The following is a 57671-nucleotide window of genomic DNA, read 5'->3' as shown; positions in this document are numbered from 1 at the left end:
GGATTCCATAACGTAGCCGATAAGTCTTTAAAAGTAGTTGCCAAACAAGCGGCTGATTTTGATAGAGCGAAAGGATTATCTGTTATGGAAAACATTTTGCAAGCAAATGGTGATATTAAAGCCGTGTTTGCGCATAACGACGAGATGGCATTAGGTGCACTTGAAGCATTGAAGTCTGCTGGAAAAACAGATGTAGTAGTTGTTGGATTTGATGCAACAGAAGATGCTGTGAAAGCGGTTAACGATGGGCGTATGGCTGCAACAGTCGCTCAAAAACCGGAATTAATCGGAGAGAAGGCGATGCAAACAGCAAAAGAGATAACACAAGGTAAAAAAGTGGACAAATCTATTCCGATTGAATTAGAGCTTATTAAGAAAAATAAATAAATATAAAATGAAAATTAGGAAGGAAGAATAACAAATGAAATTTTTTATTGATACAGCAAACATTAACGAAATTAAAGAGGCAAATGCATTAGGCGTAGTAGCTGGAGTAACGACAAACCCATCACTTGTAGCAAAAGAAGGCGTAGATTTCCATGAGCGTATTCGTGAAATTTGCAGCTTTATAGAAGGACCTGTAAGTGCAGAAGTAATTAGCTTAGAAGCTGATAAAATGATTGAAGAAGGAAAAGAATTAGCGAAGATTGCTCCAAACGTTGTTGTAAAAGTTCCAATGACAACAGAAGGTTTAAAAGCAGTAAAAGCATTCTCAGATTTAGGAATTCGTACAAACGTTACATTAGTATTCTCAGCAGTTCAAGCATTACTTGCAGCTCGCGCTGGTGCAACATATGTTTCACCATTCTTAGGTCGTTTAGATGATATCGGTCATAACGGTATGGATTTAATTCGTCAAATCGCAGAAATCTTTGCAATTCATGGCATCGAAACAGAAATCATTGCAGCATCTGTACGTCACAGCGTTCACGTAACTGACGCAGCATTAAACGGTGCACATATTGCAACAATCCCAGCAAACGTAATTGCTTCATTAGTGAAGCACCCATTAACAGATCAAGGAATTGAGAAATTCTTAGCTGATTGGGAAAAAACACAAGAGAAATAATAGAAAATCAAGAATCCTAGTTTAATTGACTAGGATTCTTTTTTATTTAAAAGAATTTTCATGCAATTTTGCATATTGTCTTTTAAATTTGTTATATAAGATATTTAATATATATCACATAACTCTTTATTTTTCATATTTCGATATAAAGTGAAACTTTAATCAGTGGGGGCTTTGTTCATCAGCACACTGATTATTAGTTGAACCAAGGGATAAACAGATAGAGGGTCTGACCAGAAAACTGGAGGGCATGATTCTATAACAGAAAGTTTAATGTTTATAGAATTATGTCTTTTTATATAGGGAGGGTAGTAAACAGAGATTTCGACAAAAACGCACCGATTTATCTGAATTTTAAGTTTTATAAAAGGAGAGAAATGGAATGAGAAGAAAAGCCCCATTTAAAGTGTTGTCATCATTAGCAATTGCAGCAATTATCGGATGCACATCTGTAATGAGTGCGCCGTTAACATATGCAGAAACGCCAGCAAAAGAGAAAGAGAATGTGTCTACAACGCCAATTGATTACAATTTAATTCAAGAAGATCGTTTAGCGGAAGCTTTGAAAGAAAGAGGAACAATTAATCCAGCATCTTCTAAAGAAGAGACGAAAAAGGCTGTCGAGCAATATATTGAAAAGAAACAAGGAGATCAGGCGAACAAAGAAATTCTTCCAGATGCTCACTCACAAGAAACGTCTGATTTCACAAAAAAAGTAAAAGAGAAAAAGATGGAAGAAAAGGAAAATGTAAAAAAGACTGAAAAAAATATTAATCTTGAGCAAAAGCCAGAACCAAATAAAAAGCAATTAAATGGGCAAGTTCCAACTTCAAAAGCAAAGCAAGCTCCATATAAAGGATCTGTTCGATCGGATAAAGTATTAGTGCTACTCGTTGAATTTAGTGATTATAAACATAATAATATTGATCAAACACCAGGTTATATGTATTCGAAAGACTTTAGTAGAGAACATTATCAAAAGATGTTGTTTGGTAAGGAGCCTTATACATTATTTGATGGTTCAAAAGTAAAAACGTTTAAACAATACTATGAAGAGCAGTCTGGTGGTAGTTATACGACAGACGGATATGTAACGGAGTGGCTAACAGTTCCAGGAAAAGCATCTGATTATGGAGCTGATGGTAGCAGTGGTCACGATAATAAAGGTCCGAAAGGTGCACGTGATTTAGTGAAAGAAGCTTTGCATGCAGCTGCTGAGAAAGGACTAGATTTATCTCAGTTTGATCAGTTTGATAGGTATGATACAAACGGGGATGGGAATCAAAATGAACCTGACGGTGTAATTGATCATTTAATGGTAATCCATGCTGGTGTTGGTCAAGAAGCAGGTGGTGGTAAATTAGGTGATGATGCGATCTGGTCACATCGTTCAAAATTAGCAGTAGATCCAGTAGCGATTGAAGGTACAAAATCAAAAGTAGATTACTTTGGTGGAAAAGTAGCAGCACATGATTACACAATTGAACCAGAAGATGGAGCTGTAGGTGTGTTTGCGCATGAATTTGGACATGATCTTGGATTACCAGATGAATATGACACGAAATATACTGGAAATGGTTCACCTGTCGAAGCTTGGTCGTTAATGAGTGGAGGTAGTTGGACAGGAAAAATCGCAGGAACGGAGCCGACAAGTTTTTCACCACAAAATAAAGACTTCTTACAAAAGAATATGGGTGGCAACTGGGCAAAAATATTAGAAGTAGATTACGATAAAATTAAGAGTGGTGTGGGAGTTCCTACCTATATTGATCAAAGTGTTACGAAATCAAATCGTCCAGGCGTTGTACGTGTTAACTTACCAGGTAAAAGTGTTGAAACGATTAAACCGGAGTTTGGAAAGCATGCATATTATAGTACAAGAGGCGATGATATGCATACAACGTTAGAGACACCTTTCTTTGATTTAACAAAAGGAACAAATGCAAAATTCGATTATAAAGCAAATTATGAGTTAGAAGCAGAGTGCGATTTCGTCGAAGTACATGCAGTAACAGAAGATGGAACGAAGACGTTAATTGATAGACTTGGAGAAAAAGTAGTCCAAGGAGATAAAGATACAACAGATGGGAAATGGATTGATAAATCATATGATTTAAGTCAATTTAAAGGCAAAAAAGTGAAACTACAATTAGACTATATTACAGATCCGGCTGTAACATATAAAGGTTTTGCGATGGACAATGTAAATGTAACTGTTGATGGACAAGTTGTATTTTCTGATGATGCAGAAGGACAGTCTAAAATGAATTTAAATGGTTTTGTTGTTTCTGATGGGACAGAGAAGAAAGCTCATTATTACTACTTAGAGTGGAGAAACTATGCGGGATCAGATAATGGTTTAAAAGCAGGAAAAGGTCCAGTGTATAATACAGGTCTTGTCGTTTGGTATGCAGATGATAGTTTCAAAGATAACTGGGTTGGGGTGCATCCAGGTGAAGGATTCCTTGGTGTTGTAGATTCTCATCCAGAAGCGCTAGTTGGTAATTTAAACGGAAAACCAGCATACGGTAATACGGGCATGCAAATTGCAGATGCTGCATTTTCATTTGATAAAACACCAGCATGGAGTGTAAATTCATTAACACGTGGTCAGTTTAACTATTCTGGATTAGAAGGTGTTACAACTTTTGATGATTCAAAAGTATATAGTAACAAGCAAATTGCAGATGCAGGAAGAAAAGTTCCAAACCTTGGACTTAAATTCCAAGTTGTTGGACAGGCAGAAGATAAATCGGCAGGCGCTGTTTGGATTAAACGTTAATAACATAAAAGCACATTCTTCATATGAAGAGTGTGCTTTTTAATTTGTACAGTAAGTTATTATTTTAGTTTATGTAATACAAGTGTTTATTCATGTGTAGTGTATCAAATTATGTGGGGAAAGGAAATATTTCCGAGGAAATTGTCGAAGTATCGTCAGTATTTATAAACTTTCTTTTTAAAAGAAGCGATGTATTATTGCCTTTACGGCTCAATTTATTTACATTGTTATTTGGTTATACACAAAAGTAATATATTGGGCAAAAAAGAGTTCTATTCAATAGGGCTCTTTTTATAGATAGAAAGGAGTAAGCGATAAATGAAAGAAGTTATTGAATGTCCACAGTGTGAAGGGGATATTACTGTACAGCATATTATTGATCTCCCGCATCCTTTTTCATTAAGGTGTCCACATTGTAAGGTGAAGTTGAAAGAAATCAGGGTAACGCCATGTTTAATATTAGCGATGATTTGTATAATTCCATTGTTTATTATTATTGGAGAGAGTATTAAGGAATTACTAGTAAAATATTTTTCTATTGTAGACAATGTACCAACTGTACTTATTTTCTTTTTATTTTGTTATCCATTGTATTATTTCTATGAAAAATATAATGCTATATTGTTTATTAAATATGGTTTGCTGAAAGTTAAAAGTTAAATTGAATAGGAGATTATCATTATGCTTTGGAAAATATATTTAGTTATTGTAGCAATGTTAGCTATTATTTCGTTAGTAAGGGGTATGTTTCAAACACCAATTCAAAAGTTTGACTTTGTAGTATCTATTATTACGTGGATAGGGCTTTTTGGTTTTGTATTTGATATACAAATATTAACCTCAATTGTTTGGAAATGTATCTTCTTGTTTAGCGTCATTTGGACTTTAACTGCAGTTTTTGTTTTTCGTTTATATGAAGAGCGAGATGAGCCATTACCTTTTATATTTAAATTAATTGGCATTATTCCAACGCTTCCATTATATTACGGATTATATCAATATGCATTTTAAAAAAAACAACGATGGATTATCCCATCATTGTCTTTTTTACTTTGCTTCTTACATAAATCATCCCAGCAAATGTTAATAAAAATGCTGTCCCGATAATGAAGCTGATGCTAGGTGATGCTCCGATTGCGCCGACTGTAAAGGAGCCAGCAACAACTCCTAATGAGAAGAAGGCATAAAATAATCCGAATGCCTTTCCACGATTATCGTCTGTAGTATTTTCAACGAGTAAAGCGTTAATAGACGGAAAGAGGATTGCGAATCCAATTCCATAAATCATCATTACGATAAAGAGCATACCTTTTGTAGCAAATAATCCGAGTAAAGATAATGCGAATGCCATAACTGCAATTCCGATTAGCATTAGTTTCGAACGATTAAATCGATCGTAAATACGATTTGTTGGAAGCAAGAAGAAGAGGATAGCAGTTATACCGAATACACTTAACATCATGCCTGTTGTGGATGCTTTAAGCGCTAATGCCTCAACTTTTACTGGTAACATATAAGTGACAATTCCTTGTGAAAACATTAATGTGAAAGCACCAATATATGCTTGTAATAACGGTTCTGATTTTAAAAGTTCAACCATATCTTCTTTGTTCATCATTTGTGTTCTTGATGTATCTTTTCTTGATACGTTATTTGGTAAGAAGAATAGAGATACGATCGTACCAAGAGCCATTAAAATAGAAATAGTAATGAAGACCCACTCTACGCCAGCTGTTGCTTTCATAATACCGCTGAAAGCAGGTCCTACGATTGCGGCTGTTCCAACAGCAGCACCAGATAGAGCCATTGCTTTTCCTTGTCTTTTTGCATTTGTTTGTTTTGATAAAAATGTAAAGGCAGCAGGAATTAAAAAGCCATCACTAAATCCATGCATAAAGCGCACAACTAATAGTTGTTCACCACTTTGAACAACGGTGTATAACAAGACTATGAAACTCGTAATTCCCATGCTTATATAAAGGATTTTTTTTGCACCAAATTTATCGACAGCGGCTCCAGCAATAATATTACCGATCATATTAGCGAATGAGTACATACCGACAACTAGACCGATAATAAGAGGAGTTCCTCCAAGGCTTTGAGCGAAAGTACTCATAATAGGTAATTGTGAAAATGTATCTAAAAATGCCACGATAACGATAAAGTAAATAAAATATTTCAAGCGATATTCACCTCTCCTATGCTATTATGGCACAATGCTAATTTCACCTGCAATGAAATTGAATTAACAGATGTGGAAAAAAGTACAAAGTGACAAAATATTGAACGTTATTTGTAAAAAATTAGTGGGAACGTGATTGTTTTTTTGAAATATATGGATAGAAGTATTATAATAGAGTTGTAAACTTCACCAGGTTAAGTATATACATAGAGAGGGATGTATAAAATGAAAGCACTACTTTGGCATAATCAACGTGATGTACGAGTAGAAGAAGTACCAGAACCAACAGTAAAACCAGGAACAGTGAAAATCAAAGTTAAATGGTGTGGTATTTGTGGGACAGACTTGCATGAATATTTAGCAGGGCCTATTTTTATTCCAACAGAAGAACATCCATTAACACATGTGAAAGCACCTGTTATTTTAGGTCATGAGTTTAGTGGTGAGGTAATAGAGATTGGTGAAGGAGTTACATCTCATAAAGTGGGAGACCGCGTTGTTGTAGAGCCAATTTATTCTTGTGGTAAATGTGAAGCTTGTAAACATGGACATTACAATGTTTGTGAACAACTTGTTTTCCACGGTCTTGGCGGAGAAGGCGGCGGTTTCTCTGAATATACAGTAGTACCAGAAGATATGGTTCATCACATTCCAGATGAAATGACGTATGAACAAGGTGCGCTTGTAGAACCAGCAGCAGTAGCAGTTCATGCAGTACGTCAAAGTAAATTAAAAGAAGGGGAAGCTGTAGCGGTATTTGGTTGCGGTCCAATTGGACTTCTTGTTATCCAAGCAGCTAAAGCAGCAGGAGCAACTCCTGTTATTGCAGTTGAACTTTCTAAAGAACGTCAAGAGTTAGCGAAATTAGCAGGTGCGGATTATGTATTAAATCCAGCAACTCAAGATGTGTTAGCTGAAATTCGTAACTTAACAAATGGTTTAGGTGTAAATGTTAGCTTTGAAGTAACAGGTGTTGAAGTTGTACTACGCCAAGCGATTGAAAGTACAAGCTTCGAAGGACAAACTGTAATTGTTAGTGTATGGGAAAAAGACGCAACAATTACTCCAAATAACTTAGTATTAAAAGAAAAAGAAGTTATTGGTATTTTAGGATACCGTCACATCTTCCCAGCTGTTATTAAATTGATTAGCTCTGGACAAATTCAAGCAGAGAAATTAATTACGAAAAAAATTACAGTGGATCAAGTTGTTGAAGAAGGATTTGAAGCACTTGTAAAAGATAAAACCCAAGTGAAAATTCTTGTTTCACCTAAATAAGATAGAATCGAAAAAAGTAGCCCTTTTCTAGAAATAGAAGAGGGCTACTTTTTTTCTGTACAGAAAGGTGATAGACTTTCCTGTAACTAAAGGTATTTTGTTTGGAAGGGGAAGTCTAATGCTTTCATTTATATTGACATTGAAACGGATGCTAAAAGCTTGTTTGCGAGCATGGAAAGATAAAGAATTTCAAGTGTTATTCGTATTAACAATTTTGACATTAATATCTGGCACAATCTTTTATAGTACAGTGGAGGGGTTACGTCCTTTGGATGCTTTATATTTTAGCGTTGTGACGCTGACTACTGTCGGTGATGGGCAATTTAGTCCCCAAACTGACTTCGGAAAGATATTTACGATATTATACATATTTATAGGGATCGGATTAGTGTTTGGATTTATACATAAGTTGGCAGTTAATGTACAATTGCCAAGTATATTATCGAATAGAAAAAAAGAGTAAAGCATGTGGGTGCTTTACTCTTTTTTTACATTAGTTTAGACAAGCCTTAATAATAGTTTATTAAAATGAAAGTGTATTCATTCATTATATTCACTATGTATAAAGTTATAATGATATGAATATTTGCATATTTTAATTTAGTGATAGAAATTTCGTGAAAGGTGGGATATTCTAGTCATAGGTTAACCGGACGACATCATAGGATCCTAACAAAATGTTTACAATAATTCAATTATAAAATGGAGGATTTTATATGAAAAAGAAAGTACTTGCTTTAGCGGCAGCTATTACATTAGTTGCTCCATTACAAAGTGTTGCATTTGCTCATGAAAATGATGGGGGACAGAGATTTGGAGTTATTCCGCGCTGGTCTGCTGAAGATAAACATAAAGAAGGCGTGAATTCTCATTTATGGATTGTAAACCGTGCAATTGATATTATGTCTCGTAATACAACACTTGTAAAACAAGATCGAGTTGCACTATTAAATGAATGGCGTACGGAGTTAGAGAACGGTATTTATGCTGCTGACTATGAAAATCCTTATTATGATAATAGCACATTTGCTTCACATTTCTATGACCCTGACAATGGGAAAACTTATATTCCGTATGCAAAGCAGGCAAAGGAAACTGGAGCTAAATATTTTAAATTAGCTGGTGAGTCTTACAAAAATAAAGATATGAAACAAGCATTCTTCTATTTAGGATTATCTCTTCATTATTTAGGGGATGTAAACCAACCAATGCATGCGGCAAACTTTACGAACCTTTCGTATCCACAAGGATTCCATTCTAAATATGAAAACTTTGTAGATACGATAAAAGATAATTATAAAGTAACGGATGGAAATGGGTATTGGAACTGGAAAGGTACGAATCCAGAAGATTGGATTCATGGAGCGGCAGTAGTTGCGAAACAAGATTACGCTGGCATTGTAAATGATAATACGAAAGATTGGTTCGTAAGAGCAGCTGTATCACAAGAATATGCAGATAAATGGCGCGCTGAAGTTACACCAATGACAGGTAAGCGTTTAATGGATGCACAACGTGTTACTGCTGGATACATTCAGCTTTGGTTTGATACGTACGGAAATCGTTAAGTATTTGAAAAAGGTCAAATCTCAGAATAGAGTATTTGGCCTTTTTATTACTATACAATACATGGAGGTATGAAACGTGAAAGGTAAATTGCTAAAAGGTGTACTTAGCTTAGGGGTTGGTTTAGGAGCTTTATATAGCGGAACTTCAGCTCAAGCAGAAGCATCTACAAATCAAAATGATACATTAAAAGTGATGACGCATAATGTATATATGCTATCAACAAACTTATATCCGAACTGGGGACAAACTGAGCGTGCTGATTTAATCGGGGCGGCAGATTATATAAAGAATCAAGATGTTGTTATATTAAATGAAGTGTTTGATAATAGTGCTTCAGATCGTTTATTAGGCAATTTGAAGAAAGAATATCCAAATCAAACAGCAGTATTAGGTCGTAGTAGTGGAAGCGAATGGGATAAAACGTTAGGAAACTATTCATCTTCAACTCCTGAAGATGGTGGCGTTGCGATTGTGAGCAAATGGCCAATCGCTGAAAAGATTCAATATGTATTTGCAAAAGGATGCGGGCCAGATAATTTATCGAATAAAGGATTTGTATACACGAAAATTAAGAAAAATGATCGTTTCGTTCACGTGATTGGGACGCATTTGCAGGCTGAAGATAGTATGTGCGGAAAAACTTCACCAGCATCTGTACGTACGAACCAATTAAAAGAAATTCAAGATTTTATTAAAAATAAAAATATACCAAATAATGAGTATGTGTTAATTGGTGGTGATATGAACGTAAATAAGATAAATGCAGAGAACAATAATGATTCAGAGTATGCATCTATGTTTAAAACATTGAACGCTTCTGTACCATCTTATACTGGACATACAGCGACTTGGGATGCAACGACAAACAGTATTGCAAAATATAATTTCCCTGATAGTCCTGCCGAATATTTAGATTATATTATTGCAAGCAAAGACCATGCGAACCCATCGTATATAGAGAATAAGGTGTTACAGCCGAAATCTCCACAATGGACTGTTACATCGTGGTTCCAAAAATATACGTATAATGATTACTCTGATCATTATCCAGTAGAGGCGACTATTTCTATGAAGTAGTTTCAAAAAGTTTCTTCGTAAAGAAGAAACTTTTTTTATTTGCAAACAGGAAAATCATACTTTCTTTCCAATATGTATAAGACATATTGAAAAGAGGAGAGAAAAATGTGGATCGAGGAATTTTTAAAGAAGTTCCATTACCGTGTGCATTTTTGGATGAAGTGGCTTTAGATAGAAATATTCAATCGATTATAGAGTTAAGTGGAAATAAGAAGATTCGTATAGCGAGTAAATCGTTACGTTCTGTTCCGATTATGCAAAAGATTTTAGCTGCAAATGATCGATTTCAAGGTATTATGTGCTTTTCACCTAGAGAGGTTTTATTTTTAATAGAACAAGGATTTAATGATTTATTGCTCGGATATCCTGCTTATGATGAAAGAGCTTTGTGTGAAATTAGTTTGCTAACAAAGAAAGGTTTCATTATAACTTGTATGGTGGATTGTGAAGAGCATATTGTGTATTTAGAAAAAATTGCTGAGAAATCTAGAGGATGTTTTCGTGTTTGTTTGGATATTGATATGAGTAGTCGTTTCTTTCAATTTCATTTTGGTGTACAAAGATCCCCAGTAAAAAATGTGCAGGATGCGTTGAAAGTAGTAGAAAAGGTGAGAAGGTCATCATATTTAATGTTAGATGGTGTGATGGGTTATGAAGCTCAAATTGCTGGGGTGGGAGACCATATACCGAATCAATGGCTGAAGAGTAAAGTGATTTCGTATTTAAAGCAGAAATCAGTGCTAGAAGTGAAAGAAAGAAGAGAATATATTGTAAAAGCAATACAAAAACTTGGTATTGAGCTAAGGTTTGTAAATGGAGGCGGAACAGGAAGCATAAAAACAACTGAGAAAGATAATTCAGTTTCAGAGATTACAATAGGTTCTGCTTTTTATTCTCCGAAGCTGTTTGATTATTATAAAGAGGTGAAATTTCATCCAGCGGTCGGATTTGCTTTACCAGTTGTGCGTAAACCAGTCCCGTTTATTTACACTTGCCTAGGTGGTGGATATATTGCTTCAGGAGCAGTTGGAAAAGATAAAGAGCCTGAAGTTTGGAGACCGAAGGGTGCAAAACTATTAGCTTTAGAAGGTGCTGGCGAGGTACAAACGCCAATTTTTTATAGCGGCGAGGAACGAGTGGATATAGGAGAGTCCATTTTGTTTCGTCATAGTAAGGCTGGTGAATTATGTGAGCGCTTTCCTTTTTTGTATCGTGTTAAAAAAGGAGAGATTGTTGGGGAGTATTCAACATATCGGGGGGATGGCCAATGCTTTCTATAAAGGGACAAAAGTGGAGGAATTGGACAGGGAATGTAGAAGGAACGCCGCATTATACGATGTATCCAGAAAGTATACAAGATGTAGTAGAAGTAGTGGGGCTTGCACTAAAAAAGGGGCGGAAAATTCGTGTTGTTGGTTCAGGACACTCGTTTACACCCCTTGTGCAAACCGAAGAAGTTTTAGTTTCTTTAGATGAATTGAAGGGCATTGTGAATATTGATGAAGAGAAGATGGTCGCTGAAGTGTGGGCAGGAACAAAGTTATATGATTTAGGGAAGTTACTTGAGGAAAAAGGTTATGCGCAAGAAAATTTAGGGGATATTGATTCACAATCTATTGCAGGAGCGATTAGTACGGGGACTCATGGAACGGGTATTACCTTTGGGAGTTTATCAACACAAGTTATAGAGATTACGGCCGTTTTATCTAATGGTGAGAGTATAGTTTGTTCGGAAGCTGAGAACGTAGAATATTGGAGAGCGTTTCAGTTGTCACTTGGAATGTTAGGTATCATTGTAAAGATAAAATTGAAGGTTATTCCAGCGTATTCACTCGTTTATGAAAGTGAAAAACAGTCATTATCTACTGTAATGAACAAACTAGAAGAGTATAAGAAGCATCGTCACTTTGAATTTTTCGTTTTTCCTTATTCTGATGAAGTACAAGTAAAACTTACGAACGAAACAACGAATACAGGCAGTGATTTGAAATGGCATAAACTAAAGGTGGAGTTACTTGAAAATAGGATGTTCTCTTTGCTATCTAAAGGGTGTAAATGGTTTCCTTCTATAAGTAAAGGAGTGAGTCGATTATCAGCTAAGGCTGTACCAAACACAAAAATAATTGGCCCGAGCTATGAAGTATTTGCTACATCACGTACGGTACCATTTTATGAAATGGAGTATAGCATTCCTTCAAAGTATATGAGGACTGTGGTAGAAGAAATCTCAAATCTTATTGAAAAGAAAAAGTATAAGGTGCACTTCCCGATCGAATGCCGCTATGTGAAGGGTGATGATATATGGCTTAGTCCAGCCTATGGAAGAGATTCAGCGTATATCGCTGTTCATATGTATAAAGGTATGAAATATGCTGCTTACTTTGGCGAAGTGGAAAAAATTTTTCTGAAGTATGAAGGGCGTCCGCATTGGGGGAAAATGCATACATTATCGTATGAGCAATTACAAGATATATATCCAGAGTTTCATTCGTTTTTACAGGCGAGGAAGTCTCTAGATGAACTTGGAATGTTTTTTAATCCTTATGCAGAAAAGTTATTTATCCCGCTATTTGCCGGGCAGTAAGACCCCCACTGATTAAAGTTTCAAATTATGTATATGAAAAAGCTGACAAATAATTATTTGTCAGCTTTTTTTAGCGTAATTGCATTTCTTGTATGACTAATATGTTCATAAAATAGTAGTTTATCACGGCTAAATACATGCAGTAAAACATGAATAATAAATAGGCCGTTAATGATAAATAGGAATAACAATGTAACGAGTAATACTAAAGGCTCTGTATGATTTAACATAGAGCTACTAGAAAGAATATAATTGATTCCGCCTAACGCAAAATAAAATATACCGTAGCGAATAAATAGTTCTTTTAATGTAATACGATCTGATTTTCCTTTCAGATGAATGCGGAGCAATGCTTTCCCAATTGTTTTTCCATTTGTAAAGTATGGAATAAGAATAAAATAAATAAGGATTGAACACATAATGAAAATGAGTTCATACATATTCGTGTAAGATTGCATATTAGAAACGAAGAAAGAATTTCCTTTGTTTTTAACGACAGGTACGACGATAGATAAGAAAATCCAATCAATTTGCATCGCGATAAGGCGACGAATGAATCCGACTGGTTTCGTTTCCAAATCAATATGACTATCTAACTCATTTGTCTTCGGAAGGAAGTACGTAAATATTGGGGCAATGATAAAACCAATTACGCCACCTAATGTATTTAAAAACAAATCATCGATATCAAATAATCGGTATGCACAATTGTATATACCATATAATCCAGTCACTTGTGTTAGCTCGAAAAATAGTGAAAGGAAAAAGGAAATGCAAATTGTTTGTAAGAAACTACGTCGGAAATAATAACGTAAGTAAATACCGAATGGAATAGTTAATAGAACATTAAATGCAACTTGTAAAAACGCAGACTCTTTTAATAAGTAAAAATAAGTAGCTGGTTTCGTTAAAACTGCCGATGTATGACTACTAATCTCTTGTATGAAATAAAATGGTGAGAGTTGCATGTGTTGTGTATTAGCTGGTTGTAGGCTACAAGTATCAAACGTTTGTGGTAACGGCAAAATAACAAGAAAATAGGCATTTAATAAGTAAAGTAATAATGAGTATAAAATAAATGAGCGCCATTTATTTAAATAACCGTATTTTCGATAATTAAATATTAAAAAAGGGATTAAAAGAAACATTGCTAAAAAGGGAAATAAAATAAATGCTGTTTTTACTGGAAATAAATATGCAGTCAAAGTAAAACTCCTTTCAATGAAAATTCGTTTATCATTATAGCGCCAAAAATATTTAAATACAAAGTTAAAATCTTTCGAAATAGAAATAATTACTAATTTTATAGGAATTAAGTTATAATAAATTTAATATAAGGATATTATGATTATATAAGTTGAGAGAGGGTACAAGAGATGCGATATGAACTTTTTTCTGTAAGTGGGGATCATATTACGACTTTTGAAAGTGCATGGCGTTTTCAGGAGGGAGAACAGATTTTTGTTCATGATGATCAAACAAAAAGAAACTTTATTATTATTCGTCTGACGCATGATGTATTTCAACAAAATAAACATGTTATTCGTTTGTATTGTCAAGAGAAGAAAGTGTATGCATAAGAGAAGCCCTCTTACAGTATGAAAAGTAAGAGGGGCCTTATCTCGTTATTTGTGAACAGCCCAATTGATGAGAGCTGATTAAAGTTCCACTTTATCATTTTTCCCCTCGTAAGGAATAAAAAGAGAAGGGTTAATGTACATAGCTAGCATTTGATTTGGAAGAAAGGATATAGCCTTGTATTTTGTGCTTCAAAGTTACATTTCTTTCTCTTTGAGAAAGCCATGTATGGTAATCTTGTTGTGTTTTCCATAACATACGAATCATATATTCTGCCTTATCATTTGTAGGATGAACATGTGAAAACTCTATGTTAATACAACCGTTCGTTCCGGGAGAAGGATAATATTGTTTAAGCCCATAAAGAAGCTCACTTTCATATCCGTACTTAATATGAATGAGTTTAGTAACAATAAACATATAAACACCTCTTTTACGATAATAGTAGGAAAGATAGCTTTACTATAATAGTGAACTTAAATGATATCATACTATTCAGAAAATTCAAAGTAAATGATAGATTTTAACTTAATACAGGTATAAAAAAGCGAGTCATCTAGTGTAATAGAATGACTCGCTTTCAATTTGTAAGTTTCATTTTATAAGAAAATAAGAGTAAGTACACCTACGATAATACAATAGAAAGAGAAATATTTTAAATTTCCTTTTGCCATAATGTTCATAAACCATTTTAGTGAAATATACGTCATGATAAATGTTGCGATGAATGCAACAACATATGGCACGAATAATGTGTCTAGATTTGGATCATTTGCAATGTCTGTAATGCTTAACAATAAGCCACCTAAGCTAACAGGAATGTATAGTAAGAATGAAAAGCGAAGAGCTGTTTCTTGCTTCATACCAAGTAACATTGCTGCTACGATTGTGGCACCAGATCGGCTTATTCCGGGAATCAGTGCGCAAGCTTGTGCTAATCCGACGATGATTGCATCTTTCATAGAAAGGTCGCCATCATTTTTACGACCGCGTAAATTTCTAATAATCCAAAGGCCGACAGCAGTAATAAGAAGGGAAATCCCAACCATCTTCACACCTTTTAAGTACTGATCGATGTAATCTTTAAATAAAACACCAATAACACCTGCTGGAATGGTTGCAATAACAAGATAAATAATAAAGAAGAAATCTGATTTTGCGTCTTCTGCTCTTGTAAATATATAAGAGAGACCATTCTTCGTTAGACGAATTAAATCATTTCTATAAATAAGTAATACAGCTAATAATGAAGCTGAATTAACAAGTAGTTCGAAGCTAAACCCTTCTATTTTTAGTCCTAGCAAATGTTGTGCTAAAACGAGATGACCACTTGAAGAAATTGGAATTGGTTCTGTTAGTCCTTGGAACAGACCGAGAATTAAATATTTTAAAACGTAGTAAAATTGTTCCATAATAACCTCCTTGTTTATTAGTTGAAAGAAACAACTTTTCCATTATAACAAAGATATGGATGAATATTGAAAAGAAATAAATATTCGAAATAAAATAAAAATCCCTTATAGCAGTATAAGGGATTTTTATTTTTAATTAAGAATTTACTGTTCCTTGAAGACTTTTAGACAATTGAACATCGACTTTTTCAGCATCATGAATATGATTCATAATAGTAGTATTTAATTTTTGGAACATTTGTTGTGTGTTAGCGAATTCTCGTAATATGTCATCATTACAAGATTTTTGGTTTTCAATAGCCTTAATAACATTTGTAGCACCATTTTGTAACGTTTGAATCATAACTAAAATATTTTCAATTCTAGCGTTTGTATCGGCGCTCATTTCTACACCTTCATCGACTAAATGTAAATTATCTTTTGTGTTATCGTATGCTTTTTCAATTTCTTCTTGAATTTTTTTCGTTAAGTTGCCTATGTTTTTTGTACTTTCTGCTGTACTTTCTGCTAGTTTTCTTACTTCATTGGCAACGACAGCGAATCCTTTACCGTGTTCTCCAGCACGTGCGGCTTCAATACTCGCATTTAAAGCAAGTAAATTTGTTTGTGCTGCAATGTTTTGAATGACTTCTACAATTTGCTCGATTTCCTTTGAGCGTTCGCTTAGATGATTCATACTATTAGACGTGCGTTGGGATTGTTCACCTAATTTATTAATTACAATAAGTAAGCGGTGAACGGATTCTTTTCCTTCATTAGAGCAGTCAATAATTTCTGCAATAGACTGAATTAAGCTTTGTTCCTTTTGTAACATTTCATTATTTAACTCATTGGAATGTGTCGTACGTGTTGAAACATTTTCGAAACATGAACTTAATTGTTGAACTAAATTTTGGAGTGTATTGTGTTGGTTATTTACAAGTTGGTGCTCTTGGACAACGCTTTGTACACGATCGTGGATAGTAGAAATAGTCTCTTGTTTTTCAATATCTTTTTGTTTTAATTCTGCTTCTAATTCTTGTATACGCTCTTCTAATTGAGCAATTGTATGTTGGAGTGATTTCTTTTGAGTAAACATGTATTTATTTCAACCGCCTTCGAAAGTTATATTTTCTCTATATTTGGATTTTAGCATCTTTTGTATTTTTTAAATATAGGAATTGTTAAATATTTAAGAATCTATTACATTTTATTCATAATTCTCTTTTTTTTGTCACGAAAAATAAACTGTATTTAATCGTTTTGTAAACAAACTGTAAAATAAATCATGTATAACTGTATAAGAAGGGAGTCGGATTATGAACTATTTTAAGCGAATCAGTAGTCTAGTATTAGCAGGAATTATCGGTCTTTCTAGTACAGTCGCTGTAAAAGCAGAGTCAAACGACGAGAAACTTAACAACATGCAACAGCAATTGCAACAAAACGATGCAGAAATGCAAAAGAAAGAGCAAGAGAAGCAAGCTGTTAGTAAAGAAATTAAAGGTATCGAAAACGAACTACATAATTTAAATAATACAATTGCAAAAAATAAAGAGGATCAAGCTGCTATTCAACGTAAAATCGATGAAACACATAAGCAGATTGAACAAAAAAAGGAAGAAATTGTCGTTTTAGAGGATAAAGTCCTTGCTCGTAAAGATATTATGAGAAAACGTATGGTTTCTGTTCAAAACAGCTCAAATACAAGTTTAGTAGTAGAAGTTGTAGTAGAGTCAAAAAACTTTGCAGACTTCTTACAACGTATGAACGCAGTTTCTACTATTCTAGAAGCTGATAAAGAAATTTTACGTCTACAAGAACAAGATCTTCGTCAAATTGAAGAAGATAAGAAAACAATTGACGAAAAAGAAGCATCTTTAGTAGTAGATAAACAAAAATTAGCAAAAGCGCAAGCTGAACTGCAAGATAACTTGAAAAAACGTCAAGATAACTTACAAACAGTTCAAGCTAAATATAATGAGGTTGCAAGTCAACTTAATTTAGCAGCGGAAGAAAAAGCTAAAATTGAATCAAATATGAAGGCAGTACAAGAAACAATTGCTCGTGAACAAGAAGCAGCAAGAATTGCGGCGGAAGAGCGTGCAAAAGCAGAAGCGGCTGCAAAAGCAGAGCAAGAAGCTTTAGCGAAAGCACAAGCAGAAATTGCTGAAAAGCAAAAGCAAGAAAAAGCTAGTAAACCGGCTGAACCAGTTGCTAATAATAATTCGAAGGTAGAACCTGCAAAACCTGCAAAACCTGCAAAACCTGCACAACCTGAACCGTCTTCTAAGCCAACTGCTGGCGGGAAAGAACTTTATGTACATGCAACAGCTTATACAGCAGATCCAGGTGAAAATGGCTATGCACCAGGTCAACAAGTATATTCTGCATGGGGAGGCTATAATCTAACTGCAAACCCAGGAATGAAATTGATTGCGGTGGATCCATCTGTTATCCCATTAGGTTCTCGTGTATATGTTGAAGGATACGGAGAAGCAATTGCAGCAGATACTGGTGGCGCGATTAAAGGTCACAAAATTGATGTTTTAATGCCAGATAAAGCTTCGTCTAGTAAGTGGGGCAGAAAAAATGTTAAGCTTACAATTTTAAACTAAAACGTAATCCAACTTTACAATACGTAAAGTTGGATTTTTTTGTAAGAATAATGTTAAGTTGAGTTTACATTTTGTTAAGGATAGCATACAATAATGGTGAGAGGTGGTAAATTTGACCATTTTAAACAGAGTAAAAGAATTAAGAGCTCGTTTTAACTTTACACAAAGCGTATTAGCAGAAAAGGTTGGAGTAACGAGACAAACAATTGCAGCAATTGAAAAAGGGGATTACGTTCCTTCGTTGTTATTAGCACTTACGATTTGTGATGTGTTTCAGTTAAAGATGGAAGATGTGTTTGTTTTAAATAAGGAGGGGGAAGAGGATGAATAGAATTGTTTTTTCTTATATCATAAACGTGCTTTATACTGCTTTAGCATGCTGGACATTTGTTGAATTTTATAGTGTCATTACAGAGTTAGCAGATATAATTAAAAACGAGAAATTCCCATTTGAAGTATGGTTTAATGGAGTACCATTCATTTTATTATTTATTGGAGCAATTATAGTTACAATTTTTTATAGAATTCAAAAGAAAAAATATAAGAATTTATCTTTTTGGATGTATCCATTATTATTTCCACTAGAAGATGAACGTGAAAAAGCGATTACGGATAAAGCTTGCCGAACAACATTTGTATCGTTATGGTTTGTGTTACCTTGTGCAGTTGGATTTTTAACTTTTTCGCCTATTATTAATGAATATCTTCCTGGATACCCATTATATATTATATTTTCGATTTTCTTTATTCAAATGACAGTATTTCACGTATCACTATACAGAAATAAATTAGCTTAAAAAGAAACCTTCTTGCACCGGCAAGAAGGTTTCTTTTTAAGCTAATACTTGTACATATGGCGATATTATTTTATCATTTTATATAGAGTAAGATTTTGTAAGGGAAAGGAATTGTATATGAATAAGCGAAGAATTTATAGTATAGTAGCAATCCTTCTATTTGTTGTAGGTGGCGTGTTAATTGGAAAGCCATTTTATGATGGATATCAGGCTGAAAAGAAACAGACTGAAAATGTGCAGGCTGTTCAAAAGATGGATTATGAAAAGCATGAGACGGAATTTGTAGATGCTTCCAAAATTAATCAACCAGACTTGGCGGAAGTAGCGAATGCATCATTAGATAAGAAACAAGTAATCGGTCGTATTTCGATTCCAAGTGTTTCAGTAGAACTGCCTGTTTTGAAAGCTTCTACTGAAAAAAACTTATTATCAGGTGCAGCGACAGTAAAAGAGAATCAAGTTATGGGAAAAGGAAATTACGCACTAGCAGGACATAACATGTCTAAAAAAGGTGTTTTATTTAGTGATATAGCTTCTTTGAAAAGAGGCGATAAAATTTATTTGTATGACAATGAAAATGAATATGAGTATGCGGTTACTGGTGTATCTGAAGTAACTCCTGATAAGTGGGAAGTTGTAGAGGATCATGGGAAAGATGAGATAACGCTTATTACATGTGTATCTGTAAAGGATAATTCTAAGCGTTATGTTGTTGCTGGTGATTTAGTAGGAACGAAGGCGAAGAAGTAAAAAAGAAGGTGAACTCTTTAAAGAGTTCACCTTCTTTTTTACTAATGTTGAGAAATAATAGAATATTTTGGTTGGTATTTAAGTATTCTTCTATTTATGTATAATAAATTTAGAATTTTATATTTTGGGAGGAACAAGAGTGAGACAACAGGTGAAGAAACTTCTTTTAACAACGAGTATAGCGTTATTGGTAGCTCCAATTTCAGCTTATGCGCATCCAGGGCGTACAGATGCTAATGGCGGACATACGTGTCGTACAAATTGTGAGAAATGGGGATTACAGTACGGGGAATATCATTATCACAATAAACCAGCTTCTAGTAGTGGTGCAACGAGCCCAGCTCCTAGCCAGAATAATAATAGTGCTGTAGAAGCTGAGAGACAAGTAGAAGCACAGCGCAATACTGAGGCTGAAAAACAACGTAATGCAGAAGCACAGCGTAAAGCTGAAGAAGAGAGACAACGTGTAGCCGAGGAACAAAGAAAAGCTGAAGAGGCACGTAAACAAGAGGAAGCGCAGCGCCAAGCTGATATGGAAAAAGGTCAACTTGAAGGTCAAAAGAATGGAGAAACTGATTTTAAAGCAGGAAAAAATGATGCAGAAGTGCATGTAGCTGGAAAATCTGATGCATATAAACAAGCGTTTAAAGCGGCTTATGCAGCCGCATGGTCTTTAGAAGAGCAGAAGAAAACGCATTTTGAAAAAGGAAAAGAACAAGGTTTAGCACAAGAGACGATGGACGATAGTCAAGTTGCTCCAGAGTTTAAGGTAAACTTTGCAGACGGGTTCAAAGTAGGGAATAAAGAAAGAGTAGAAAAAATTGAAAAAGAGCAAGCTGAATTAGGGGAAAAGACAGGGAAAGAATTAGCTGAAAAGAATCCTGGAAATAGAGAGAAAGAAGTATACGTGAAGGCATATGAAACAGCGTATGAAAAAGGCTATAAATCTACAAAAAAGGCAGTAGAAAAAGCTGGCTATAAGTATGCATTTGAAAACTATGATTTAAAAGTTCCTGCTAAGTATGAAAGAAATGAATTGTTAAAGAAATGGTTTACTGAAGGATTTAAATCGAATAAAAAAGCAGCGGAAATTCGAGAAGAAGGGTATAAAAAGGGAGACAGCTGGTTCTCATTCTTCTATAAGAGTTTCGTACCAAGTGAATATAAAGAACATAAAGAGCTGTACGAACAAGCAATCGAAAAAGGTAAAACAGCATAAAAAAAGATGAGGAGAAATTCCTCATCTTTTTTAATCCATCCATTTCACTAATTTCTTAGAAATTAATAATAAAACACAACCTAATACAATTGCCACAGCGCCAATAACTGTGAATACTTCAGCGTATCCAAGTGAAGTTGTGAAGCTTGCAAGTTGTCCGCCTAAAATGTTGGCGATACCTGAACTTGCTAGCCATACACCCATTAGTAAAGATGCTAATTTTACCGGAGCAAGCGCACTAACCATTGATAGTCCGACAGGTGATAAGAATAGCTCACCTAACGTATGGAAAAGATACGTAAAGACGATAAATAGTAAGTTTGCTTTTTCTGTAATATTATGTTCATCACTACCTGTTTTTAATGTAGCGATAACGAGAATGATATAACCGATACCGAGCAAGATCATCCCAAGTCCCATTTTAGTTGGGATTTTTAAATCACCGCGCTTGCGAGTTGCAAGTTTTGCCCATAATGCAGAAATGACTGGAGCAAGTAAAATAATAAATAATGGATTGACCGATTGGAACCAAGATGTTGGAACTTCCCATCCGAACACAGAGCGGTCTACAAATTTGTTTGTATATAATGTTAATGAGCTACCAGCTTGTTCAAAGCCAGCCCAGAAGAAGACAACGAAGCATGTTAAAATGACGATAACTGCGGTACGTTGTTTTTCTTTTTTTGTTAACGGTGTATCTCCTACTGATGGTTGTCCAGCAGCTGTTTGTAAATCGCGAGTTGGTTTTTTACCGATATTACCAAGGAAGCGATTTGAGAGTGTTGTAAATAAAATTTGTCCAATGATCATTCCGATTGAAGCGGCTAAGAAACCGTAACGGAATCCGTAATGTACAACGCCATCAACTGTTGTTTTGAATAAATTTTCTGATAAAAATCCGCAAACGAGTGGAGCTAAAAATGACCCGACGTTAATACCCATATAGAAAATGGTAAATGCACTATCACGTTTTGGATCGTTCTCTTCGTATAATTCTCCAACCAGTGTAGAGATGTTCGGTTTGAAGAATCCGTTACCGATAATAATAAGCGCTAATCCGAGGTATAGGCCTAATTGGTTTTGCAAGGCAAATAGTGTAAGGTTACCGATTGCCATTGTTATACCACCAATTGTGATCGCTTTTCGTCTACCTAGAAAACGATCTGTTAAGTATCCACCAATCATTGGTGTGAAATAACAGGCTCCAGTGTAAAATCCGTAAATAGAGAGTGCCCATGCGGGACTAAACCCAAGACCACCGCTTACTAAAGCTGTCGTTAAATATAATGTTAATAATCCTCGTAATCCATAGTAACTAAATCTTTCCCACATTTCTGTAAAGAAGAGTAAGTATAAACCTGGAGGATGTTTCTTTTTTCTTTGTTGTTCTCTTTCTAGTTGTATCGCTGATTCCATGTTATTTTCCTCCTGACACAAACAAAAACAAAGTTAATAATTTTGTACATTTAATATTTTACCTTATTAACTATTATAAGTCAATAAAGGTTGATTTTTCAGAAGAAATTGGAAAAAGGGAATAGCTATAGAAGGGGTGTTTCTTTTGTGATAGACTATGGACTATGTTTTCTTTGTAAGGAAGCGGGTTATTGTACTTTTTTTATATGTGGAATTGATTTCATAAGAGATGCAATTAAAGAAGGAGAAAGAAATGAAATTGTTACAGAAAAAAGAAATTTTACTTATTAGTCTTATGTTATTTTCGATGTTCTTTGGAGCAGGGAATCTTATATTCCCACCTTTTCTTGGATATGAAGCAGGAGAACATGTGTGGATTTTATTAGTAGGATTTATTATATCAGCAACAGGTCTTCCTATATTAGGTGTTATCTCTATTGCAAAAGCAGGAAGTTTTCAAACGTTAGCGGGTAGAGTTCATTCTTCATTTGCAATTATTTTTCCATGTATCGTGTATGTATTTATTGGACCTGGGCTTGGTATACCACGTGCGGGAAGTTTAGCCTTTGAAATGGGGCCAGGTCAGTTATTCCCTGAAGCAGGAAGCGGAGTATTATTGTTTTATACAGTTATTTTCTTTAGTATTGTTTACTGGTTAAGTTTATCACCATCTAAACTAATGGGGTTGTTTGGAAAAGTCTTGACGCTGTTATTATTATGTATGATTGCACTTATTTTTATAAAGAGTATGTTTACAACAGTAGGAGATATGAAAGAACCAATAGGGAACTATGGCCAAGCTCCTATGTTTCAAGGGTTTTTAGATGGATATTTAACAATGGATGCGTTAGCTGCTTTAATCTTTGGAATTGTTATTGCAAATGCATTACGTGCAAAGGGTATTGAAGATGATAAAGTTTTGGCGAAATATATGAGTATTGCTGGAATTGGGGCAGGACTATTATTATCTATTATTTATGTCATCCTTGGATATGTGGGGGCAATTAGTGGCTCATTAGGAACATTTGATAACGGTGCGAAAGTGTTAGCGCAAGTTATGATTACATTATTTGGACAGGGCGGAGTCGTTTTATTAGGTCTTATTTTTACTATCGCTTGTTTATGTGTTTCAATTGGACTTGTTACGTCTTGTAGTCAATTTTTTGCGATTGCATTTCCGAAAGTATCTTATAAAGTGTGGGCATTTATAGTAAGCGTTGTTAGTATGATCTTAGCTAATTTAGGATTAACGCAAATTTTAAAAGTATCAGTACCAATTCTTGGATTTATTTATCCAATTGCATTAACGCTTATTATTCTAGGGTTATTCCATAAGTATATTGGGAAGTATGCATACGTATATGCAGTAACTGTTTGGATTGTAGCAATATTTAGTGCAATTGATATTTTAAATAAAAATGTAATGATGAATCAGTGGACGTCAGTATTAAAATACATTCCATTTTATACAGAAGGTGTTGGGTGGATAGTTCCAGCTATTATAGGCGTGTGTGTTGGTGTCATCGTTAGCATTGTTCTAAATAAGAATAAATGAGTAAAAAGGTGTTTTCCTATTTTGGGAAGGCATCTTTCTTTTTTTGGAAAAAATACTATTGAAAATGAATAGACTAAGAGTATGATAAAGATAATTGGTAATATATAGGTTTAATCAGAGTTACGAATAAGGGGGTAGCGTATGAAGAAGGATTTGGATAAGAAAATAGAAGCACTCGAAACGGCAATTGAAACAATTCAAGAAGCACTTGCTGAATTAAAAGTGAAGCAAAGGGAAATAGAAGTAGAGAACGCTCAGCAACATGTTAGTAAGGAAAAGAAAGAATATATTGAAACGGTAATGGAGGAAAAGCCAAAAGAAGAAATAGTTACGATAAAAGAGCCTGTGCAAGAATATGAGGTAAAACAAGTAGATATATCTGTTTTCAAACCAGAGCCATTTAATATTATTAAGTTTTGTCAAACGTGGTTACCGCGTGTATTTGTCGGTATTATGTTGCTTGGAGTGATCTGGTTATTTAAAGCAGGAGTAGATGCTGGTTTATTAACACCAGCAATACGAATTGTGTTTGGTATCGCATTATCTATCGGTTTGTATTATATAGGAGATATTCAAATTAAAAGAGAGCGGCAGGCGTTAGGATTAGTATTGGTTGGAGGAAGTATTTCGGGGATTGTTTTAACGACGTTTGCGGCACATTATTTGTATGCATTTATTCCGGCAAGTATCGCGTTTCTCTTTAATATTGCATGGGTTATTTTAGGGATTTATTTAGCGAAAAGATATAACTCGGAATACCTTACTATCTTCGTAGCGGTAGGAGCGTTCTTCGTGCCATTCTTGTTAAATAGTACGACTCCTAATCCTTATATTTTCTTTGGATACGAGACGATATTAACACTTAGTTTATTATGGTATGGATTGAAAAATCGTTATAAATACTTATATATGATTTCTTACGCTGTCGCGGCCATTGTTCTTTTTGTCTTCTTTGCTGTTATGTCAATATTAGTAGAGAACTTGCAAATACAGTTAACGATTGTATATGGTTTGATTCATTTACTATTATTTTGGCATATGTTTACGGAGAGAAGTTTTATACTAGAACCACGTTTGGCGATATTTAGTGCGAATGCAGTTTTCTTTATACTAGCTATTGCCAAAATACCTGATTTTACAACATGGGGATTGATTATTAGTGCAATTGTGCACGCTGCTATGTTTGTGCTTGAGTATAGGAAGAATAGACATTCTACATTTACAAATCTCTTATTTGGTTTCGCAATGGGAGCATTTAGTTTAGCGATTTTATACGAGTATAGTTTAGTGAATGCAGCGATTGTACTATTATTACAAGGTTTCCTCGGCATGGTCACTTCTATTAAAGTAAAACAACAGATAAAATTGTATGTTAGTGCGACGGTTTACGCAATTGGAATGATACAGACGATTTTTAGTCCGTTTGATGAATTTATTTCGGCAGGCTTTGTTGCTCATATTATTTTAATAGGAACATTCTATTATTGCATGAGACAAGCGAAAGAAGTGTTAGCGAGTATGGGTAAGTATGTGTACTCTATAGCACTCTACTGGTTAATGGTCATTGTATTTATTACAATCACTAGAATTGGTGAAGTTCTTTCTACAGATGGAAGTATAATTAGCGTATCTGTATCGTTATTGTGGATGGTATATGCGTTATTTGCAGTTTGGTTTGGCCGTTATAGACAGATGAATGAAATATTATATGCTGGATTAATCGTATTAGTAGTAACGGTAGGGAAGTTATTCCTACTTGATTTACCAGAGGTTTCGATGATGATTAGGGCAGTGTTATTCCTAATCGTCGGTAGTATAGGTATCGTTATTTCAAGAATGTTTTTCTCGAAGGAAGAGAAGTGAGAAGAAGGCAATCCATGTATGGATTGCCTTTTTCATTATTTTTTATTAATCGTTACAGTTTCATTATATTTCGTTGTTGTATTTTGGCGTAGACGAAGAGTTGCTTGTCCAGTTGTATTTGAATCAATCTGTACATTTACAACTTTCTCAGCAGAGCCTAAGCTGTTTGTTGTGAAAGAGAAGGCACTACTATATCCAAAAGCAGATGGCCAAGTGCCGTTTGTATTTTGAATTTTTGCTACTTGTGTTCCACCAGTAGTGAATATACCTAAAGAATAGTTGTTATAAGTTGTATTAGGTAGTAAGTTGTTTACTTGAATCTTCATTTGGAAAATTTCATTGTTTGGTAGAATGCTAGGGTGTGTAACGACGTAGTCGCTTGTTGTTACCGCACCGTTATAACCGTATGAACCTGGTTTAAAAGTATTTGTATTAAACCATTGATAACCCGCATTTGGTGCACTCCAAGGTTCAGGTTGTGGTTCTGTTGATAAGCTTGGCTGTTCAAATGTTTGTAGAGCTGTAGGTGAATCAAGTTGTAAACCATTTACTTGATCTAAACTTGTAAATGTCTCTTTATTCGATAACCAATTTACGATGTTTTCTAATAAAATCGCATCGTTTTCTTCTTTATAACCATCGTAAGTTTTCTTTGTTTGGCCAGAATCTTCACGAACGTACTTTGGCGTAGCATCTTCAACAGGAGAAGAGTCACCAATAAAGGCAGCTTTTCCAAGTCCTACTTTTGCAATTGCAGCATATGGGCCTTCTGCAAGACCACCGCCATTATAAACGCCACTATCAACAGCGTTATTCCATTTTGATGGATTTTCTGGAAGGTAAACAAGTCCTTTTGCTAGTTTTGGGTTTGTAATTGCTAGAGTAGAACCAGCATGCATTGCTACAGAAGAAACACCTTTTGTAATTCCGAAAGATTGTTCAGGCGATACAATTGTTTTCGCTGAAACATCACCAAGTGCATTGTAGCGGAAGCGAATACCGAAGTTGTCAGATAGCCAATCAGTGCTTTCTACTCCTTGCATAGCTTGTGAATTTGCTTCTTCATTAGACATTCCTTTTGCTGGATTATCCCAAGCACCGCGTCTATATCCATTAAATACTTCAGAAGAGTCCCAGCGATTTTTATTACGATCTGCATTGTAATGATCGGCAATAAAGAAGATACTACCGCCATTTTTTACATATTGTAACATAGCGTCCTGCTCAGATTTTTTGTAAGGAATATTAGCTTCTGGAACGATAAATACATTGTAACCTTTTAAGTCTTCGTACGTAATAGGTGTTGATTTACGAAGTTCTTTTACGTGATAACCGTTTTTTGCAATGCCGTTTCCGAAGTCAGAAAAGCCGCCGTCAATAACCCAGTCAGCTGTCCCAGCAGTTTGACCGTGTGTATTATCGAATAATACTTTCTTCCCATTGTTTTGATTTACAACTTTTGCAGCAATTTCAGGAGCTGGGTCTACAGAGCTTTCGGCATAAGTAGACGGTATGAACGAGGTCCCTATACTTAGTGTAATTGCTGTTGCTAAAGAAAATGTAATCCATTTTTTATTCTTCATAGAAGAATCCCCCTAATAATAAATATATGTGCTTTAATAATGTAATTTATTTTTCTGTAAAAATAAAGACGGAAAACATAAAAAATATTAAAAGATTGTAAAAATACCGTGAATTTTGTTGAGAAATATTTATATAGATATAAAAACACCCCTTCCAAGTAATAAGGAAGGGGTGTTTTGCTTAACTAATTTTTGAGTTAGGTGTTTCATCAATCTTATGAAACCCTTTCATGTAATATACGATTGCTAAGCCGATAAGCCAAATTGGGCCGACAATCAATGCAATTCGTGTATCTTCTGAATACGCCATTATACCTAGTACTAATACAAGGAAAACGAGTGAGAAATATGAGCTTAATGGGTATAAAGGCATTTTATACGATAACTTTTGTTTATTTTGAGTAGGCAAGCTTTTACGGAATTTAATTTGAGCGACTAATATAATGCCCCAAGTCCAAATTGCGCCGAAAGTTGAAATGCTAGTAAGCCATGTAAATACCTTTGCAGGTACGAGATAGTTTAATATAACGCCAATGAGTAAAACGATAGCAGTTGCTACAATTCCTTGGCTTGGAATGCCATTTTTATTTAAACGACCAAATCTTTCAGGAGCTTTTTTCTGCTGAGCTAATGTAAATAGCATACGGCCTGTACTAAATAAACCACCGTTACAAGAAGAAAGAGCTGCTGTTAATACGACAAAGTTAATAATACCTGCTGCTTTCGCGATACCAATTTGCTGGAATGTTAATACGAATGGGCTTCCTTTCTCACCAAGTTCGTTCCATGGATAAATTGCCATCATAACGAATAGAGCTCCTACGTAGAACAGTAATATTCTCCAAAACACATTATCAATTGCTTTTGCGAGTGTTTTCTTCGGATTTTGAGCTTCACCAGCTGTGACACCGATTAATTCAACGCCTAAATAAGCGAATAGTACCATCTGCATGGAGAGTAGTAACCCAGAAAAACCATTTGGGAACCAGCCACCATGTGACCAAAGGTTTGAAATACCAGTAGCGATACCACCGTTTCCGAATCCGAATAAAATAATACCAGCGCCGACTACTATCATACAGATAATTGTGACAATTTTAATGAGAGCAAACCAAAACTCAAGTTCTCCAAATACTTTTACTGATAAGAAGTTAAAAGCGCTCATTAACAATAGAGCAAGTAACGCCCAAGTCCAGCGCGGGATATCTGGAAACCAGTACTGCATGTAAATGCCAGCTGCTGTAATTTCAGCCATACAAGTAACAACCCATAAGAACCAGTAATTCCAGCCAGTAATATAACCAGCGAGTGGGCCGATATAATCATATGCATATTTACTAAAAGAACCGGCAACAGGTTGTTCAATTGCCATTTCCCCGAGAGCTCGCATGATGAAAAAAATAACGAGTCCGGCAATCATATAGCCTAGTAAAATAGAAGGACCGGCTAGTTTAATAGCGGAAGCAGATCCTAAAAATAGCCCAACGCCAATAGCTGAGCCAAGTGACATTAAAGTAATATGTCGTTCTTTTAAACCACGATTTAAAGTTCCAGATTTGTTTGTGTGCTGCATAAGAAGAATCCCCCTTGTAGAGTGAACAATATTTGAATACGTTTACTAAGTATTTAACTATTTCAAATTATAAAACATTTCTATCTGTTATGCTACAAAAATAATCATAATGAACTGTACTACATCTGTACTTGTCAGACTTAAACTTAAAATTCGAACTATTAGGGAATATATTGACTCTTCTTTTTATTGATTGTTAAGATTAAGTATTATATTTTCTCACATACTAGTAAGAAAAGAATGTGTGATAATAATTCAGGTGTAGGAAGGGTACATAAGCATGTTTCAATTACAAAAATATAACACTTCTGTGAAGCAAGAGTTTTTAGCTGGCATCACAACTTTTTTTACATTTGCGTATATTCTTGTCATCAATCCAAAAATATTATCTGATGCAGGTGTACCATTTGACCAAGCGTTTACAGCAACAATTATTGCAACCGTTGTTGGAACAGTAGGTATGGCGATTTTCGCGAATTACCCGATTGTTATTGCTCCAGCTATGGGAATGAATGCATATTTTGCTTATTCTGTTGTACAGAAGGCAGAAGGGATTACATATGTAGTTGCCTTTTCAGCTGTATTTGTAACGGGGATTATTTTTCTTTTATTATCTTTTACTTCGTTTAGGCAAAAGTTAATTTTAGCAATTCCTGATAGTTTAAAGCATGCAATTGCAGGTGGAATTGGACTATTTATTGCTTTTATTGGATTGCGCCTTTCTGGAATTATCGTGGATCATCCTTCTAATTTAGTTACGATTGGTGATTTTCATTCTCCAGCTGTTATTTTAACTTTAATTGGTTTAATATTAGCGGCGGTATTAATGGCATTACGTGTGAGTGGTGCATTATTTATTAGTATGATTGTGACAGGAGTTATCGCCTTCTTTACAGGGCAATTGAAGTTTGCTGATAAAATTGTGGCGATGCCTCATTTGCCAGAGGGTATTATCGTTTCAAACCCAATCAATGCATTTTCAGATGTAATTGAATACGGATTATATGGTGTTGTATTTTCATTTTTACTTGTACTTTTATTCGATACAACAGGTGCATTACTTGGTTTAATTAAACAAGCAGGTTTAATTACAGACAATACAGAGAAGCGTTTTGGTAAAGCGTTTATTGCAGATGCAATTGGCGGGACTACAGGTTCTATCTTTGGAACAAGCCCAACAGCAGCGACGATTGAATCGTCAGCAGGTATTGCTGCAGGTGGGAAAACTGGATTAACAGGAATTGTAGTTGTTGGTCTAACAATTATAACGGCATTTTTCAGTCCTGTTATTGCTTCTTTATCAAGTGTAGCCGCTATTACAGCTCCTTCATTAATTATAGTAGGTAGTTTAATGGCACAAAGCATTCGAGATATTAATTGGAATGAATTTGAAGATGCGTTACCAGCATTTTTGATTTTTATAGGTATTCCGTTAACGTCTAGTATTGCAAATGGAATTGCAATTGGATTTTTAGTATATCCAGTTTTGAAAATTGTGAAGGGTAAAGGAAAGGAAGTACATCCATTACTATACTTATTTACAATTTTATTTGGATGTCATTTATTCTTATAATATAGATATAGGAGAGTGAGCTTCTTATGAGAGGCTCCTTTTTTGTGTATAATAAAGTGAAACTATAGGCAGTAGTGGGGATTTATCCCCACTGTGTATTAGCCCGCATCAATCGGGATAATGTGGAAATTAAATTAATTTAGTAAAATATAAATTACCTAATGGAATGTATATGTTACAATAAAGGTGGAGGAGGAACATGAATGGCTGTAAGTAAAATAAAAGTCGCGCGTGTTCAGTTAGATTTAACACAGCAAAAATTAGCAGAAAAAGTAGGCGTTACAAGGCAAACGATTAGTTTAATTGAGAAGGGGAAATACAACCCATCTTTAGATTTATGTTTGAAAATTTGTTATGCGGTAGATAAAACATTGAATGATTTGTTTTGGGAGGAAAAGGAGTGATAGGGTGAAAATCGTGAAAGATGAACGTTTAATGATTGAGGGGTTAAAACACATTAGGTTAGTTTTCATTTTACAAAATATCATCATACTAGGCATTGTTTTTTACCGTTATGTTTTGCAAGGAGCAGGATATGAAAGTGTTTCGGATCTATTAATGGTATTTATGGGCGGGATCGTAGCCATTAACTTCTTAAATTTAAAACATTCTGTAGAGGCATATGAGCATACAGGTGGGGTATCACGTAGCTATTTCATGAAACTATTATTCATTCCGGTAGGTGTTGTTATTGGACTGTTAGCTATTTGTATTATTGTAACACCGAATAATTCGATAAAAGCAATCAGTATAACAGCACTTATTATGTTTGCTTGTTTTTTAGTTCCTAGTTTATTTATCTACATATATATGAAAAAGATAAAAAGTGAAGATTGAAATATAAGAAAGGCTTTCCCGTATTGAGGAAAGCCTTTCTTATATCTTTTTATACAGTACTTTATGAAGGCCAATCGGTTCAATTTCAAAGATTTCACCATGCTCCTGAAAGCCTAATCGCTTGTAATAGTCAGTTACAGTAATTCGGCCATTACACCATAGGATGTTTGCTTTCCGTTCTTTTAAAATTTGTTCTGCCTTCTGAATTAAGGAGCTTCCAGCTCTTTTGTTCCGAAAGTTAGGTAATGTTGCCATTCCTCGTAGTCTATAATGGATACCTTTTTGCAAATCAGGATATATTTCTTTTGAGAAGGAAGCGATGCTAATCAACTCATCGTTTATAAAGGCACCTAAGTGGAATGTGTCTTTTTCGTAATCAGAAGAGTATTTACAGTCTGCTAGGGACTGATTGGGACGCAACACCGCTTGGCGTAATAAGTGTGTCTCGGATGCATCAATATACTGCACAGTAATCATGTTATCATCCTTTCTTATAAACCTTTTTCTATAAGTTGTATAAAGAAGTATGCAGGTGCAGCGAGAAGGCCGAGTATACTAGCGGTTCCGAGAAGGAGTGAAAGAAAAAGGAATGAGTATTTAACTCCATTTGATTTTTTCCAACCATAGCTGCAAATTTCAATGCTAACACCGATGAGAATAATGGCGACGAGTACTTCCGCTAATAATAAGAGAGCTAAAGTTACAATAGACATAATGTAATCCATCCTCATAATATGTGATAGTAACATTTTACCATATGAAATTAAAAAAATGCCCCTCAATTATGTGAGGGGCATTTTTTTACTCTAATATGTTTTTTAGTGTATCGATATGCTCTTTTGAACCTGTTACAAGTAATGTATCGCCGTGTTGTAGTCTTGTATCACCATGTGGTATTAATGCTTTATTACCGCGGTAGATTTGAATGACAAGTACATCACCTAAAAACGGAAGGCGGCGAAGCGCAATGCCGTTATATTTATTGCTGCGTAGTTCAACTTCGCGTACTGTTTCGTTTGCTGTTGTAATTAAGCGAACGAGACTAGGTTTATCAATAAGTGCACGTAATAAAATACGTGTAGAGTTAATTGTTGAGAATACAGCGATATGTTCTTGCGTTGCTTTTTCTTGTAGAAGTGGATCTTCTACACTTGCAATAACATGTTCAACACCTAGCTCTTTTGCATGTTCTGCTAATAATAAGTTTTGTTCATCATCGCTTGTTGCAACAACGACGCGATCTGCATCAAATGCTGTTTGTTCAGTTAATGATGCGATTGTGATGTCATCTAATTTCACGATAGGGAAGTCATGCGATTTCGCTTCCTCATCATTTATTTTGTTTTGACGCATCATATATAGCGTTACGTCATAATCTTCTCGTTTTAAATCTAGTGATAACGGAAGGGTAATTCTGCTCGCGCCAATAATAGCTACTTTTGGTTTTGGTGTTTCTACTTTTGGGAACATTTTTTTAAACAATATAGGTGCAAAAATACAAGTAATAACTGCGCTTAAAATAAGAGAGGCAGATAAACTTGGACTGATGATCCCTAGTTTTTCACCAATTTGTGCAGCCGCGATAACTAAAGAAAGTGTCGATGTTAATAAGATTGCACTTCCAAGTACGATATTACGTGGATACCATTTTCGTAAGACGAGTGATGGTAAGAGTTTTGAAATAAAGAGTCCTACAATTAAGATTGGGATCATTAGCATGCTAGAAGGCTCTTTAAAAATAGACCATACCTCTAGATTTACACCAACCATTACGAAGAAAATAGGGATGAAGAAACCATAGCCGATGGAATCAAGTTTTTCCACCATATCTTCATTGGGTGATAATAACGATACAAGTACACCTGCTAAGAAGGCACCTAAAATATTTTCTGCTCCAACAGATTCCGATAACCCAACTAAGATTAAAATGAGTGCAAAAACAGCCCGTGTATCAATTTGTACACTACCAGCTTTTAAACTATCTAAGTATGGAATGTTTTTAAAGCGTTTTGCAATAAAGTAAATGACAATACCGGCACCGAATAGAAGAAGTAAGAGCCACATACTTTGGCCGCTTTCGGAATTTAATCCGACGAAAACAGCGAGTAAAATCATTGTAACTAAGTCTGCAATAACAGCAACTAATAAAATGATTTGTCCGATTGCAGTTTTTCCTAGGTTGTTCTCTTTTAGTGTTGGTACAACAACACCTAAAGAAATAGTTGAAATAATTAAAGTCATGAACATTGCATTATCTACAAATCCTAGCCATACGAATAGTAATGATAGGGCATAAGATAAGATGAAAATAAATAAGAAGATAATGCTTGCTGCTTGAAATGTATTTGGTTCGTTTGTCGTATTTTTTTTCCCTTTTTGTTTAAAGATAGAAAAATCAATTTCTAAACCGCTTAAGAACATGAGGAAGATAAATCCTAATGTTGATAAAACTTGAAGCCACATATCTGGCTCAATAATATTAAACCCACTTTTACCTACAAAGATTCCTGCAATAATTTCTGCAACGACAACAGGAAGTGCTTTTAATTTAAAGCGTTGTAACAAAAGGGGAACGAAAAACGCGATTGCAACGACAACCATAAGTGATAGAACAGAAGTATGATGTTCCATTGCGTTCTCTCCCTTCAAATAAATATAGTACCTATTTAGCCATATAATAGGTAGAAAAGCAACGCATATGGATTCGATTTCATAAAGAAAGACTTTTCTTAACATTTGTCATAATAAGTATATTCTTCATGATTCTGCTGTTAATTCCGTAATGTGGATGTAATGGGGGAGGAGAATAAAAAAAAGACTGCTGAGATTCCTCAGCAGTCTTTTTCATGTACATTACATTGAGAAGAAGATCCATACAGTTAAACCAACTGTTGCAGTTGCAACGAAGAAACTGTATATCATTGTAAGAATTTGAACTCTTCCTTCTCCTTCTTTTAAATGCATGAACATAATTAATTGTAACAATGCTTGCGCAACAGCCATTATGATAATAGTTGTTAAGACTGTTGAGAGTGGCAATGTTGTGTAAAGTGCCACGTATAACGCTAGAAACGTTAATGCAAGCGATAAAATAAATCCGAAAACGTGTGACCAAGGGAATCCGCTATGCGCATGCCCGTTTGCTTGATTGTTGTTTTGAGCCATCTACGCCACCATCCCGTTCAAGTAAACTAGTGTGTAAATAAAGACCCAAACAAGATCAAGGAAATGCCAGTATAAGCTGATAATGAATACTTTACGAGCTGTAACTGGTGTTAAACCTCGTTTTAAAATTTGGATAATAACACAAATTGCCCAAATGATACCGCCTGTTACGTGGGCTCCATGCGTTCCAAGAAGAACGAAGAATGCAGATAGGAAAGCACTTGTTTGAATTGTTGCGCCTTCACCGATGTACATAATGAACTCTTCGATTTCAAAGAATAGGAAACCTGCACCTAAAAGTAATGTAAGGATGAACCATCCAAGCATTGCTTTTTGGTTGTGCTTACGCATTTCGTGAATTACGATACCACATGTGAAACTACTTGTTAAAAGTAGTAATGTTTGAATTAAAAGCGTTTTAAGTTCAAACAGTTGCGCTGGAGTTGGGCCATCTGCCGTACGACCAGCAAGGACTAGATAAGAGGCGAAAAGTGTTGCGAACAGCATAATTTCAGCCCCAAGAAAAATCCAGAATCCTAGGATATTCAATCTGCTTTGTTCGGATTGATATTCCAAAGGTAAGCTTTTATCTAAAGCCGCCATGTCATTTCACCTCTCATGCTATATGTTCTGTTTCTTTAATTTCATCAACACTTACGTAGTAGCCATCATCATAATCGAATGAACGATAGATTAAGCAAGCTAAAATACCAACGCCGCCGATTGCTGCAAGCCAGAACCAGCTAAATACTAATGCGAAACCTGCAAGACCGAAGAATAAAGACGCAATAATAGGCACACCAGAGTTACTTGGCATGTGAATTGGTTTGATATCTTCTGCTGCTGGTGTAACTGTTTCTCCGCGTTTTTTCATGTACCAGAAAGCATCAGCTTCTTTGATTTCAGGAAGTTTCGCGAAGTTGTAATGTTGTACAGGAGATTGAGTTGCCCATTCAAGTGTACGGCCATCCCATGGATCTCCAGTTGTGTCACGTTCACCGTGACGTGCACTCCAAATTACGTTGTAGCAAAGAAGTAGGAAGCCAATACCCATCATTACCGCACCAACAGATGCGATTTGGTTTAGCCATCCCCATCCAAGACTTTCAGAGTAAGTGTACATACGACGAGTCATACCGTCTAAACCTAAGAAGTACATTGGGAAGAAACAGATGTTGAATCCGCTCATAAAGATCCAGAATGTCCATTTACCTAGGCGTTCATTTAACATATGACCAGTCATTTTTGGATACCAGAATGTGAATCCAGCAAGCATAGCGAATACTGTACCTGCAATTAATACGTAGTGGAAGTGAGCGATTAGGAAGTAGCTGTTATGGTATTGATAATCAGCTGCTGCCATTCCAAGCATAACCCCTGTAACCCCACCGACTACGAAGTTTGGAATAAATGCCAATGACCAAAGCATTGGAACTGTAAAACGGATACGTCCTTTATACAGTGTAAACAACCAGTTAAAGATCTTAACACCGGTTGGAATCGAAATCGCCATTGTCGAAATCGAGAAGAATGAGTTAACCGCTGGACCTGCACCCATCGTGAAGAAGTGGTGAAGCCATACGACGAAACTTAGTAAAGAAATTGCAACCATTGAGTATACCATCGCACTGTAACCGAATAGACGCTTACGTGAGAATGTACTAATGATTTCAGAGAAAATACCGAATGCCGGTAAAATAACGATATATACTTCAGGATGACCCCATACCCAGAACAGGTTGGCCCATAACATCGGCATACCGCCGCTCGCCATCGTAAAGAAGTGAGCATCGAATAGACGGTCAAATGTCATTAATGCAAGAGCAACTGTTAATACTGGGAAAGCGAAAATAATGATAATTGTTGTAATTAAGATTGACCAAGTAAACATTGGCATTCTCATTAAAGTCATACCAGGTGTACGCATTTTTAAGATAGTAACAAGGAAGTTAATACCGGTCATTAGCGTACCGAGACCTGAAATCTGTAATGCAATTGCGTAGTAGTTATTTCCTACGCCTGAAGTAAACTCTGTACCTGCCATTGGGAAGTAAGAAGTCCACCCAGCGTCTGGAGAACCACCGATTACGAAAGCGATGTTGAATAACATTGCTCCGACAAAGAATAACCAGAAACTTAAAGCATTTAAGAACGGATATGCAACATCACGAGCACCAATTTGTAATGGTACTACAAGGTTCATTAATCCCATAACGAATGGCATTGCCATGAAAAGAATCATTACTGTACCATGCGTTGTAAAGATTCCGTTATAGTGTTCAGCGTTTAAATAAGTTGTTTCTGGGAATGTTAACTGTGCACGGATCATTAAACCATCCATACCACCACGGAATAACATGATAACCGCAGAAATAATATACATGGCTCCGATTTTTTTATGGTCAACAGTTGTCAACCATTCGTCCCAAAGCCATTTCCATTTTTTATACTTTGTTAGTACGAAAATGATTGCTAATGTCACAAGAACGATAGAAGCGTCTGCACCGTAAATAATCGGGTCACCTGTGACAAAGAATTCATCAAGCTTCACTGTGTTCACTCCAATCTGTTGGAATAATAGCTATTATTTTTTGTTTTTGTAGTAGTTGTAATCACAATATTCAAGTGATTTTGGATCTACATAACTTAAGTGGTGACTAGAGAACGTCATGCGTCCAACTACACCAGGTTTAATAATTTCGTTGTATTTCTGTTCTGTTAACTTATCAGCAGTTTGTTGTACTTCTTTAACCCACTTGTCATATTTCTCTTTAGTTTTCGCTTCAACTTCGAACTCCATGTGAGTGAATCCTTCACCAGAGAAGTTCGCACTACGACCTAGGTAAGAACCTGGTTTATCAGCTTGTAAATAAAGATCCATAATCATGCCATCCATTGTGTACTTCATACCACCAAGTTCTGGTACCCAGAAAGCATTCATTGGGCCGACAGAAGTCAGTTTGAATTGAATTGGTACACCAGCTGGGATGTTTAAATAGTTAACGGTTTCAATTTTTTCCTCTGGGTAACTGAATAACCATTTCCAGTTTGCAGATGTAACATAAATTTCAACTGGTTTAATATGTTTGGACTCTTTCGGAACCTCTTCCGAAGCATAAGTTGCTTTTACTGTTGGAATCGATAATGCGATAACGATAATAACAGGAACAAGCGTCCAAATAATTTCTAGTAATGTGTTACCGTGTTGTTCAGGTGGCTCATAGTCCATATTCTCTGGTTTTTCACGATAACGAATCAAGATGACTGTAAACAGAATGAATACAATTGCGATAATTAATGACATAAGCAAGAATGACCAAACAATTAAATCATACTGTGCTTTTGCAACAGGTCCTTGCGGATTTAATACTGCGAGTTTTTTATCACAGCCACCGAGGAACAGAAGTAATGATAACGGAAGAAGCGAAGCCAACTTCCAAAACGCTTTCTTTAGTTGCACGATTGAAAATCTCCTTTCTCCTTGGATTGAAACTATGCCAATAAAACAATATAAACCTATTAATTTATAGAAGGCAATAGTTTTTGATATATTGTTAAAAAATAGACACAAATGCACACTTTTTAAGGTGAATATCATTTGTAACTTGATTACATTGTAAACTATTTTCCAGAGAAAAACGTGATTGTGAAAATTTTAAGATAAATAAAGTTATACCAGGATATCCAAGAAATAGAAAAAAGCTATCTTATCATAAGAAAGATAGCTGAATATTTTGTATATTTAGTTTATTTCTTGTGTGACAGTTCGTGGCTGTTCAAGTTTGACAATTTTTTTATATTTAACTTGGTATAAAATGTAACAAATAATCATGAATGGAATGCCACAATAAAGAGCAATTCTTTGATCTGGAATGAAAGCCAAACTAACAAATGTAATGAAATTGAGCGAGAACGCTACGATTGGAACTAGTGGATAGAGCGGTGTACGATATTTTAAATCATTTATGTCGCCACCATTTTTCACGAAATTTCTACGGAAGAAAAACTGTGAAGCGGCGATTGACATCCACACGACAACAGCAGCCATCGCTGCAATAGATGTTAAAACTAGAAAGACAGTATCTGCCGCAAATATACTTGTTAATAAGGAAAGGCTAGCGAAAATTAGGCTGAAAATTAATGCATTTAGCGGTACACCTTTTTTAGTTAATTTCGTAAATGCTGGACTTGCCATTCCTTGTTTTGCCATCGCCCACAGCATACGAGAATTTGCGTATAGACCAGAGTTAGCAACGGATAATACAGCTGTAATAATAACAAAGTTCATAATGTCTGCTGCATATGGGACACCAGCTACATCAAATACAAGTACAAAGGGACTTTCGACTAGATTAGCCTCTTGCCACGGGAGTAAACCTACAACAACTGATATCGCTAAGACGAAGAAGAAGAGAGTTCGCCAAATTGTATTTTTGATTGCTTTTGGAATTGTTTTTTCAGGATTTTCACTTTCTCCTGAAGCGATTCCGATTAATTCTGTTCCTTGGAAGGAGTAATTTACTGTAATCATCGTAAGAAGAACAGCTAATGCACCGTTTGGAAATAGCCCGCCATTTTCAGTGAAATTATGAAGCATTGGAGCTGGCTTTCCATTAAAGTCTAGTAGACCGAACATAACAGCGCCACCAAGTACGATGAAAATAACAATTGTTGCGACTTTTACACTTGCGAACCAAAACTCTGCTTCTGCATATGCTTTTGCTGATAAAGCGTTTACGAGAAAGAGCGCTGCTGCAAATGTAACGCACCAAATCCATGAAGAAACGTCTGGAAACCAGCGTTTCATTAAAATACTTACAGTTGTTAACTCTACGCCAACTGTAACAGCCCAATTTAGCCAATACATCCAACCGACAACAAATCCAAAACCAGGTGAAATGAATTTGCTTGCATAGCTTTGGAATGAACCTGCTTCTGGCATAGCAACGGATAATTCACCAAGACATAACATCGTTAAATACATAACAAATCCACCGACTAAAAATGCAAGAATAGCACCACCAGGTCCGGCATTATGGACAATTTGACCAGATCCCATAAATAGCCCGGTTCCGATAACACCGCCGAGTGCAATCATAAATAGGTGTCTACTTTTCATTGTTCGTTTTAAATCTGTTTGTTCAATTTGTTGATTCATATGCCCCTCACCCCGTATTTTCTTGAATGTGTGAACTTCGTTTTATTCTGAGTTTTTAATCATTAGTGGGGGATGCAACACACACTCGGTTTATTTACTATGAAATGAATGGAGTATGTAAAAAAACGAACTATGACTAAATACTCTAAGAATGTTTGTTAACATGGTGATATCTTCACCATGTTAACAATTTTGATTTTAGCAAAATATTCTGGAAATGTATATTTATTTTTCTTTTTATTAAAAATAATTAGAATTTTTATAATTAATTCTATGAGCGATAATTCACATGATCTTTCTAGCAAACTAGTAAGAAGAAGGGTACAATGATAAGAGTTGTGTCTGTAAAATAATAATTAATGGAGTTTTGTTTATAATGAAAAAGTTAAAATATCTTTTTGTTTTTGGGATTATACTTGCTGCTGCATTTTTTATAGGAAAAGATAAAATTATGCAAAAGGCGCAAGTTCTACGCTTAGAGTTTCTATCTGAAATGAAAGAAGCAGCTATGATTGAGGATGTTCCGTTTATTAAACAATTACCAGAATTACCTCGAGGATGTGAAGTGACAAGTTTAGCTATGTTGTTGCAATATAAAGGTGTACAAGTAGATAAGATGCAACTTGCTAGCGAAATTCATCGCGTTCCATTTGAACAAAATGGCGTACGGGGAAATCCTTACGAAGGGTTTGTTGGAAATATTTATACAAAGGCAGAGCCTGGATATGGTGTATATAATCAACCGATTTTTAATTTGGCAGAAAAATATATTCCTGAAAAAGTAATTAATTTAACAGGTAGAGACATGCAAGATATATATAAAGTAATTAGTTCTGGTTCACCGGTATGGGTCATTATTAATACGACGTTTAAGCCGCTAGCTGAAAGTAGTTTTGAAACATGGAATACGAGTTCAGGTGAAGTGAAAATTACATATTATGAGCATAGTGCAGTAGTAATTGGATATGATCAAAACTTTGTATATGTAAATGATCCTCTTAAAAATAATCCGCGTTTGGCTGTTCCACGAGCAGAATTTGAGAAAGCTTGGGAGCAAATGGGAAAACAAGCAATTACTATTTTATAATAATGAAAAAGTCATCTTTTGGGTGGCTTTTTCTTTTTGAGTTATTATTACAGAAAATTTAGAAGATTCTTTTAAAAGTTAACAATTCACGTTATAATAACATTTAACTTGGTGAAGAAGGAGTGAAGGGGTATGGATGTTGCAAAGGAATTTGTTTTGTCAAAAAATCAGTTAGTTGAGTGGAGAAGGCATTTTCATAAGTATCCAGAGTTATCTTTTCAAGAAGAAAAAACATCGCAGTTTGTGTTCGATATACTTCGGAAATTCCCATATTTAGAAGTGTCACGGCCGACTAAATATAGTGTGATGGCAAAGTTAGTAGGTAAACATCCGGGCAAAACAGTTGCGGTTCGAGCCGATATGGATGCTCTTCCTATTCATGAAGAAAATGAGTTTGATTTTATTTCTACATATAAAGGTGTAATGCATGCATGTGGTCATGATGGACATATAGCGATATTACTTGGGGTTGTACATAAGTTAGTAGAAGAAAGAGAGAAGATTAAAGGGGAGATTCGTTTTCTATTCCAACATGCTGAAGAAAATTTTCCTGGTGGTGCAGAGGAGATGGTTGCTGCAGGTGTAATGGAAGGTGTGGATTATATTATTGGTGCTCACCTTTGGGCGTCGTTAGAGGTTGGGAAAATAGGTGTTATTTATGGTCCTGCAATGGCTGCACCGGATGTTTTTAAAATTAAGATAGAGGGAAAAGGTGGACATGCTGGAATCCCTCATGAAACGGTGGATAGTATCGCAATCGGAACACAAGTCGTTTCGCAACTTCAGCAAATTGTATCTCGCCTCACGAATCCATTAGATTCGCTCGTAATATCTGTTACGCAATTTCATGCGGGGACAACTCATAATGTAATACCAGAGCAAGCCGAGATTGAAGGGACAGTGAGAAGTTTAAGACATGAATTACGAGGTGAAACAGAGAAGAAGATTGAGCGGATTGTGAAGTATATTACGGAATCTTACGGAGCGAAATATACATTTTCATATGAATATGGATATCGACCAGTTGTAAATGACTATGAAGCTACAGAGCTTATTGAACAAACGGCATTACAACTTTATGGAAGGGATAGAGTTGTTCGTTTACAGCCAACGATGGCTGGAGAAGATTTTTCAGCGTTTTTACAAAAGGCACCGGGGACATTCTTTTTTATCGGAGCAGGAAATAAAGAGAAAGGTATTATATATCCTCACCATCACCCTCGTTTTACGATTGACGAAGATGCATTACCGATTGGAGTGGAAGTCTTTGTATCAGCCATTATGAACTTTATAAGTAAAGGAGAATGAGATGAAGAAAATACACATCCTAGCGCTTATTCCAGTTCTTTGTTTAGTAGTTGGGCCAATATTTGCGAATTCAGTTACTCCTTACGTATTAGGGATGCCCTTTTTATTATTTTGGGTATTATTATCAGTGTTTATTACATCTCTTTGTATGGGGCTTGTGTACGTGTTTGATCCTGCTAATAAGGAGGATGTAAAATGACTGCATTACTTATCATTATTTTATTTTTGTTTCTCGCACTATTTTTAGGGATTCGGGCACAACATGGAAAAGATATGAATTTAGAGCAATGGTCAGTTGGAGGAAGAGGGTTTGGCACTATTTTTGTTTTTCTCCTTATGGCAGGTGAAATTTATACGACGTTTACATTTTTAGGAGGAAGCGGCTGGGCATATAGTAAAGGCGCACCTACCTTTTATATTTTAGGTTATGGTGCTCTAGCTTATCTTTTATCGTATTTTTTATTGCCACCGATTTGGAAGTATGCAAAAGAGCATAACCTTGTTTCGCAGTCGGATTTTTTTGCGAAGAAATACAGAAGTAAGGCGCTTGGACTTATTGTTTCAATTGTTGGTGTTATTTCCATCATCCCATATCTTGTTTTACAGTTAAAGGGACTGGGAATTATCGTTTCAGAAGCGTCTTACGGAAGGGTATCACCTGTTGTTGCGGTTTGGATTGGTGCTATTGTTATAACTATATATGTAATGGTTTCAGGTATACACGGTTCAGCTTGGACGGCTGCTTTGAAGGATATTATGATACTGTTTATCGTTATGTTTTTAGGTATATATTTACCGTATCATTATTATGGAGGATTTCAGCCGATGTTTGAAGCTGTAGAAGCAGCGAAACCAGGATTTTTATCTTTACCTGAAGAAGGAATGAGTATTTCTTGGTTTGTTTCTACTATTATATTAACGGCCCTCGGTTTCTATATGTGGCCTCATACATTTGCTTCTGCTTTTTCTGCAAAAAATGAAAAAGTATTTCGTAAAAATGCAACAATTATGCCATTGTATTCTTTAGTGTTACTTTTCGTATTTTTCGCAGGGTTTGCTGCTATATTGCAAGTTCCTGGGTTAAAGGGAGCGGATGTAGATCTTTCGTTAGTCCGTCTTGCTTTACAAACTTTTGATCCTTGGTTTATTGGGATTATTGGTAGTGCGGGAGTATTAACGGCATTGGTTCCAGGCTCTATGCTTGTTATGGCGGCTTCTACACTGTTAGCAAAAAATATTTATCGAACGATCGTTCCGTCTGCTTCAGATAGACAAGTTGCTAAGATGGCAAAATTATTTGTGCCTGTAGTAACGCTCGTGGCAGTTTTATTTACATTTAAAGGAGGGGAAACAATAGGAGCACTTCTCTTAATGGGGTACAGTATCGTTACGCAACTTTTCCCTGCACTTGTATGTAGCTTGTTTCCGCGCCAAATTGTTACGAAGCAAGGAGCGATTGCAGGAATGGGAGTTGGGCTGTTAGTGGTCGCATATATTACCTTATCTGGCTCAACTATAGCTACGATGTTTCCGAGTTTTCCGCAGTATATAAAAGATTTGAATGTGGGCATAGTCGCATTGTTAATTAATATGATTGTGATGTTTGTAGTTAGTGGATTTACAAAAGGTGTATTTATAAAGAAAAACACTACAATAGTAGAAAAGTAATTCGTTTATTGGAGCTATCTTTGCAAAGAGATAGCTCTTTTTTGTATATATTTTCTTCTATTAGCGGAATCTAACTAAAAACTTGTTGAAAAGGAAGTTAGGTGGGGAAATTGTTAGAGCTTGAAGGTAACTTATTTGAAGTTATGAAAGAAATTAGGGATGAGTTAGGTTCACCTAATGATTTAACAATTAGAGAATTTGTTCTTGCTGGGAGTTTTACACGTTGTGCGGTTGTGTTTTTATGTGGGTTAACAGACAAGGATAATGTTTATAAATATGTAGTTCGTACTCTTCAATATGAAGAAGTGCAAAATGAAGCGGCTGTCGTTCAGACGTTATTGGATCGTTTTATTTCTATTGCGGAAGTGGGTAAGAAGACAACGTTTCCGGATATTATAAATGCGATTTTAGCGGGAGATACAGTTATATTAATTGATAATATTCAAACTGCTATCGTTATTAATAGTAGGGCTTGGGAGAAGAGAAGTTTAGAGCCACCAGTGACAGAAGATTTAATACGCGGACCGAGAGTTGGATTAAATGAAGATATTAATGTGAATAAAATGTTAATCCGACGCAGTTTACGCGATCCAAAGTTGAGGTTCCAATCTTATATTATGGGGAAGCGATCGCAGAAAGAAGTAACCCTAGTATATATAGAAGATATTATTAATCCTCACATTGTAAAAGAGTTAGATCGCCGTCTTCAATCAATAGTGACAGATATTATTTTGGAAACAGGTACGATTGAACAATTAATTCAGGATAATAATTTATCTCCATTTCCACAGTTTTTGAATACAGAGAGGCCAGATAATATTATAGCGTCATTAGCGAAGGGAAAAGCGGCCATTTTAGTAGACGGATCTCCGTTTGCTCTTATTGCACCGCTTGTGTTTGTTGATATTTTTCAATCTGTAGAAGATCATTACGAGCGCTGGGTGATTGGAACGTTACTAAGATTTTTACGTATGGGTTCAGGTATAATCGCGGTTTTGTTACCAGCTATGTATGTAGCACTTGTATCTTATCATCAAGGACTTATTCCTTCTAAACTGGCTTATTCAATTGCAGGTGCGAGGGAAGGTGTTCCGTTCCCAGCATATATTGAAACGTTAATGATGGCCTTGACTATGGAATTAATACGAGAAGCTGGAATCCGATTGCCGAAACCGATGGGACAAACGATAGGGATTGTAGGAGGTCTTGTAATTGGAGAAGCTGCGGTAAATGCAGGGATTGTAAATCCGTTTTTAGTTATTATTATTGCAGTTACTGCGATTGCTACGTTCTCGCTTCCTGTATATAGTATTACGATTACGTTCCGGATTTTACTTTTCGTCTTTGTATTAGCTGCAACTGCTTTTGGGTTGTATGGGATCATTCTAGCTCTGATTGCACTTGCTGTTCATATTACAAATTTAACAAGTGTTGGTATACCGTATACAACTCCAATTGCTCCTGCATTTTATAAAGATTGGAAAGAAGAATTTATTCGCATACCAAAAGCGATGTTGAAAGATAGACCGGAGTACTTACAAACAAAAGATTCTACAATACGTCCAAAGGAGCGAAAATAATTGAAACCATTTGAGTATGGCGATGAAGAGATTGGATCTCGGGAAATTGGGTTTGCGGTATCATCGACCATTATTGGTATAGGGGCATTGTCTATGCCAAGAGATATCGCTAACCAAACTTTATTTTCGGACGGTTGGATTATCTTGCTTTTGGGTGGACTGATTTGCGCAGTTTTAGGCTGGTTTGTGACGAGAGTGGCTATCTTATTTCCAAAACAAAATTTTGTTCAATATACGAGTGCGCATTTGACGAAGCCTGTTGCATACACAATTAGTAGTATTTTAGTATTAACGTTTGCTGCTTTGACAGCGTATGAATCGCGAATGATTTCAGTTATTTCTCAAACGTATTTATTTAGTGATACACCAATACAACTACTGTCTTTTTTCTTCTTATTAGTTGTTATTTATGGAATAGCAGGATCAAGAGCAGCCTTATTAAGGTTAAATGTTTTATTCTTGCCTATTGTTTTAATTGCGATAGTACTTCTTTCTTTATTGAATATAAATTTAATGGAAATAAATAATTTACTACCAGCTTTTCAAACGAAAGTAAGTCAATATGCTGTTGGAGTTAAAAATTCTATTTTTACGTTTATTGGATTTGAAGTAGCTTTATTTTATGCGGTGTTGCTGAATGATAAGACAGCGAAAAAAGCGCCAATGGCAGTCGCGAAAGCGGTGATGGTAAACGTGCTGTCATACATTTTAATTTATGTAACTTGTATTAGCGTTTTTACGTATATGACAACACGTGGATTGACATATCCAACAATTGAATTAGGGAAAGAAATTGAAATTGGTGGAGGATTTTTAGAAAGGTTTGATGCGATTTTTTTTACGACTTGGATTATTACTATTTATAACACTACAGCAATGTATTATGACGTCGCATCTTTATTGTTTTGTGCTATGTTTCCGAAAGTGAAGAAACAAATTTTTATTTTCATAAGTGCCCCTATTATTTTTATGGTGAATATGATACCTAGTAGTTTAAATACTTTATCAAGTTATGGGACTTATTTAGCTTGGATAGATATGGGGTTTGTTGTGTTAGCTCCTTTGCTCGTTTTAATTGTATATAAAATAAAAAGAAGGAATGGTGGAAATGAAACACCTTCTTAAAATTATAATGGTTATGGCTTTAACTGGATTTATGAGTGGGTGTTCTGAGTTAGAAGAGATAGAAGAAAGAGGATTTGTAGTAGGAGCGGCTTACGATATTGTGAAGGAGAAGAAAGCGAATCCAATTATGAAAGGGACCTATCAGATGGTACTCCCCAGTAAATTGTCTCAACAGGGTGGACAAGGGGGTGGGGATAGCGAAAATTATATTAATGTTAGTGCAAAAGCAGATAGTGTATTTGAACAAATAAGAATAATCGCCAAAAAAATTAGTCGTACATTATTTTTCCCTCATATACAGGTGATTATTTTCTCTGAAGAATTACTTTCACATCCATACATTTTACAAAATACGTTAGATGTATATATTCGCGATCATGAGATGAGAAGAAATATTCGTTTGTTCGTTTCTAATAAAAATGCCGAAGCTATTTTAAAACAAAGTGCCAAGCCTGAAAATTTACCGGCGCAGTATATTGATATGTTAGCTGAACACCCTCCGAAAAATGCCCAAATGATTGAGGCTGCAAGAATTGGTGAGGTGCAGGAAAAGATGATCTCTAACCGAAGTTTTGTATTACCTATTCTGGAACTAACAAAACAAGGAGTACAAATGAACGGTGCAGCATTGTTTCGTGGAAAGGATAATAAATGTGTAGGCAATTTGAGTGGGGAAGAAACAGTAGGGATGAATTATATAATAGGCAAAAAAATTGGAGGTTTTTTTACCATCCGTAAAAAGAATCAACTTATTACATATGAAATTCATAAGTTACGTCGAAAAATTAAAGTATCCACAACGAATGCTACAAAACCAAAGTTTGATATTCATTTATCTCTGGAAGGCACATTGGCTGAGTTGCATTTCAGTGATCATAAAAAGGTTTTGAATGAAAAGCGTTTAGAGAAGGATATATCGGAAGAAATGGAGAAGCGTATTCAAAAATCAATTAAACTTGTTCAAAAAAAATATAAGGTAGATGTACTAGAGTTAGGGGAAGTGTATAAGCGACATAATTATAAAGAGTGGAAAAAGGTAAGTAAGAATTGGGATCAAGGCGAAAATTACTTTAGTAATGCTGAAATTACTGTTCACGTTCATCCAACAATTGAACATTCAGGTTCAGCTTTACCGAAAAGAGTGAAATAAGGTGATGAAAGTTGTTTACTGGATTAGGAATTAGTTGCACGATATTAATGGCGGTGCTGCCGGGGGCTATTTATTTCATTCATAAAAAACTCACAACGTATGGAGCACAGCCGTGGAATACTGATGTACAAAAAAAGAAACCTGAATAAATTTCAGGTTTCTTTCGTGCAAAGCATATGTGAAGGGGGATGCCTTCTATGTATGCTTTGCTTTATACAAGCCCTAACCAATGTACCAATTGTGTAGAGAGGAATGTAACAACAATGGCGATAACGGTAGGGATTGCAAACGATAAGAATGTCCATTTTGCACTTTTTGTTTCTTTGTATATATTAACAAGTGTTGTTCCGCACGGGAAATGAAGAAGTGAGAACAACATTGTGTTTAACGCTGTTAACCAAGTCCAACCATTTTCTAGGAATAGATTTTTAATTTGATTAAAATCATCTATTTCAGTTAAAGCCCCAGTTGATAAGTAAGACATTAATAAAATTGGGATTACAATTTCATTAGCGGGTAGTCCAAGAATGAATGCAGCTAGAATAAAGCCGTCAAGTCCTAACATTTTAGCAAATGGATCTAGAAAGTTTACAAAATACATAAGTAAGCTTGTGTCACCAATAAAAATATTAGCAAGTAACCAAGTTAATGCAGCTGCAGGGGCAGCAACAACTATAGCTCGTTTTAAAACGTAGATTGATTTATCGAGTGTTGCGCGAACAATTGTATTCCAAACTTTTGGCTTGCGGTACGGAGGTAACTCCAGTGTGTAGTGAGTTGGAACCCCTTTTAAGGCTGTTTTTGATAGTACCCAAGAAACAGTTAATGTCATAATAACACCAATTACAACCATTCCAACTACAACGCCAGCAGTAACCAATGTTTGCATACTGCCTGTATAACCAGCAGCCATAAATAGTGAAGCCATTAAAATTAACATAGGCCAGCGACCGTTACAAGGAACGAAGTTGTTCGTTAAAATTGCTAGCATACGTTCACGTGGTGATTCAATGATACGTGTTGACATAATGGCTGCTGCATTACAACCAAATCCCATTGCCATTGTTAAAGATTGTTTCCCGTGTGCGCCGGATCGTTTGAATAAGCGGTCCATATTAAACGCGACACGTGGTAAGTATCCGTAGTTTTCTAATAGCGCGAACATAGGGAAAAAGATTGCCATAGGTGGTAACATAACGCTAATAACAGCACCGATACCACGGAACAAACCAAGTATTAAAATGCCATGTAACCATTCAGGTGCATGCGCTGCTTGGAACCAAGATGTTAAATATCCTTCGGCCCATCCGAAGAATTCGGCAATCATATCAGATGGTACGTTAGCGCCTGCAATTGTAAGATAAAAAATAATAGATAAAATACCGAGCATAATTGGAAATCCCCAGATTGGAGATGTGAAAATTTTATCTAGTTTTTCGGAACGATATAATTTATCAGTATTTGTATATTGGACAGATTCTTTACATATGCTTGCAGATGTTCGGTAAATATCTCCGACTATATCATCTCGTATATCTTCTTTTGAAAGTGTTTGTGCATGTTGAATAATATAGTCTAATGGAAGAGCTTTACTGGCTGAGTGAGATTCCATTAATTACGACCTCCCTTACAAGTGGTTCATTATGGTGTTTTTGAAGTGTAGTTAAGAAATTTTTATCTCCATCTAATATACGTAACGCAATCCAACGTGCTGGATACGTATCACCGAACACTTTATAAATTTGTGGTTCTAATTCCTGAATCATATTTTCGATTTTTTCGCTGTAAGTAATTTTAATTGGTGTTGGAATTAGTTTTTTATTTGCTACTTTTGCAATAACATTTAGCAAATGACCAATACCTACTCGGTTACGTGCTGAAATTTTAACGACAGGTACACCAAGTGATTTTGCTAATTTCTTTTCATCGATAACAATCCCTTTTTTCTCGGCTTCATCAATTAAGTTAATGCAAATGACTACATTATTTGTCATCTCCATCACCTGGAGTGCTAAATTTAAATTTCTTTCCATAGCAGTTGCGTCTATGACAACTACAGTTACTTCTGGTTTTTCAAATATAATATAATCCCTCGCTACTTCTTCGTCTGCGGAATTTGAGTATAGTGAGTAAGTTCCAGGTAAATCTATTAATGTATAATTACTTCCGTTATGTTCATATTCTCCTTCAGCTTTTAAAACAGTTTTTCCCGTCCAGTTTCCAGTATGTTGTTTTAAACCTGTTAAAGTATTAAATAATGTACTTTTCCCGGTATTCGGGTTACCAGCTAAAGCAATACGATGTTTGCTCATCTGAAATCATCTCCTATTAATACCCCGAAAATAAGGGAGCTTTCTTCTTTGCGCAGTGCAATAGTTGTGTTGCTCACTTGATAAGCGACCGGATCTCCAAGTGGACTGCGTTGCAATACTTTAATCGTTGCCCCTGGGATAAATCCCAAATCTAATAAACGTCGTTTCATAGTTCCTTCTAATTGTATCTTCTCAATTTGTACAAACTCCCCTGTTTTAAACTCGGAAAGGGGTTTAGTATTAGCCGATACCATAAAAGTTACCTCTTCTCTATATTTTTAGTGTTAGTTTAAAAAGTTTCCTTAGGTAAACTTTTTGTTAGTAATATAGTAGACTACATTGGATGATGCTGTCAATTAGTACTTTAAAAATATTCATTTAATTTTAGAATTGTTCCAATTTATTTAGTTGTACTAAAAAATATTACTGAAATTCTTTTTAATGTGCATAAATTAGGCGTGAAAAAGTTACAAAATACAGCGGAATTGTAAATGTAACTTTAACTAAAAGGGAAAAAGAGAGAAAAACATTTACATTGAATTTACATTGTTAAGAATAAATTTACATTACAGCATAGTTAGTGTGGTTTTTGTTTGCTTCTTTAACTACAAATGTTGGGATTCCTAGCTTTTGAGGATGATTATCGTCATTTACTTAAAATTAAAAATTGCTTAACACTCACATAATATTGTTGTCCTACAATGAATTTGTGTTCGAAAGAAAATGAATTCGAAAAGTGATAATCCAAATGGGGGTACAAGACATGGTTATGAAAAAAGGTATTAAATTTTCTTTAGCAGCTTTAGTGGTAGCAGGAGCATTAGTTGGGTGTGGGAAAGCAGAAGATACAACTAGTAAAGAAACTGCTAAAGGAAGCGATAATACAAAACAAGAATTATCAGGTACGATTGCAGCAGCTGGTTCTACAGCTCTTCTACCTCTTGCGGAGGAAGCTGGAAAGAAATTCATGGAGAAAAATTCAAAAGTTTCTATTCAAGTTCAAGGTGGCGGTAGTGGAACTGGGATTAACCAAGTAGCATCTGGTGCAGTACAAATTGGTAATTCAGATGTTCCGTCTGGAGATAAAATAAAAGATGCTGAAAAGGCGAAAGAATTAGTAGATAACAAGGTAGCGGGTATTGCATTCGCTCTTGTCGTAAATAAAGATGTAAAAGTTGATAACTTAACAGTGCAACAAGTACAAGATATCTTCACTGGAAAAGTAACAAACTGGAAAGAAGTAGGCGGAAAAGATGAAAAAATCAACGTAATTAATCGTCCGGCTTCATCTGGTACACGTGCTACATTTGAAAAAACGATTATGAAAGACGCGAAAATTAATGATGGAACTGGTACAACACAAGATTCTAACGGTGCAGTAGAGCAAGCTATCAATTCTACTCCAGGTTCAGTAAGCTATTTAGCGATGTCTTACATGGTTGGAGATAAAAAAGGTGCACTACAAACAGTGAAAATTGATGGTGCTGAACCGAAAGTTGAAAACATTGCGTCTGGTAAATATCCATTCTGGTCTTACGAGTATATGGTAACAAAAGGTGAAGCGAAAGAAGCAACAAAAGCTTACATCGATTATGTAAAAGGTAAAGACTTTGAAAAGCAAGTAGAAGATATGGGCTACATTCCAATGTCTAAATTAAATAAGTAATAAAGTTTTATGGGGCTGGCTGCAAGGCCAGTCCTGTTCATTTCAATCTGTGAAGTGGGGTCTGTCCTGTGATGAAGGGGAAAAAACAAATTAATTACGTGAAAAGTGAATATATAGGAAGATCACTTGTTACGTTTTGTGGTATTTGTATTGTTTTAATTACATTAGCTATTATTGCGTTTATTTGTGGTAAAGGTATTCAATCTTTTACACAAAGTGGTATCTCATTTACTGAGATGTTAACATCGACAAAATGGAATCCAAATGCTGATCAAGGATCCTTCGGGGCTTTAATTTTCATTGTAGGTTCAACGGTGGTTTCGTTAGGTGCGGTTATTATTAGTGCACCAATTGCTATAGCTCTTGCTATATTCATGAATTTAATTTCGCCAAAGTTTGGAAATAAAGTATTGAAGCCTGTTCTAGAATTGTTAGTTGGTATTCCTTCGGTTGTATACGGATTATTAGGGGTTACGATTTTAGTACCACTATTACGTGATTCGTTTGGGGGAGTAGGCTTTAGTTTAATTGCGGGTATTGTTGTATTAAGTATTATGATTTTACCTACTATTGCTAGTATCGCTTCTGATGCAATACGTTCTGTTCCATTTGATTATTTAGAAGCTTCTTATGGTCTAGGATCAACAAAATGGCAAGCGATTAGCCGAGTGATTGTTCCTGCTGCGAAAAAAGGGATTTTAACAGGTGTTGTTTTAGGCTTAGCGCGTGCTTTCGGTGAAGCGTTAGCGGTTCAGATGGTAATCGGGAATACGATTAAATTACCAGAAGGAATATATAGTCCGACAGCGACGTTAACTGGTATTTTAACAATGGACATGACGAATACATTGAACGGAACTGCTTGGAACAATGCGCTATGGACTTTAGCGATGATTTTACTTGTTATTTCATTCCTGTTTATTTTAGTAATTCGAGCGATTGGGCAAAGAGGTGAGCGATAATAATGAATGCAAGAACGGTAAATAAAGTTTGGACGGGTATCTTTTATGCGGTTGCGGCTTTAGTTGTAGCTTTGCTAGTGTTCTTAGTATTTGAGATTTTACAAAAGGGATGGGGATTTTGGGATCCTAATTTCTTGTTTGGAGAACCAAGCAATACAAGAGCTGGTGGTGGGATTGGTCCGCAGTTATTCAATTCCTTCTACATGCTTGTTATAACGCTTATTATATCTATTCCTCTTGGATTAGGTGCTGGAATATATTTAGCAGAGTACGCAAAACAAGGACGTTTTTTAAATTTTGTTCGTCTATGTATAGAGACGATGGCGTCTTTACCTTCTATTGTTGTTGGTTTATTTGGTTTGTTAGTGTTCGTTACAATGACAGGTTGGGGATACACAGTAATGGGTGGTGCTCTTGCTTTAACTATTTTAAATTTACCAGGTTTAACGCGTGTTTGTGAAAATGCGATTTCAGAAGTTCCTCATAATGTAAAAGAGGCAAGTCTTGGATTAGGTGCAACGAAGTGGCAAACAATCGCTCGTATTATTATCCCATCGTCATTACCACAAATTATTACAGGGATTATTTTAGCGGCGGGTCGTATATTTGGGGAAGCGGCAGCATTAATTTACACAGCGGGTTTAACATCCCCGATTTTAAATTCAGCAGCGGATTTCTCAAGTCCTGCGCATCCTTTAAATCCGTTTAGACCAGCTGAAACATTAGCGGTTCACATTTGGAAGTTAAATTCTGAAGGAGTTATTCCAGATGCGAAGTTGATTGCGACAAAATCTGCAGCTGTATTAATTATTATGGTATTACTATTCAATGTTATTTCACGCTTGATAGCATCTATATTACACAAGCGCTTTACAGGAACGAAAAGAAAAAGTAAAGCAACGAAAAAGGTAAAAGCGGCATAAATTATAAAGAAGAACTCTCTATTTTATAAGTAGGGGGTTCTTTTGTATTTTAATATAGAAGGAATGGATGTAATGATTGTTGAATTTGTGATTAATTATAAAGAAGAACAGATGTAATTTAGAGAGGAGTTTTAATTTGTTTTTTCTGCAAATGTCAGGTTTTCCTGGGTCAGGAAAATCGACAGTTTCTAAGTATATAGCGAAATTAACAGGTGCTGTAATTATAGATCATGATGTTTTGAAATCCGCGTTGTTAAAATCATTAAAAGTAAAAGGAATTGAATCAACGATTGTTGGTGGGCTTGCGTATGATGCCGAATGGGTATTGATTGATTCTTATTTAGAACAAGGGCATAGTGTTATATTGGATAGTCCGTGTTTATATGAGGGAATGGTTGAAAAAGGAATTAAATTATCAACTAAACATGGTGTGAAATATAAATATATTGAGTGTTATCTTAATGATATGGAAGAGATTAATAGGAGACTGCAAACACGTAAGCGTATGATCAGTCAAATTGAAAAGGTGGAGTCGGAAGTAGGTTTTGAAAAGTGGTTAAATGGTAGTCAAAGACCTTTAAATAATGAATACCTTATTGTGGATTCTAGTAAACCTATAGAGCAATATGTGGAAAAAATGATGGATTATATGACTAAGTAGAGAAAAGACGTTATCTTCATTTGTGAAGATAACGTCTTTTGTTTTTAAATATCAGGTGTTTCTGTAGAAGTGCTTATTTTCCTACGGGAGCGTCTTTTTCTCCCGATTTTATCTAATAGTTCATACATAACTGGAACGACTACTAATGTAAGAACAGTCGAGACTGCCAAACCGCCGATGACAACGACGGCTAAACTTTTTGATACCATACTTCCTGCTTGGGATTGGCCAAATAGGAGCGGGAGCATAGCAACGATTGTTGTAATAGCTGTCATAATAATTGGGCGTAGTCTAGTAGAACCTGCTTCAAGTAAGGCTTCTCTAGTTTCCATTCCGTGTTCCCGATTTTGTTGGACTCTTTCTATTAATACAATAGCGTTTGTAACGACAATCCCGATTAACATTAATGCGCCAATCAAGGAATTTACATCAACAGGTGTTCGTGAAATGATTAATCCTAAAATACCACCGACAGCAGCTAACGGTAAGGAGAATAGGATTGCAAAAGGAGCGCGTGCTTGCCCGAAGGTGATAACCATAATTAAATATACAATCCCGATTGCAATCCCCATAATTTTGAATAAATCTGTAAAATTCTCTTGCATAGATTCAGTAGCTCCTGCGATATTTACTTTTGAACCGCTAGGTAAATCTAAGTCAGTTATCGCTTTATTTACTGCTGTGTTTACTTTACTCAAATCTTCATTTGAAGCTTCGGCGGTAATTTGAATTGTTTCTTTTCCGTCTTTATGGAAAATTTCTGTTTGCGTTTGTTTTTCTGAAATAGCTGCGATGTCTTTTAAAGGAATTGGTCCATTAGTAGGTGATAGTATGTTTGTATTTAAAATATCTTCTTGTTTAGTAATGTTTTCCTTTTTATGTTCTATCATAATAGTAGTTTTTTCATTATTAATTGTAATTTCGCCAATAGGTGACTTCTTCATAAGGAATGCTACTTGTTGCGCAGCTATTTCTGGTGTTAAACCTAGTTGTTCAGCCTTTGTTTGATCAATATGAATTTGCCATTCTTTCTTAGAGTCTTCTAAATTCGTTTTTACTTTAGAAAGATCATCCATGCTTTTTAGTTTTGTTTCGACGATAGTAGCCGTCTCTTTTAAATCCGCTTCGTTAGTAGCTGTTACGTTAAATTGTAAGTTGTTGCCGCCGCCAGAGCTTGAATAACTTGTTTTTATATAATCAAGTTCAGCAGGCTCAAAAGTTTTATTTTCCTTTTTTAACTCTTTAATATATTGATCAATATCAGAACCTTTTTTAAAGACTACAAATATACTAGCAAGGTTATTTTTAGTTGTTTGCCCCCATTGTGCATCTTCTTCGCTAGATCCCATTCGTAAAATAACGTCTGTTACATCTGAATTAGAAAGTAATTTCTTTTCGAAATCAAATGCTTTTTGTTTTTGAGCTTCAGCATTATAATCGGCTGGAAATGTCATGTTAATAGATAACATTGTGTCGTCCTCAGATTTTATGTTTGCTTTCGGTAGTAATATATAGGCTGCAATTGATCCTGCAAATAATAAAAATGCAGTAAGTAGAATAATGAATTTATGAGAAAGAGACCACTTTAACGTAGCGACATATCGTGATGAAGAACTTGGCTTTCGATGCTTTGTTTTTTTGAGTAGTAAAAAAGCCATAAGTGGAACGACTGTGAGTGCAACGATTAAGGATGATAGAATAGAATATACAACTGCTAATACCATAGGTAACATTAATTTTCCGATTGCTCCTGATACGAGGCCGATAGGTAAAAAAACAGCGACCGTTGTTAAAGTAGAAGAAGTAATTGCGACGGCGACTTCTTTTGTTGCATCAAGAATAATATTTTTAGAGAAAGAATCTTTTTGTAAACGGCGGAAAATATTCTCGATGACAACGATACTATCATCGACGAGACGTCCAACCGCAACAGCTAAACCACCAAGGGTTAAAATGTTAAGTGTGATGTTAGATTGATGTAGTAAAAAGAGTGTTAATAAAATAGATAATGGAATACTGACAACAGCGATGAGTGTTGTTCGGAAGTTACGTAAAAAGATTAAGATAATTAGAGTTGCAGCGATTGCTCCAAGTATTACTTCTTTTCCCATGCTAGTAACAGCATTTTCAACTTGTTCATGGGTTGAGGCCAAAAGTTTAATGGAAAACTGATTTTTATATTCCTTATTTATCTCTTTAACTTTTTTATCAATCTCTTTTCCAATTGCAACTGCATTTTTGCTCGGTTCTTTCATGATGATTAATCCAGTGCCTTCTTCTCCGTTTATATGTGAGATTGTATCGTAGTGTTGTTTGATTTCGATTTGAGCAATGTCTTGCAATTTCACTTGGGGTACCACAGTGATGTTTTTAATGTCATTTACATTTTTTATGTCCCCAATGATGCGGAGGTTGTATTCTTCCTGATTAACAGTAATTGCCCCAGCTGGAGTAGAAGTTTCTTTTCCTTGTAAAACAGTGAGTACCTGCTGTGATGTTACGTTTTTGTTTTTTAATTGGTTCGGATCAAGTACGATAGATAATTCAGAGGTGGATTTTCCGAAAAACATAACATTAGCAACACCATCAATGTTTTCGAGTTGTGGTACGATTTCTTTTTCAATTTGTTTTTCATCTGCTTTTGAAAACCCGTTTTGTTTCTGGATAGTAATTTGGGCGAGTGGAATCATAGAAGTGTTTAGTTGACTAACTACGGGCTTGGTTACATCTTTAGGTAATTTAATTGTATTGACGGCTTTTTCGACTTCGCGTGCTGCATCTTTCATGTTTGCTTTTGATGTATACGCAATGTCGATACGTGATAATCCCTCGTATGTAGAAGAAGTAATGGTGTCGACGTGTTCTAAATTGCGAAATTGTTTTTCGAGAGGATCAGTTACATCCTTTGTCATCGTTTCAGCGTCGAGTCCTTGAGATAAGGTTGTGACGGTAATTGCTGGATTGTCGATACTTGGTAAAAATTCCATAGGTAATTTAGAGCCGGAATAAACACCGAGTATGGAAATGAGAAAAATCATGATGATAATGGCAGCTCGGTTTTTTAATGAAAACTTTGTTAACCTATCCATAAAATAATTCCTCCATTGGTTTATTTATAGTTGAGTACATCCTTTCTTACTATATAACAAAAAATGGATATTTTTCATTAATTAAATGTAAAAAAATTCTAATAATATTCTTAAGTTTATATTTGCATTGAAATTGTTTAATGTGGATGGGATTTTTTCTTACGGCTAAGTTATATCGTTATTCTATAGAAGGATAATTATTATAAACTTTAATATAGAAGAGAATGAAAACCTGGGAAGGTATTGTGAAATGCAATTTGGTTGAATGAAGTGTAGTAGTATACAATCAGAATAACTATTTTTAGTAGGAAGGATAATAATTCTTTCTATAGAAGAAAGTAGGATAGATAATTTTTTTGTGTTTTTTATAAAAAACACTTGTTATTTAAAAATCATGATGGTATATTAATAAACGTCGCTGATGCGGAAACGCAGAAAACGACAAAAAAGAAATTTAAAAACTTAGTTGACATCGAAAAATGAAGATGTTAATATGATGAAGTCGCTTCTGAAGCGGCGGACA

The 57671-nt window shown here is 35.4% G+C and carries 53 protein-coding genes and 1 pseudogene (1 of these 54 running past the window's edge); 34 read left to right on the top strand and 20 right to left on the bottom strand.

Annotation, left to right across the window (positions count from 1 at the left end; all coding sequences use genetic code 11):
* The 5 genes from rbsB to OXT04_RS23810 all read left to right on the top strand — a co-directional run.
* Positions 1 to 387, top strand: the final stretch of a protein-coding gene (gene rbsB / locus OXT04_RS23830) for a ribose ABC transporter substrate-binding protein RbsB (protein ID WP_000758975.1). It extends 540 nt beyond the left edge of the window; 387 of the gene's 927 nt are visible here — the last part of the coding sequence; the start codon falls outside the window, past its left edge; its stop codon occupies positions 385 to 387.
* 34 nt (positions 388 to 421) lie between these two features.
* Positions 422 to 1069 (top strand): fructose-6-phosphate aldolase, encoded by a 648-nt coding sequence (gene fsa / locus OXT04_RS23825; protein ID WP_000667666.1) that lies wholly within the window; start codon positions 422 to 424, stop codon positions 1067 to 1069.
* Between the two features lie 382 nt (positions 1070 to 1451).
* Entirely contained in the window at positions 1452 to 3851 is a 2400-nt protein-coding gene (inhA2, locus tag OXT04_RS23820) for a M6 family metalloprotease immune inhibitor InhA2 (RefSeq protein ID WP_267418059.1), read from the top strand.
* Between the two features lie 318 nt (positions 3852 to 4169).
* Positions 4170 to 4511 (top strand): hypothetical protein, encoded by a 342-nt coding sequence (locus OXT04_RS23815; RefSeq protein ID WP_000665754.1) that lies wholly within the window; start codon positions 4170 to 4172, stop codon positions 4509 to 4511.
* Positions 4512 to 4532: 21 nt separating this feature from the next.
* A complete protein-coding gene (locus OXT04_RS23810; protein WP_000964465.1) occupies positions 4533 to 4862 on the top strand; it encodes a hypothetical protein in 330 nt (109 codons plus the stop codon).
* Between the two features lie 16 nt (positions 4863 to 4878).
* On the opposite strand, the gene OXT04_RS23805 is transcribed toward OXT04_RS23810, so the two are convergent.
* Positions 4879 to 6033 carry an MFS transporter gene (locus tag OXT04_RS23805; protein ID WP_000873271.1) on the bottom strand — a complete coding sequence of 385 codons (1155 nt, stop codon included), beginning with the start codon at positions 6031 to 6033 and terminating at the stop codon, positions 4879 to 4881.
* A 225-nt stretch (positions 6034 to 6258) separates the two neighbouring features.
* Here OXT04_RS23805 and bdhA point away from each other — a divergent pair, with 225 nt between their 5' ends.
* The 6 genes from bdhA to OXT04_RS23775 all read left to right on the top strand — a co-directional run bounded on the left by bdhA (position 6259) and on the right by OXT04_RS23775 (position 12541).
* A complete protein-coding gene (bdhA, locus tag OXT04_RS23800) occupies positions 6259 to 7311 on the top strand; it encodes a (R,R)-butanediol dehydrogenase (RefSeq protein ID WP_000645827.1) in 1053 nt (350 codons plus the stop codon).
* 118 nt (positions 7312 to 7429) lie between these two features.
* Positions 7430 to 7774, top strand: coding sequence for a potassium channel family protein (locus tag OXT04_RS23795; RefSeq protein ID WP_000948035.1), 345 nt, complete (start codon positions 7430 to 7432; stop codon positions 7772 to 7774).
* 253 nt (positions 7775 to 8027) lie between these two features.
* On the top strand, positions 8028 to 8879 hold the full coding sequence (gene cerA / locus OXT04_RS23790; RefSeq protein ID WP_000730997.1) for a phospholipase CerA: 852 nt from the start codon (positions 8028 to 8030) through the stop codon (positions 8877 to 8879).
* A 76-nt stretch (positions 8880 to 8955) separates the two neighbouring features.
* Positions 8956 to 9957: a sphingomyelinase C gene (gene sph, locus OXT04_RS23785; protein ID WP_000676799.1), complete on the top strand. Its 1002-nt coding sequence runs from the start codon at positions 8956 to 8958 to the stop codon at positions 9955 to 9957.
* 107 nt (positions 9958 to 10064) lie between these two features.
* Positions 10065 to 11237: an amino acid deaminase/aldolase gene (locus OXT04_RS23780; RefSeq protein WP_000373758.1), complete on the top strand. Its 1173-nt coding sequence runs from the start codon at positions 10065 to 10067 to the stop codon at positions 11235 to 11237.
* Entirely contained in the window at positions 11225 to 12541 is a 1317-nt protein-coding gene (locus tag OXT04_RS23775) for a D-arabinono-1,4-lactone oxidase (protein ID WP_000948937.1), read from the top strand. The genes OXT04_RS23780 and OXT04_RS23775 overlap by 13 nt, the downstream gene beginning before the upstream one ends.
* A gap of 53 nt (positions 12542 to 12594) precedes the next feature.
* Here the strand turns inward: OXT04_RS23775 and OXT04_RS23770 are convergent, their stop codons facing one another.
* Positions 12595 to 13746, bottom strand: a complete 1152-nt coding sequence (locus tag OXT04_RS23770; RefSeq protein ID WP_267418045.1) for a VanZ family protein — start codon at positions 13744 to 13746, stop codon at positions 12595 to 12597.
* A 171-nt stretch (positions 13747 to 13917) separates the two neighbouring features.
* On the opposite strand from OXT04_RS23770, the gene OXT04_RS23765 reads away from it, so the two are divergent.
* Positions 13918 to 14121, top strand: a complete 204-nt coding sequence (locus OXT04_RS23765) for a hypothetical protein (RefSeq protein ID WP_001268332.1) — start codon at positions 13918 to 13920, stop codon at positions 14119 to 14121.
* A 130-nt stretch (positions 14122 to 14251) separates the two neighbouring features.
* On the opposite strand, the gene OXT04_RS23760 is transcribed toward OXT04_RS23765, so the two are convergent.
* The 3 genes and pseudogenes from OXT04_RS23760 to OXT04_RS29965 all read right to left on the bottom strand — a co-directional run.
* Positions 14252 to 14539 (bottom strand): antibiotic biosynthesis monooxygenase, encoded by a 288-nt coding sequence (locus tag OXT04_RS23760; protein WP_000471253.1) that lies wholly within the window; start codon positions 14537 to 14539, stop codon positions 14252 to 14254.
* 179 nt (positions 14540 to 14718) lie between these two features.
* On the bottom strand, positions 14719 to 15531 hold the full coding sequence (locus tag OXT04_RS23755) for an undecaprenyl-diphosphate phosphatase (protein ID WP_000434794.1): 813 nt from the start codon (positions 15529 to 15531) through the stop codon (positions 14719 to 14721).
* Between the two features lie 136 nt (positions 15532 to 15667).
* A pseudogene (locus OXT04_RS29965) lies at positions 15668 to 16198 on the bottom strand (methyl-accepting chemotaxis protein); the annotation flags it as partial.
* Between the two features lie 631 nt (positions 16199 to 16829).
* Between OXT04_RS29965 and OXT04_RS23745 the strand changes: the two are divergent.
* From OXT04_RS23745 to OXT04_RS23725, 5 genes are all read left to right on the top strand, one after another.
* On the top strand, positions 16830 to 18128 hold the full coding sequence (locus OXT04_RS23745) for a 3D domain-containing protein (RefSeq protein ID WP_267418042.1): 1299 nt from the start codon (positions 16830 to 16832) through the stop codon (positions 18126 to 18128).
* A gap of 112 nt (positions 18129 to 18240) precedes the next feature.
* Positions 18241 to 18459 carry a helix-turn-helix transcriptional regulator gene (locus OXT04_RS23740; protein ID WP_000154019.1) on the top strand — a complete coding sequence of 73 codons (219 nt, stop codon included), beginning with the start codon at positions 18241 to 18243 and terminating at the stop codon, positions 18457 to 18459.
* Positions 18452 to 18925 (top strand): DUF2178 domain-containing protein, encoded by a 474-nt coding sequence (locus OXT04_RS23735; protein WP_001080041.1) that lies wholly within the window; start codon positions 18452 to 18454, stop codon positions 18923 to 18925. The genes OXT04_RS23740 and OXT04_RS23735 overlap by 8 nt, the downstream gene beginning before the upstream one ends.
* A 117-nt stretch (positions 18926 to 19042) precedes the next feature.
* Positions 19043 to 19675: a class A sortase gene (locus OXT04_RS23730; RefSeq protein ID WP_267418027.1), complete on the top strand. Its 633-nt coding sequence runs from the start codon at positions 19043 to 19045 to the stop codon at positions 19673 to 19675.
* A 139-nt stretch (positions 19676 to 19814) separates the two neighbouring features.
* Positions 19815 to 20894 (top strand): YHYH domain-containing protein, encoded by a 1080-nt coding sequence (locus tag OXT04_RS23725; protein WP_267418025.1) that lies wholly within the window; start codon positions 19815 to 19817, stop codon positions 20892 to 20894.
* A gap of 30 nt (positions 20895 to 20924) precedes the next feature.
* Here the strand turns inward: OXT04_RS23725 and OXT04_RS23720 are convergent, their stop codons facing one another.
* Positions 20925 to 22310: a peptide MFS transporter gene (locus OXT04_RS23720; RefSeq protein WP_000443144.1), complete on the bottom strand. Its 1386-nt coding sequence runs from the start codon at positions 22308 to 22310 to the stop codon at positions 20925 to 20927.
* Positions 22311 to 22563: 253 nt separating this feature from the next.
* Here OXT04_RS23720 and brnQ1 point away from each other — a divergent pair, with 253 nt between their 5' ends.
* Positions 22564 to 23865, top strand: coding sequence for a branched-chain amino acid transport system II carrier protein BrnQ1 (gene brnQ1, locus OXT04_RS23715; protein ID WP_267418022.1), 1302 nt, complete (start codon positions 22564 to 22566; stop codon positions 23863 to 23865).
* Positions 23866 to 24006: 141 nt separating this feature from the next.
* Positions 24007 to 25728, top strand: a complete 1722-nt coding sequence (locus OXT04_RS23710; protein WP_098674776.1) for a DUF2339 domain-containing protein — start codon at positions 24007 to 24009, stop codon at positions 25726 to 25728.
* A gap of 35 nt (positions 25729 to 25763) precedes the next feature.
* On the opposite strand, the gene OXT04_RS23705 is transcribed toward OXT04_RS23710, so the two are convergent.
* Together OXT04_RS23705 and OXT04_RS23700 are read right to left on the bottom strand one after the other, a co-directional pair.
* On the bottom strand, positions 25764 to 27311 hold the full coding sequence (locus OXT04_RS23705; RefSeq protein WP_090978421.1) for a DNA-binding protein: 1548 nt from the start codon (positions 27309 to 27311) through the stop codon (positions 25764 to 25766).
* 181 nt (positions 27312 to 27492) lie between these two features.
* Complete coding sequence (locus tag OXT04_RS23700) at positions 27493 to 28884, bottom strand: amino acid permease (RefSeq protein WP_001164892.1); 1392 nt, start codon at positions 28882 to 28884, stop codon at positions 27493 to 27495.
* A 280-nt stretch (positions 28885 to 29164) separates the two neighbouring features.
* Here OXT04_RS23700 and OXT04_RS23695 point away from each other — a divergent pair, with 280 nt between their 5' ends.
* The 3 genes from OXT04_RS23695 to OXT04_RS23685 all read left to right on the top strand — a co-directional run bounded on the left by OXT04_RS23695 (position 29165) and on the right by OXT04_RS23685 (position 31294).
* Positions 29165 to 30457 (top strand): NCS2 family permease, encoded by a 1293-nt coding sequence (locus tag OXT04_RS23695; RefSeq protein ID WP_000487188.1) that lies wholly within the window; start codon positions 29165 to 29167, stop codon positions 30455 to 30457.
* A gap of 203 nt (positions 30458 to 30660) precedes the next feature.
* A complete protein-coding gene (locus tag OXT04_RS23690; RefSeq protein WP_000301177.1) occupies positions 30661 to 30861 on the top strand; it encodes a helix-turn-helix transcriptional regulator in 201 nt (66 codons plus the stop codon).
* A gap of 4 nt (positions 30862 to 30865) precedes the next feature.
* Positions 30866 to 31294: a hypothetical protein gene (locus tag OXT04_RS23685; protein WP_267418007.1), complete on the top strand. Its 429-nt coding sequence runs from the start codon at positions 30866 to 30868 to the stop codon at positions 31292 to 31294.
* Between the two features lie 39 nt (positions 31295 to 31333).
* On the opposite strand, the gene OXT04_RS23680 is transcribed toward OXT04_RS23685, so the two are convergent.
* From OXT04_RS23680 to OXT04_RS23645, 8 genes are all read right to left on the bottom strand, one after another.
* Complete coding sequence (locus OXT04_RS23680) at positions 31334 to 31771, bottom strand: GNAT family N-acetyltransferase (protein ID WP_071714270.1); 438 nt, start codon at positions 31769 to 31771, stop codon at positions 31334 to 31336.
* 14 nt (positions 31772 to 31785) lie between these two features.
* Positions 31786 to 32043 carry a DUF4022 family protein gene (locus OXT04_RS23675; protein WP_071714271.1) on the bottom strand — a complete coding sequence of 86 codons (258 nt, stop codon included), beginning with the start codon at positions 32041 to 32043 and terminating at the stop codon, positions 31786 to 31788.
* A 52-nt stretch (positions 32044 to 32095) separates the two neighbouring features.
* Positions 32096 to 33925, bottom strand: a complete 1830-nt coding sequence (locus tag OXT04_RS23670) for a monovalent cation:proton antiporter family protein (protein WP_000399979.1) — start codon at positions 33923 to 33925, stop codon at positions 32096 to 32098.
* 222 nt (positions 33926 to 34147) lie between these two features.
* Positions 34148 to 34459, bottom strand: coding sequence for a cytochrome aa3 quinol oxidase subunit IV (gene qoxD, locus OXT04_RS23665; protein WP_000068425.1), 312 nt, complete (start codon positions 34457 to 34459; stop codon positions 34148 to 34150).
* A complete protein-coding gene (gene qoxC, locus OXT04_RS23660) occupies positions 34460 to 35062 on the bottom strand; it encodes a cytochrome aa3 quinol oxidase subunit III (protein ID WP_000729313.1) in 603 nt (200 codons plus the stop codon). It lies immediately after the preceding gene.
* Positions 35063 to 35075: 13 nt separating this feature from the next.
* Complete coding sequence (gene qoxB, locus OXT04_RS23655; RefSeq protein ID WP_000762374.1) at positions 35076 to 37010, bottom strand: cytochrome aa3 quinol oxidase subunit I; 1935 nt, start codon at positions 37008 to 37010, stop codon at positions 35076 to 35078.
* A 33-nt stretch (positions 37011 to 37043) separates the two neighbouring features.
* Positions 37044 to 37919, bottom strand: coding sequence for a cytochrome aa3 quinol oxidase subunit II (locus OXT04_RS23650; protein ID WP_001176166.1), 876 nt, complete (start codon positions 37917 to 37919; stop codon positions 37044 to 37046).
* Between the two features lie 282 nt (positions 37920 to 38201).
* On the bottom strand, positions 38202 to 39617 hold the full coding sequence (locus tag OXT04_RS23645; RefSeq protein ID WP_065229767.1) for an amino acid permease: 1416 nt from the start codon (positions 39615 to 39617) through the stop codon (positions 38202 to 38204).
* Positions 39618 to 39993: 376 nt separating this feature from the next.
* On the opposite strand from OXT04_RS23645, the gene OXT04_RS23640 reads away from it, so the two are divergent.
* The 8 genes from OXT04_RS23640 (at position 39994) to OXT04_RS23605 (ending at position 47684) form a co-directional block, all read left to right on the top strand.
* On the top strand, positions 39994 to 40704 hold the full coding sequence (locus OXT04_RS23640; protein WP_267417990.1) for a C39 family peptidase: 711 nt from the start codon (positions 39994 to 39996) through the stop codon (positions 40702 to 40704).
* A 132-nt stretch (positions 40705 to 40836) separates the two neighbouring features.
* A complete protein-coding gene (locus OXT04_RS23635) occupies positions 40837 to 42012 on the top strand; it encodes an amidohydrolase (RefSeq protein ID WP_053565221.1) in 1176 nt (391 codons plus the stop codon).
* Position 42013: 1 nt separating this feature from the next.
* Complete coding sequence (locus OXT04_RS23630) at positions 42014 to 42211, top strand: DUF3311 domain-containing protein (protein WP_000719836.1); 198 nt, start codon at positions 42014 to 42016, stop codon at positions 42209 to 42211.
* Entirely contained in the window at positions 42208 to 43680 is a 1473-nt protein-coding gene (locus OXT04_RS23625) for a sodium:solute symporter family protein (protein ID WP_000125935.1), read from the top strand. Before OXT04_RS23630 ends, OXT04_RS23625 begins: the two co-directional genes overlap by 4 nt.
* Positions 43681 to 43781: 101 nt before the next feature.
* Positions 43782 to 45260 carry a spore germination protein GerLA gene (gerLA, locus tag OXT04_RS23620; protein ID WP_267417983.1) on the top strand — a complete coding sequence of 493 codons (1479 nt, stop codon included), beginning with the start codon at positions 43782 to 43784 and terminating at the stop codon, positions 45258 to 45260.
* The gene (gene gerLB, locus OXT04_RS23615) at positions 45261 to 46385 is read left to right on the top strand and encodes a spore germination protein GerLB (RefSeq protein ID WP_000802008.1); all 1125 of its coding nucleotides are present in this window, start codon (positions 45261 to 45263) and stop codon (positions 46383 to 46385) included.
* Entirely contained in the window at positions 46369 to 47535 is a 1167-nt protein-coding gene (gene gerLC / locus OXT04_RS23610; RefSeq protein ID WP_000681631.1) for a spore germination protein GerLC, read from the top strand. The genes gerLB and gerLC overlap by 17 nt, the downstream gene beginning before the upstream one ends.
* Before the next feature lie 11 nt (positions 47536 to 47546).
* Entirely contained in the window at positions 47547 to 47684 is a 138-nt protein-coding gene (locus tag OXT04_RS23605) for a hypothetical protein (protein WP_000493991.1), read from the top strand.
* Between the two features lie 62 nt (positions 47685 to 47746).
* On the opposite strand, the gene OXT04_RS23600 is transcribed toward OXT04_RS23605, so the two are convergent.
* From OXT04_RS23600 to OXT04_RS23590, 3 genes are read right to left on the bottom strand one after another with little or no spacing between them, the layout of a single operon-like run.
* Entirely contained in the window at positions 47747 to 49147 is a 1401-nt protein-coding gene (locus OXT04_RS23600) for a nucleoside recognition domain-containing protein (protein WP_000443602.1), read from the bottom strand.
* Positions 49125 to 49847 (bottom strand): FeoB small GTPase domain-containing protein, encoded by a 723-nt coding sequence (locus OXT04_RS23595; RefSeq protein ID WP_000033865.1) that lies wholly within the window; start codon positions 49845 to 49847, stop codon positions 49125 to 49127. The genes OXT04_RS23600 and OXT04_RS23595 overlap by 23 nt, the downstream gene beginning before the upstream one ends.
* Entirely contained in the window at positions 49844 to 50101 is a 258-nt protein-coding gene (locus OXT04_RS23590; RefSeq protein WP_000252989.1) for a FeoA family protein, read from the bottom strand. The genes OXT04_RS23595 and OXT04_RS23590 overlap by 4 nt, the downstream gene beginning before the upstream one ends.
* A 509-nt stretch (positions 50102 to 50610) precedes the next feature.
* Here OXT04_RS23590 and OXT04_RS23585 point away from each other — a divergent pair.
* From OXT04_RS23585 to OXT04_RS23570, 4 genes are all read left to right on the top strand, one after another.
* Positions 50611 to 51513, top strand: coding sequence for a phosphate ABC transporter substrate-binding protein PstS family protein (locus OXT04_RS23585; RefSeq protein ID WP_000245112.1), 903 nt, complete (start codon positions 50611 to 50613; stop codon positions 51511 to 51513).
* A gap of 71 nt (positions 51514 to 51584) precedes the next feature.
* The gene (pstC, locus tag OXT04_RS23580) at positions 51585 to 52475 is read left to right on the top strand and encodes a phosphate ABC transporter permease subunit PstC (protein WP_267418109.1); all 891 of its coding nucleotides are present in this window, start codon (positions 51585 to 51587) and stop codon (positions 52473 to 52475) included.
* Positions 52476 to 52477: 2 nt separating this feature from the next.
* A complete protein-coding gene (gene pstA, locus OXT04_RS23575) occupies positions 52478 to 53398 on the top strand; it encodes a phosphate ABC transporter permease PstA (RefSeq protein ID WP_000994139.1) in 921 nt (306 codons plus the stop codon).
* A gap of 136 nt (positions 53399 to 53534) precedes the next feature.
* On the top strand, positions 53535 to 54059 hold the full coding sequence (locus OXT04_RS23570; protein ID WP_063546482.1) for a P-loop nucleotide/nucleoside kinase family protein: 525 nt from the start codon (positions 53535 to 53537) through the stop codon (positions 54057 to 54059).
* A 44-nt stretch (positions 54060 to 54103) separates the two neighbouring features.
* Here OXT04_RS23570 and OXT04_RS23565 read toward each other — a convergent pair whose 3' ends face one another.
* Positions 54104 to 57148, bottom strand: coding sequence for an efflux RND transporter permease subunit (locus tag OXT04_RS23565; RefSeq protein ID WP_267417966.1), 3045 nt, complete (start codon positions 57146 to 57148; stop codon positions 54104 to 54106).
* Positions 57149 to 57671 lie beyond the last annotated feature (523 nt).

The sequence above is a fragment of the Bacillus sp. GC_Bacil_1 genome, assembly GCF_026540675.1.
GTDB classification, from domain to species: Bacteria; Bacillota; Bacilli; order Bacillales; family Bacillaceae_G; genus Bacillus_A; species Bacillus_A cereus.
Note: the sequence above shows the minus strand (reverse complement) of the source record. Positions and strands in the feature narration are given on the sequence as shown.

Coding starts and splice junctions, on each gene's coding strand:
- fsa (WP_000667666.1), top strand. CDS start 422: ATGAAATTTTTTATTGATACAGCAAACATTAACGAAATTAAAGAGGCA.
- inhA2 (WP_267418059.1), top strand. CDS start 1,452: ATGAGAAGAAAAGCCCCATTTAAAGTGTTGTCATCATTAGCAATTGCA.
- OXT04_RS23815 (WP_000665754.1), top strand. CDS start 4,170: ATGAAAGAAGTTATTGAATGTCCACAGTGTGAAGGGGATATTACTGTA.
- OXT04_RS23810 (WP_000964465.1), top strand. CDS start 4,533: ATGCTTTGGAAAATATATTTAGTTATTGTAGCAATGTTAGCTATTATT.
- bdhA (WP_000645827.1), top strand. CDS start 6,259: ATGAAAGCACTACTTTGGCATAATCAACGTGATGTACGAGTAGAAGAA.
- OXT04_RS23795 (WP_000948035.1), top strand. CDS start 7,430: ATGCTTTCATTTATATTGACATTGAAACGGATGCTAAAAGCTTGTTTG.
- cerA (WP_000730997.1), top strand. CDS start 8,028: ATGAAAAAGAAAGTACTTGCTTTAGCGGCAGCTATTACATTAGTTGCT.
- OXT04_RS23775 (WP_000948937.1), top strand. CDS start 11,225: ATGCTTTCTATAAAGGGACAAAAGTGGAGGAATTGGACAGGGAATGTA.
- OXT04_RS23765 (WP_001268332.1), top strand. CDS start 13,918: ATGCGATATGAACTTTTTTCTGTAAGTGGGGATCATATTACGACTTTT.
- OXT04_RS23760 (WP_000471253.1), bottom strand. CDS start 14,539: ATGTTTATTGTTACTAAACTCATTCATATTAAGTACGGATATGAAAGT.
- OXT04_RS23755 (WP_000434794.1), bottom strand. CDS start 15,531: ATGGAACAATTTTACTACGTTTTAAAATATTTAATTCTCGGTCTGTTC.
- OXT04_RS23745 (WP_267418042.1), top strand. CDS start 16,830: ATGAACTATTTTAAGCGAATCAGTAGTCTAGTATTAGCAGGAATTATC.
- OXT04_RS23735 (WP_001080041.1), top strand. CDS start 18,452: ATGAATAGAATTGTTTTTTCTTATATCATAAACGTGCTTTATACTGCT.
- OXT04_RS23730 (WP_267418027.1), top strand. CDS start 19,043: ATGAATAAGCGAAGAATTTATAGTATAGTAGCAATCCTTCTATTTGTT.
- OXT04_RS23720 (WP_000443144.1), bottom strand. CDS start 22,310: ATGGAATCAGCGATACAACTAGAAAGAGAACAACAAAGAAAAAAGAAA.
- brnQ1 (WP_267418022.1), top strand. CDS start 22,564: ATGAAATTGTTACAGAAAAAAGAAATTTTACTTATTAGTCTTATGTTA.
- OXT04_RS23710 (WP_098674776.1), top strand. CDS start 24,007: ATGAAGAAGGATTTGGATAAGAAAATAGAAGCACTCGAAACGGCAATT.
- OXT04_RS23705 (WP_090978421.1), bottom strand. CDS start 27,311: ATGAAGAATAAAAAATGGATTACATTTTCTTTAGCAACAGCAATTACA.
- OXT04_RS23700 (WP_001164892.1), bottom strand. CDS start 28,884: ATGCAGCACACAAACAAATCTGGAACTTTAAATCGTGGTTTAAAAGAA.
- OXT04_RS23695 (WP_000487188.1), top strand. CDS start 29,165: ATGTTTCAATTACAAAAATATAACACTTCTGTGAAGCAAGAGTTTTTA.
- OXT04_RS23690 (WP_000301177.1), top strand. CDS start 30,661: ATGGCTGTAAGTAAAATAAAAGTCGCGCGTGTTCAGTTAGATTTAACA.
- OXT04_RS23680 (WP_071714270.1), bottom strand. CDS start 31,771: ATGATTACTGTGCAGTATATTGATGCATCCGAGACACACTTATTACGC.
- OXT04_RS23675 (WP_071714271.1), bottom strand. CDS start 32,043: ATGTTACTATCACATATTATGAGGATGGATTACATTATGTCTATTGTA.
- OXT04_RS23670 (WP_000399979.1), bottom strand. CDS start 33,925: ATGGAACATCATACTTCTGTTCTATCACTTATGGTTGTCGTTGCAATC.
- qoxD (WP_000068425.1), bottom strand. CDS start 34,459: ATGGCTCAAAACAACAATCAAGCAAACGGGCATGCGCATAGCGGATTC.
- qoxC (WP_000729313.1), bottom strand. CDS start 35,062: ATGGCGGCTTTAGATAAAAGCTTACCTTTGGAATATCAATCCGAACAA.
- OXT04_RS23645 (WP_065229767.1), bottom strand. CDS start 39,617: ATGAATCAACAAATTGAACAAACAGATTTAAAACGAACAATGAAAAGT.
- OXT04_RS23640 (WP_267417990.1), top strand. CDS start 39,994: ATGAAAAAGTTAAAATATCTTTTTGTTTTTGGGATTATACTTGCTGCT.
- OXT04_RS23635 (WP_053565221.1), top strand. CDS start 40,837: ATGGATGTTGCAAAGGAATTTGTTTTGTCAAAAAATCAGTTAGTTGAG.
- OXT04_RS23630 (WP_000719836.1), top strand. CDS start 42,014: ATGAAGAAAATACACATCCTAGCGCTTATTCCAGTTCTTTGTTTAGTA.
- OXT04_RS23625 (WP_000125935.1), top strand. CDS start 42,208: ATGACTGCATTACTTATCATTATTTTATTTTTGTTTCTCGCACTATTT.
- gerLC (WP_000681631.1), top strand. CDS start 46,369: ATGAAACACCTTCTTAAAATTATAATGGTTATGGCTTTAACTGGATTT.
- OXT04_RS23600 (WP_000443602.1), bottom strand. CDS start 49,147: ATGGAATCTCACTCAGCCAGTAAAGCTCTTCCATTAGACTATATTATT.
- OXT04_RS23595 (WP_000033865.1), bottom strand. CDS start 49,847: ATGAGCAAACATCGTATTGCTTTAGCTGGTAACCCGAATACCGGGAAA.
- OXT04_RS23590 (WP_000252989.1), bottom strand. CDS start 50,101: ATGGTATCGGCTAATACTAAACCCCTTTCCGAGTTTAAAACAGGGGAG.
- OXT04_RS23585 (WP_000245112.1), top strand. CDS start 50,611: ATGGTTATGAAAAAAGGTATTAAATTTTCTTTAGCAGCTTTAGTGGTA.
- pstC (WP_267418109.1), top strand. CDS start 51,585: ATGAAGGGGAAAAAACAAATTAATTACGTGAAAAGTGAATATATAGGA.
- pstA (WP_000994139.1), top strand. CDS start 52,478: ATGAATGCAAGAACGGTAAATAAAGTTTGGACGGGTATCTTTTATGCG.
- OXT04_RS23565 (WP_267417966.1), bottom strand. CDS start 57,148: ATGGATAGGTTAACAAAGTTTTCATTAAAAAACCGAGCTGCCATTATC.